Genomic DNA, 57,299 nt, shown 5'->3' with positions numbered 1-57,299 from the left:
CCGCCGGTGACAAACACCAGCGCCGCCACCTGATAGCCAAGCGCCGGCCTGCCGGTAAACAGCGCCTGGATCGGCATAAAGCCTACGGTACACAGCAATAGCCCGACCGTCGCGCCGCCCTGACGCCACGCCGCCAGATGCGCGCGCTCCTGCGGATTTTTAGTGATCGCCGGTACCATCGCGCCGTAAGAGCAGTTCATCAGGCTGTAGCACAGCCCGAACAGCATAAACAGCCCGGTGGCGAGTGCGGTTTTCACCGTCAGGGTAAAGTCATTGGCCATAAACTGCGCGCTGGCCACCAGCGCCACCGGGAACGAGGCATACAGGATAAATGGCCTGAACTTCCCTTTTTCGCCGATATTGCGCCGGGAATCCAGCAGCACGCCGGTCAGCATATCGGTGAAGGCGGTGAAAAACTTCGCCACCAGGAAGATGATCCCGCCGTAAAACGCCGGCATCCCTAACTCATCGGTATAAAACTTGAGTAAATAGAGGGTGCCGATACACAACATCAAATTTGAGCCGAAGTCGCCCATTCCGTAGGCGACTTTTTCACGCAGACTCAGTTTCAGGGTTAACGGATCATGGGTTGTCATAATCGTTCCTCATGACGCCCCGCAGGGCGTCATTGTCTGTTGCATTACGCCATCCGCTTACGGGTTTCTATTTCGGCAACGATACGCACGTACATTTTCTCGTTGAGGTTATAGAACAGACCCATGGCGATAATCGTCACCACCGCCAGCGCGCAGGGCCAGATAAAGATCAGCTGGCGCAGGCCTTCCTGCGTCTCTGCCGACTGCACGACGTTAGGGATGTAGCCGATTTGCGTCAGCATCAGGCCGGGGAAAAAGCCCGCCAGCGCCTGGGACACTTTGCGGAAGAAGGTAAAACCGGTGTACACCGTCCCTTCCGATCGCACGCCGGTGCGCCATTCGCCGTATTCCACGGTGTCGGACACCAGCGCCCAGTTCAGGCTGTTCACAAAGGCCGAGCCGAAAAACGCCAGGCAGGAAAACGCCACAAAGCTCACCGAACCGCCGCCGAAGAAGTAGTTCAGCACATCGCCCGCCACCCAAATCAGCAGCCCGCCGATATAGACCTTTTTCTTGCCGAAACGCCTGACCGCGCCGGGCATCAAAAACACGCCGAAGAAGATGCAGCCCATGCTGAAAAAGCCCATATACGACAGCAAAATCGGATCGTTTAACACGTACTGGGTGTAATAGACCTGAATGGCGAGTTTGACGTTAAAGGCGCCGAGGGTGCACAGGTTGGCGATACACAAAATAAACAGCGGACGGTTACCGGCGATGGCGCGGAACGACTGCAACAGCCCCGGTTTTTGCGCGGCGTTCGCCGGTTGCGCGTCCACATAACGCTCGGTCACGCCGCGATAGCACAGCCACATAAACAGCAGGCCGAACACCGAAAACAGCGTTGCCGCGAAGATATACCCCAGCTGCTGATTATCCTCCACCAGGTTCATTACCGGCACAAAGCCTACGGTACAGAGCAGCAGGCCGAGCGTCGCGCCACCCTGACGCCAGGCCGCCAGCGACGCGCGCTCATCCGGGTTTTTGGTAATCGCCGGTACCATCGCGCCGTAAGAGCAGTTCATCATGCTGAAGAACAGGCCGTACAGCATAAACAGCACCGTCGCCATCACCGTCTTGCCGGTGATCTCAAAAGGCGTGCCGACAAAGTTGGCGATCGCCAGCAGCGTCACCGGAAACGCGGCATAGAGTACGAACGGGCGGAACTTGCCCTTCGGCCCGATGTTACGCCGTGAATCCAGCATGATGCCGGTGCCCATATCGGTAAAGGCGGTAAAAAACTTGGCGATCAAAAAGATAATGCCGCCGTAAGTCCCCGGCAGGCCGAGCACATCCGTATAGAACTTCAGTAAATAGAGCGTGCCAATATCCAGCAGGATATTGGAGCCGAGATCGCCCATGCCATAGGCGAGCTTCTCTTTGAACGGCAACTTCAGGGTTGCCGGATCGCTGGACTGACTCATGATCGTTCCTCGCTGGTTGCGGTTCAGAGCGCGCGCAACGTACTGAACAGCGCCGCCCACTCACTGTCGGCGCGATAAAACACCGGCGGCTTGCCCAATGGCGCGTCCACGGTAATATCGCCCCCGCCACAGCTTTCCCCGGTCCACAGGTTGACCCACGCATCCGGCGGCAGATACAACGTCCAGTCCTCGCGCCCCTGTTCATGTACCGGGGCGACCAGCAGATCGCGGCCAAACAGATACTGATACTTCAGCTCGTAGCAACGGGCGTCGTCTTCGTAGTGCAGGAACAGCGGACGCATCACCGGCAGGCCGCTTTTCGCGTTCTGCGCCACGGCGGCTTTGATGTAAGGCTTCAGGGTGGTGAAGACGGTGGTCATACGGGCGAAGTGGGCGATGGTTTCCGCGTCGCCGTCAAACTGCCAGTTATCGCCGGGACGATTGCCCTCGTGGGTGCGCATCATCGGCGTGAAGGCGCTGAAATCGCACCAGCGCAGCAGCAGCTCTTTACTGCGTTTCATGTCGAACAGGGTGGTGTAACCGCCGATATCGCTGTGATGCAGACCGTGACCGGTCATTGCCAGCGACAGCGCCGCAGGCACCACCGACACCAGCCCGTCGTCCAGACTCCAGTCGACGTTCTGATCTCCGGCCCACATCATCACGGAATATTTCTGGCTGCCGGTGCCGCCCGCGCGCATAAAGAACAGGATCTCGCCGAGCTTGCCGGTCTCCTGCAACGCCTCGTAGTTACACTTCGCCCACAACGCAGGCCAGGCGTTATGCATGATCTCCGCGCTGACGCCGTTGTGCAGCACGGTGTCGGTGGGCAGGTATTCGCCGAAGTCGGCCATCCAGCCGCCGCAGCCCAGCGCGATCATGTTCTGTTTGATGATATTTTTGAACCAGTCATACGCGGCAGGGTTGGTCAGATCCACCACGCCGCCGTAAAACTCGCCAAACTCCACCAGATAATCATTGCCGTCGCGATCTTTCGCCAGATAGCCGAGGCGCGCCGCCTCCGCGCACAGCTCGCGGTCGCTGGCGACATAAGGATTGATATAGGAGAGGAACTGCACGCCTTCTTCCTTCCACTGCGCGAGGCGGGTATCCAGCTGCGGATAGTTATTGCTGTCCCATTTCCAGTTCCACATCACGCGCTTGCCAAAGGAGGTCATGCGGATGCCGGACCAGTCCTGCGCCCAGATGCCGTTCACCTTCACGCCGCCGTTGCGCATGGTATCGAGCTTTTGCTGGCACACTTCGGTGCCGCCCTGAATGCCGAGCGTCACGCCGTCATATACCCAGTCCGGCAGCTCCGGCTGGCGGCCCAGCAGTGCGGTGAGTTTTTCCAGTAGCTGAATGTAGGTGGGTGCGCACTCGAAACGCAGCGTGGCCTGGTTTTCCCAGATCGCCAGCTCGTGATAATCCGGCGCGCTGAAATCGAAATTCATGTAGCAGCTGTTGTCCACGTGGCAATAATACTTCTGCGTGCTGACAAAGGTCGGCTGCGGGAAGAAGGTCCAGTAATAATCGCCGCCCGCATTCTCTTTGCAGTCCGCCTGCCAGGTGACCAGCGTCTGCTTATTACGGCCCACGCCCTGCTCGCTGGTCCACAGCGGGAAGGGTTTGCCGCGCAGATCGAAATACGAAAACTGCTCGCCGCAGCCGTAAATATGATCTTCAGGATTGGCCGCCAGCCGCAGCCAGATGCGGTTATGGGTCGCGTCATCGTTTTGCAGCGTCAGCAGCAGACGGCCTGCGTCATCGACGCCAATTTTCAGCGTCGCGCTCACCGCATCGCCGCGGCCGAAGCGCACCGTCCAGCCGGCGTCATGGGCCTGTACGGTGGCGTCTGTCAGGGCGATTTTTTCATTGAGCCGATCCTGAATGCTGAAGTTGCCGCGGAACATCTCAATATCCGCCGTGCCAGCGCCGGTCCATAAACAGGCGGCGTCCGGCGTATGACGCAGGATCAGGCGCTGCTGGTAGGTTAAGGTAAAGCCGCCAGCGCTGGTGGTCAGCGCCAGAGCGGATAAGTCAGGGTGTAGGGTACGCATAATGACCTCTGTAAGTTTTATTGTTTATTTAGCGTTGCAATCCAGAAGCCCGGCGGCGACGGCGGGGGCCAGACCCGGCGCCAGCGGCAGGCGGGGGATCACCAGACAATGCAGCAGGTGATAAATGTCCTGCTTGCCGTCCCACACTTTGGTGGTGACTTTGTTATCCGTATCCAGCTCCTGCCACCACGAGCCGTTTTCATAGTCGATGAGATATTTCATGCAGTAATCCCACCATTTCTGATACCAGGCTTCATACTGCGCGTCGCCCGTGACGCTCCACAGGGCGTAAGCGGTGCCCATAGCTTCGACGATCGGCCAGCGCACGCGCTCGCGCACAATCGGCGTGCCGTCCCAGTCGACGGAATAGACAAAACCGTCCGCGCCATCGGGCGCCCAGGCGTCGCGGATGGTGGCGTGAAACAGGCCTTTCGCGTCTTCCAGTAACCACTCGGGCGGCATTTCAAAGCGGGCTTCCAGCGCGGCGCGCAGATGCAGCATCAGACGGCCCCATTCGATCCAGTGGCCGGGCGTGCCGCCGTAGGCGCGGAAACGGTGGGCGGGATTGTCTTTGTTGTAATCGCGGATCGGGTTCCACTGGTTGTCGAAATGCTCGTTGACGCGGTAATCACTCTTTCTGGCGACATCATGAATAATCACTGAGGCGATGCGCAGCGCACGGTCGAGCCATTTGCGGTCATGGGTGACGTCATAAACAATCAGAAAGGCTTCCACCGCGTGCATATTGGCGTTGCCGCCGCGGTAATCTTCGGTTTTGCTGAAGGCCTCGTCCCATGACTCAAGGCACATTTGCTCCGCTTCGCTCCAGAAATAACGCTCGATCACCGCAATGGCGTCATCCAGTAACGGACGCGCGCCCGGATGCCCGGTGGTCACCGCGCTCGCCGCGCCCAGCAGCACAAAGAAATGCTGATAACCCTGCTTGGAAGCATCGATCACCCCTTCATCATTGACGCAGGCATACCAGCCACCGCACTGCTTATCGCGCAGTGCGCCGTTCAGCGCGTTAATACCGTGATCCACCAGCTCATACGCACCGGGGCGGCCCATTCCGGCGGCCACGGCATACACATGCAACATGCGGGCGGTGATCCACAGGTGGGTGCCCACATCCGTTTTGACCTGACCGGTATTGCCCAGCCAGCCGAAACCGGTCGGTACCACGGCTTTTTTGCCGAAGTCGAAAATGCGGTCCGTTTCCTGTTCCAGCCAGCGGTTGTGGCTTAGCGTGTTAAACCATTTCATGTGTCTCTCCTCAGCGCGCCGCCATCATTTCGTCAACAATGTCCCCTAAGCGTTGCAGCTTAGGCGCGGCGACATCCCGCAGCATCAGTTCGGTGTCCGGCAGGCCCACCACCGACGACCACACCGCGCGACCCGCCAGAAAACCGGACGCGCCCGCGCTCATCGCCACGCGCACGGCGCGGGGGAAGAGTTTTTCATCGACGCCGGAGGAGAGGATCACCCACGGCATGGCGATGTGATCGTTCAGCCGCTGCGACGCGGCAAGCAGCGTCTGCGTATCGCCTTTACCGCACAGCGGCATTTCCACCTTGTAGAGATCGGCGCCGCTGTCGCCCAGCTCTTTCGCGGCTTCAATAATCGCCTGCTCGCGATCGAATTTATCGCCACGGCGCGGCGGGCGAACCACCGGCTCAATAATGCTGACCAGGCCGTTTGCATGGCACAGCTGATTAAATTCCCGCACCATCGCCAGACGCTGATCGGCGTCCTCATCACTGCGCCACAGCACCAGCAGTTTCAGCGCTTTTGCGCCGTCGCGTTTCACCGCCTGCGGATCGACCGCTTTATCGATGATCACGCTGTCCACCGGGATACCGTTGCCGGGAATAAACGCATCGGCGGCGACGATCATCCCGCAGGATGGGGCGATCGCTTTCTGCTCCACCACCTGGCGGTAACAGAATTGCTGATCGACGAGGATCGCCGAGGCGAAGGGGGACAGGGTTCGGGCGGCGTTAACTTTAAAATCCGTTAGCACATGGTCAGCCACCGGCTGTGACGCACCGGCTGCCGCGAACATCAGGCGCATCGCTTCACGCTGGTCAACCGCCAGCATCGCAAAGCCGCCGGAAGGGCGGGTAATATCTTTAAGCGTGTAAGTCGTCATACATCGGTCCTTTTACAGCATTACTGGGATACGAGAGGGGCGAGGCCGGCGCTGATGCGGGCCTGCTCCAGGATGGCCGTCCAGTCCTGACGCCCGCGTCCGGCGGCGCGCGCCAGGTTATAAACTTCCCGCGACGCCGCGCCGAGCGGCATCGGCACATGCAGCTGATTCGCCACGTCCAGGGCGATCCCCAGATCCTTATGGGCTAGGTCGATCATAAAGGCCGGGGAGAGATCCCCTTTCAGCACCTTGTTCGGCCACGAGGTGGTGAAATGCCCTTTACCTGCCGGGGTGCCGCTCATCACCTGCAGCGCCACGTCAAACGACAGGCCCAGCGCCTCGCACAGCACCGCGGCTTCAGCGGAGAGGGCGTTAAGGGCGATGCTCATGTAGTTGTTGATAAGCTTCACGCGAATGCCCATGCCGGGGCCGCCCGCGTTGATAAGCTCACTGCCCATCGCCAGCAGCACCGGGCTGGCGCGCTCCACCTGCTCAGCCGTGCCGCCTGCCAGTAACAGCAGCGTACCGGCTACTGCGTGATCGGAGGTGCGTCCCACCGGTGCATCCATCATCTGAAATCCTTTTGCCTGCATCTCGCGGATCAGGGCATCGGTCTGCAACGGGTGAATGGTGGACATGTCAATCACCAGCGCGCGCGTGGAGAGGGTTTCGCAGACGCCGCCATCGCCGAACAGCACCTGACGTACCAGATCGCCGTTTGGCAGCATGGTGATGACGAACTCGGCAAACTCCGCCGCCTGGGCCGGAGAGCTGCACCCTACCGCGCCTTCGCGGATCACGCCCTCCATCGACGCCGGGTTCACGTCAAACGCCCAGACGTGATGTCCTTTCTTCAGCAGGTTCGTCGCCATCGGCGCGCCCATCTGCCCTAATCCAATAAACGCAATGCTGGCCATTTCACTCTCCCGTCGTTACTGGTTGTCAGATTATGTCTCTCATCGTGCTCTTTTGTGTCTGTTTTTGATCGTATTTGTAATTTATGGTCAAAAAATTGACAGCCGTCACTTTTTTAACAATCCGGCAAATTAAAATGACGGCATCGTTACTCGTTTAAGGAATGACCATGGTGCGTATCGTCTGCGTCGGAATAACCGTGATGGACCGGATCTACAATGTGGAAGCGTTACCCACGGAGGGGGGCAAATATGTGGCGCATCACTATCGGGAAGTGGGCGGCGGCCCGGCGGCTACGGCGGCAGTGGCGGCGGCAAAACTGGGGGCGCAGGTGGACTTTATCGGCCGCACCGGCGATGACGATACTGGCGACAAGCTTCTCGCGGAACTGGAGTCCCTGGGGGTAAACACCCGTTTTTGTCGGCGCGTCAAAAATGCCAGCTCCTCGCAATCTGCCGTGCTGGTGGATGCGCAGGGCGAGCGGATCATCATTAATTATCCCGGCCCGGATCTGCCGCCTGACGCCGACTGGCTGGATGCGCTGGATTTTTCACAATGGGATCTGGTGCTGGCGGATGTACGCTGGCATGACGGGGCGAAACGCGCTTTCACGCTGGCAAAACAGGCCGGGGTAACGACCCTGCTGGATGGCGACGTGACGCCGCAGAAGATTGACGACCTGGTGGCGCTCAGCGATCACGCGGCCTTTTCCGCGCCGGGCCTGCGGCGGTTCTCCGGTCTTGATGATCCGCTGGCCGGGCTGGAATACGCCCGCACCGTCACTGACGGGCAGGTTTATGTCACCAGCGGGGCGCAGGGCTGTCATTTTATGACCGGCGCTGAACATCATCATCAACCGGGTTTTTGCGTGGATGTGGTGGATACCACCGGCGCGGGCGATGTCTTTCACGGCGCGCTGGCGTTCAGCCTGGCGCAACAGCAGCCCATCAATGATGCCGTCCGCTTCGCCAGCGGCGTGGCGGCGCTCAAATGCACCCGCCCCGGCGGACGGGACGGCATCCCTGATTGTGATCAAGTCCGGTCTTTTTTGTCACTTTATGTATAAAATGACCCATTAACGATGAGGTTACGAGGGAAACGCATGAGTGCCACCGAGCTGACCGGCAACCCGCGCCACGATCAACTGCTGGCGTTGATCGCTGAACGCGGTTACATGAACATTGATGAACTGGCGCAACTGCTTGATGTCTCCACGCAGACGGTGCGGCGCGATATTCGCAAGCTCAGCGAGCAGGGGCTGATCACCCGGCATCACGGCGGCGCAGGCCGCGCGTCGAGCGTGGTTAACACGGCGTTTGAGGAGCGGGAAATGTCGCACACCGCCGAGAAAAAAGCCATCGCCGAAGCCATTGCCGACTATATCCCCGACGGGTCGACCATTTTCATTACCATTGGCACCACGGTGGAACATATAGCGCGGGCGCTGCTCAATCATAATCATCTGCGCATCATCACCAACAGCCTGCGGGTGGCGCATATTCTCTACAAAAATACCCGCTTTGAAGTAATGGTGCCCGGCGGCACGCTGCGGCCGCACAACAGCGGTATTATCGGCCCGCATGCGGTGTCCTTTGTGGAAGGATTTCGCGCCGACTACCTGATCACAAGCCTCGGCGCGATTGAAAACGACGGCACGCTGCTGGAGTTTGACGTCAATGAAGCCAGCGTCGCCCGCACCATGATGGCCCACTCCCGGCAAATCCTGGTGGCGGTGGATCACACCAAATTCACTGCCTCCGCCGCTGTGGAAATTGGCAACGTCACCCAGGCCACGGCACTCTTTACCGACAAAACCCCGCCGCAGGCGCTGCACAGCCTGATGAAAAACAAGCAAATCGAGCTGATCCTCGCCTCGCCGGACGATGAGATGTAACGAGCGGGCATCGCCCGGCGGCGCACGCTTGCCGGGCCTACGGTATCACCGATTCGTAATTTTGCAGGCCGGGTAAGGCAACGCCGCCACGTATCGCCCGGCGGCGCATGCTTGCCGGGCCTACGGTATCACTGATTTTGTAGGCCGGGTAAGGCGAAGCCGCCACCCGGCATATAACGCAAAAATACTACCGCGCCTCCTCCGCCGCGCGTATCGCCGCGACTTTCCGCCCAAATGCCAGTTGCAGAACCGCCAGCAGCCCAAACGCCGGAAGCAGGGCGCTTGCGGCAGAGATCCCGGTTGCCCCTTTTATCAGCATCGCCCCTGAGGCAATCAGCAGCAAAAACACCATCAGGCGAAACACTTTCACCGAAATCCGCTTGTGAACGTACTGGCCGACCAGCGAGCCGAGGATCATGGTCGGAATACAGAAAATCACCAGCTTGACGGTGGAAATGGTCAGAATACCGCTGGTGGCCAGCCCGCCAATAATCGCGATATTGTTCGCCGTAAAAAAGGCGTTCAGCGTACCGCGAAAGGCGGCGGGGGCCAGATTACGCAGCATCCCGTACATCACTACCGGCGGCCCGTTGGTGGAAAAGGCCGCCCCCAGCGCTCCGGCGATGGCGCCCATAGGGGCGGCAATCCAGCGTTTGTCGTACACCGGCAGACGCGGAATAAACAGGCTGTAGAACGAATAGAGAATGATAAAAGCGCCGAGTCCAATCTTCATAATGTGATCGGGCAGAAACGACAGCGCATACAGCCCCACCGGGATCCCCGCCAGCGAAAACACAATCAGCACCAGCGCCGATTTCCAGTCGGTTTCCTTGCGCGACAGCCAGGTGGCGTACAGCGCCGTCGCCGTGCCGACCATCACCGACATCGGCGCCGCCATTTTTAACGGCAGCACCATGGTGATCAGCGGCATGGCGGTCAGCCCGCCGCCAAACCCCGCGCAAATCCCGACGAAGGTGTACAGAAACATCACCGCCACCACAATCAGCACCGCGCTGGTTTCCAGCGTGACGCCATCAGGGGTGAGTAAGCTAAAGAAGTCCATATCCGCCCCTTAATTCAGCGACAAGCCCGCATCGACGATAAAGTCCTGACCTGTGCAGCCGCAGGATTCATCAGATGCCAGGAACAGCGCCAGCCGCGCGCAGTGTGTGCCGTCGAGACGGAATTTCAGCGCCTGGAGTTCGATAAACTGATTTACCGCCGCCGGATCGAGTTTCGCCCACATCGCGTCCTGTTTGGCAGTGCGGATCGCCCCCGGCACCAGGCTGTTCACCCGGATCCCACGCGGCCCCAGCTCCTGCGCCAGCGTGCGGGTAAAGCCGTGAATCGCCGCTTTCGACAGGGAATAGCACACCCGTCCCGGACGCCCGCGCATCCAGTTAATCGAGCCCATATTGATAATGCTGCCGCTGCCTTTGCGCGCCATGCCGGGAATAACCGCCTGAATGGCGAACAGGTGGTGACGCATATTGACGTTAATACGGTTATTAAAATAGTCTTCCGTCAGATCATCAATAGTATGGTGATCGTCGCTGCCTGCGTTATTAATCAGAATATCAATATCGCCCAGCTGTTCGATAATCTGCGTAAAACAGGCTTTAAGCTGATTAATATCCGTGACGTCGCAAAATAAAAAAAGACATCCTATTTCGGCAGCCAGTTTTTCACCGGCCTCGGTGTCATAATCCAGAAAGGCCACCCGCGCGCCCTGATTCACAAAGGCGCGGACATATTCTTCGCCAATGCCGCTGGCGCCGCCGGTAATGGCCACGACTTTATTGTGCAGACTTTTATAAATGACGTTGATTTCGCTGTGCATAATCTTATTCCTCAATTATTTTCTGGCGCTGTGCTTAACGACTTTCCAGGTGGCGGAAAAATCTTCGCCGCCCAGACCGTTTTCCATTCCCTGGTCATACACGTTTTTCACCACATTCACGCCCGGCAGAAATAATCCCGCTTCTGTCAGCAGCGATTTCATGATGTTGACGTCTTTGGCCATATTTTGCAGAGAGAAGGCGGTGCGGAAATCTTCGGCGATCAGGCTGTTAATTTTGCTGTCGAGATACCAGTTGGTGGCGCCGCCAAACGAGATGGCTTTATGGAAATCCGCTTTATCGATGCCATAGTGATCCGCCACGGTCAGCATCTCGTTAACGCTGTTCTGAATGCCCGCCACCAGCAGGTTGTGCACGATTTTCATCACCAGGCCGCGGCCATTCTCGCCCATATGGATCTGGTTATTACCCATCATGGCGAGGATCGGCGACACCTTTTCCCAGGCTGCTTTATCACCGCCGATATAAATACCCAGCTCGCCCTTCTGCGCGGCAGGCACTGATTTCACCACCGGGGCGTCGAGCATGATTGCGCCGGTATGATTCACCTGGCGGGAAATGGCTACCGACACGGAGGGATCGATAGTCGACATATCAATGGTGATTTGCCCGTCATGTAAATACGGCAGCATTTGCTGATAAATATCGCGCACATGTTCAGAGCGGGGCACCATGCTGATAATAACGTCGGCACGCTGCGCAATATCCGCCACGGAAATAGCCGCCTGCGCGCCCTGTAATACCAGCCGGTTAATGGCGTCCTGATTAATATCGAATACCAGAACCGTACCGGTAAATTTGGTGACAATATTTTTGGACATGGCTTCGCCCATCAGGCCAAGCCCGATAAAACCAATGGTTTTCATTTTTTTCAGTTCTCGTTAAATTTTAATTTCTGAATGCCGGGGACAGTAACGCGCAGGGAAAATATCGCACCTGACAGCGGGTGAGCGTTAATTTCTTCTGCGGACATATTTTCCCGGGTGGTGGTAATAAATAAGGTTTTCATGTCACTGCCGCCAAAGCAGACCATGGTCGGGCAGCGCACCGGCAGCCGGATTTCCTCCAGCACATCGCCTTGTGGAGAAAAACGTGCGATGCGCCAGCCGTCAAACAGCGCGCTCCAGTAGCAGCCCTCTGCGTCGATGGCCGCGCCATCCGGTCTGCCATTGCCGCGCGGGAAGGTTTTCCAGATCTGCCGCTGACCGGGCTGACCGTGCGCATCCAGTGGCGTGCGATAAATCACGTGATTCGGCGTGTCGCTGGTGTACATCCACCGGCCATCCGGGGAGAACGCCAGCCCGTTCGCGCCGAGAATGTCGCACTGCAACACCGTCGTTTTCAGGTTCGCATCCACCCGGCACAGCAGCGCGCCGTTATAATCCCGCGGCCCCCAGTAGGTTCCGGCATAAAAGCGTCCCTGCCGGTCGGTGCCGCCATCGTTAAAACGCGCCAGCTGCGGGTTATTGGGGTTATCGCATACTTTCTGCGTCAACCTGCCTTCGCCATCGGTCAGCCAGATGGCAGAGCGCATGGCAACAATCAGGCCGCCGCGCTTACGCAGGGCGAAACAGCCAACTTCTTCGGCAAAGTGCATCACGCCGTGCTCGCCGCTGTGCGGCTGATAGTGATGAATTTCCTGGCGCAAAATATCGGTCCAGTAGAGCGTCTGGCGGTCGGCATCCCAGGTCGGGCATTCCGGCAGCTCGCCGTGATAGTCAAAGAGTACGCGGGGTTGTTCCATCGTCTGACATCCTTATTGTCATGCTGAGCGACAGCTCGCCGCCGGGCGCGATGCGATCCATTGCCTGGTCGTTACTGCCCGCCGGGAAGCGGTTAATGGCATCGTTGATATGGCTGACGGGTTCGATGGCCACCAGGTTGCGCCCGTCGCCGGGAACAAAAAACACCAGATTCGGGGTGCTACTGTGCAGGGTGGCGCGGATGCCGCGCTGCGGCCAGCGCACGATCGCTTCGCCGTTCCAGTCGGTAAAACAGTTGTCTACCGAGCCGGGAAGCGGCGTTTTAAAGCGCGTGTAGTCCCACGCGGGCGGCACGGCGACTTCCTCATCCGGCAGGCTGTTTTCATCGTTCAGCCAGACGTGGGCGGCGTGAAACATGACCTCGCTGCGGGCGGCGTCGGCAAAAAACGGGTGAAAGCCCACCCCGGCGGGCACAGCATGATCCGCGAGATTGTGATACGTCAGCGACACGCTGAGGTCATTTTCGGTCAGTGCAAAACGCTGGCTGGCCCGCCATGCCCATGGCCAGCGGTCAGAGGCCGGGCAGGTAAACGCAAGATCAATCTGCGTTTCACTCACGCTTACCACCTCCCAGGCCTGCTGCCAGCCGCAGCCGTGCAGCGCGTGCGGGTTATCCGGTACATTGCGCGTTACCTGATAAGGCTGGTCGTCAAAGGCGAAGCGCCCGTCGGCGATGCGGTTCGACCAGGGGATCAGCGGATAACTGCCGCACATATTGGCGCGCTGTATGCCATGAGGATCAAGAGGGCGCAGAATGTTCTGCCCGCGCCAGCGCAGCCAGGCCAGCGCACCGCCCAGCTCCGGGGCCACAGCGATATGTGTATCGCCACTGGTACATTCGATAAGCCGGGTCATCAGTACACCTCGCCGCCGCGAATGGTGAGCTGTTCTCCGCGAATGGCCGCCAGCTGCTCTTTCGCGCGCGCCAGCATAAAGCTCATGTCCGAGGCCAGCGCCACAAAGTTAAAGCCCATCTGCTGGTACTTATTCACCAGTTGCGGATTGCCACCGACGATGCCGCAGGGTTTGCCGAGGCGCTGACAGACCTCCAGCCCGCGCTTGATCATCAGCTGCACCTCCGGGTGCGACGGGTTGCCCGGCTGCCCCATCGCCGCTGACAAATCGCCCGGCCCGATAAAGAAGCCGGTAATGCCGTCCACCTGAGCGATGGCATTAATACTGGCGATGGCTTCCGGCGTCTCCAGTTGCAGGATCAGGCACAGTTCTTCCCGCGCCTCCTGCACAAAATTCGCGTTGCCGCCCCAGCCGGAAGCGCGATGCATGGCGGCAAAGCCGCGTTTGCCATACGGCGGGTAATAAGCGGCGGCCACCGCCTGCTGCGCCTCTTCCACGGTGTTGATAAAAGGGATCATCAGCGACATCGCGCCGCCGTCGAGCGCGCGTTTGATCAGCACCACCTCGTTTCCCGCGAGGCGGTAGAGCGGCGTGGTGGTGGTGCTGATGCTGCGGATCGCCCGATCAATGCGGATAGCGTCCAGCGTATCGACGGCGACATGTTCCTGATCCAGCACCAGAAAATCGAATCCGACCGTCGCCATTGCTTCGGCGACGGTATCGCTGCCGGTCATCATCCAGGTGCCGCGCAGACGCTGGCCGGAGAGCAGGGCGTGTTTAAAAGGGTTCATCAGGGTTCCTTAAAAAATGGGCGGTTCAGGGACATCGCCGCCGGATTGCAGAAAATCAAAATCGCAGCCTTCATTCGCCTGGGTAACGTGCTGTTGGTACAGCGCCGCCCAGGAGCGCGCAAAAACAGTGTGCTGCGGGGTAAGTGCCGCGCGGCGGCGGGCAATTTCGACGTCGTCCACCAGCATATTGAGCGTGCCCGCCTCAATATCGAGCGTCACCCGATCGCCGGTTTGCACCAGCGCCAGCGGCCCGCCGACCGCCGCTTCCGGCGCGACGTGCAGAATGCAGGTGCCGTAATGGGTGCCGGACATCCGCGCATCGGAAATACGCACCATGTCGGTCACGCCCTCGCGTAGCAGTTTTTTGGGGATCGGCAGGTTGCCCCATTCGGGCATGCCCGGCGCGCCCACGGGCCCGGCATTGCGCAGGATAATCACCGTATCTTTAGTGACCGCCAGATCGGGGTCGTCAATCTGATCCGACAGCGCCTGATGGCTGTCGAACACCAGCGCAGGACCGGTGTGTTTGCGCAGCTGCGGGCTGGCGGCGGAGGATTTCATCACCGCGCCATCCGGGCATAAATTGCCGCGCAGCACCGTCAGTGCGCAGCCCTGTGACAGCGGAATGACCGGATTTTGCAGATCGCGGATCACGTCGTCGTCATAGCAGTGCGCCTGTTCGATCCACGCGCTGACCGGCCGGTTGGTGACGCCCCGCGCATCCAGAAGCAAAAAACCGGTGAGTTTTTTCAGCTGCGCCAGCAGGCCGCCCGCGAAGAAAAAATCGTCCATCAGGTATTTTCCCGACGGGAACAGGTTAGCGAGCACCGGCACCTGGCGGGCAATGGCTTCCATATCGGCGAGCGTCAGCGGAATGGCGGCGCGGTTCGCCATGGCGATGAGGTGGATCGCCGCGTTGGTGGAGCCGCCCAGCGCCATATAAGCGACGATACCGTTCAGGAAGTTATTTCGGGTCAGCCAGCGGGACGGTTTATGGTCGTACCACACCATATCGACAATGGTCTGGCCGCACTGCGCCGCCATTTGCGGATGGCGGCTGTCCGCCGCCGGAATGGAGCTGGCACCCGGCAGCGTAAAACCCATGGCATCGGCAATGGAAGTCATGGTCGATGCGGTGCCCATGGTGTTGCAGGTGCCGATAGAACGCGTCATCGCCCCTTCCAGCTCCACCCAGTCATGCTGCGTAATGGCGCCGAGGCGCAGCTGATCCCAGTATTTTTTGGTGTGCGTTCCCGCGCCTGTGGTCTGGCCGCGCCATTTGCCGGTGGTCATCGGCCCGGCGGGGCAGAAGATCAGCGGCAAATCCATCGACAGCGCGCCCATCAGCAGCGCGGGGGTGGATTTATCGCAGCCGCCGAGCAGCACCACGCCGTCGATCGGATGCTGGCGCAGCAGCTCTTCCGTTTCCATCGCCAGGAAATTGCGGTACAGCATGGTGGTGGGTTTCACCATCACTTCGCCCATCGACAGCGCAGGCAGCTCCACCGGAAAACCGCCCGCCGCCCAGACGCCGCGCTTCACGGCTTCAGCCCGCTCGCGTAAATGCGCATGGCAGGCGCTCATGTCGCTCCAGGTATTGATAATGCCGATGACCGGTTTGCCGAGAAATTCGTCCCGGCCAAATCCCATTTGCTGTGTGCGCTGACGGTGGGCAAACGCCCGGATGGTATCGGGGGCGTACCAGCGCTGGCTGCGGAGTTCACCGATCTCACGGCGTGGTAAGCGATCTGTGTTGAACATCATGTAAGTACTCCGGTATTGGTTTATTAATACGGTAATATCGTAGCGCTACGATATTCAAGATGGCTTAGCCCTGTTTTGTGATAGCCCCCGCAATTACCTCACTGGGAGTATGGTTTTTGACAGGCCAGCTCAAATTTCCCGTCTGTTGTCGTTATCTGTCGGGGAAAGGCTGTGGAATAGTAATGGAACCGCATGCTCAGGGAGGGTGGTGTTATGCAGATGCTATTTTCTGTCGCGTCGTTTTTACTTTTCTTAATTTTCGTAGCGCTATACTCATACCGCAAAACCAAAGGCATTTCAGAAGCGGGTGTGGACGGCTTTTTTCTCGCCGGGCGGGGGTTGTCGGGGTATTTCATTGCCGGATCGCTGATGCTGTCTAATTTGTCGGCGGAGCAGCTGGTGGGGCTGAACGGCAATGCGTATCGCTTTGATATCAGCGGCATGGCCTGGGAAAGCACCGCTGCGGTGGCGACCATCATCATGGCGCTTTTTTTTCTGCCGCGCTTTTTGCGTCGTGGGCTGACCACGCTGCCGCAATTTCTGGAAACGCGCTTTGATCAGACGACCCGGCGGATGGTGAGCATTATGCTGCTGGTGGGCTATGCGATGATGGCGAACCCGTGCAGCCTCTATCTGGGGGCGCTCACCATGAACGAAATCTTTGATTTTCAGTCATTCTTTCATCTGCCCGCCTGGAGCGCCATTGGCCTGCTGGCACTGGCGATGGGGGCAATTGGCGGGCTGTACGCCACCCTGGGCGGCCTGAAAGCGGTGGCCATCTCCGACACTATCAGCGGTGTGATTTTGCTGATCGCCGCGCTGCTGATCCCCGTACTGGGGCTGTTCGCGCTGGGCGACGGCGCTTTTATCAGCGGGGCAACGCGTCTGCTGAACCATCCGGCGCAGCTGAACGCCATCGGCAGTGAAACCGCGTCCGTGCCGTTCAGTACGGTATTTACCGGGATGCTGTGCGCCAATATGTTCTACTGGTGTACTAATCAGATGATCATTCAGCGCACGCTGGGCGCGTCGTCACTGGCCGAAAGTCAGAAGGGGGTGCTGCTGGCGGGCAGTATCAAACTGCTGGTGCCGCTGGTGATGGTGCTGCCGGGGCTGATCGCCTTCAATCTGTTTGGCCCGGTGTTCAGCAATGCGGATTATGCGTATCCGGCGCTGGTCAAAGCGCTGCTGCCATGGTGGCTGACGGGGATGTTCACCGCCGCCATTTTCGGCACGGTGATCAGCCATTTCAATTCGATTATTAACGCCAGCGCCACGCTGTTTGTTATCGATCTCTATGGCCCCCTCACCGGCTGTCAGGACGAGGCAAAACTGGTGCGGGTGGGGAAAATCGCCTCGCTGGCGTTTTCGCTGGTGTCTATTGTGCTGGCCCCGTTGCTGCTGCATACGCCGAACGGCATCTTTGATTTGATGCGCCGCTTTACCGGCTTTTATAACATCCCGATCATCACTCTGGTGCTGGCGGGATTTTTAACGCGCAACGTACCGGCGCGAGCGGCAAAAACAGTGCTGATTTTTCATATTGTTGTTTATGCGATCTATACCTTCAGCGGGGTGCAAAAATTTATTCCGCTGCACTATATCCACGTGATGGGACTGCTGTTCGTTATTGAACTGGCGATCCTGTTGCTGATGGGATATCTGTGGCCTGCGCGCTGGGAGGAGCCGGAGGCGGCGCCCGCCAGAATACCAATGGAAAAATGGCGTTATGCCATCCCGGCAAGTGTTATCATGATGGCCGTTTTAATCAGCATATTTATGACCTTATCCCCGCTCGGTCTTGCCGCGGAAACGGGGATCCCTGACAGTTTCGTCTGGTGGCTTACGGCTGTCTGGGCCGGGGCGTTGCTGCTGATGCGGCTGTTAACGCGAAATAAGAAGACGGGAGTGGAATGCGCCAGAGATCACGCCAAATCGTAAAACTTGATGATGTCGCCGGGAAGGCTGGCGTCTCGCCCTCCACGGTTTCGCTTTATATCCGCCAGCCCGATCGCGTGTCGGAAAAAACCGGCAAAAAAATTCAGTCGGCTATCGACAGCCTGGGCTACGTGCACAACAAAATCGCCAGCCAGTTTACCGGCGGACAGAGCAGCAATATGGCGATTGTGCTGCCGTCGCTGGCGAACAGTTTTTTCAGCCACGTGGTGCAGCGCATTGAATCGACGGTGAGCGCGCAGGGGTTTCAGCTGTCCATCGCCTCCCACGATCACAGCCTTGATAAAGAAGAAGAACAGATCCGCTCGATTCTGCAATGGTCCCCGGCGGTGATCGCCATTGCCGGGGCAGACCATAAACCGTCAACGCTGAAGATGCTGCGCAACAGCGGCGTGCCGGTGGTGCAGATGTGGCAGGTGGACGGCGGCGCGTTCCCGGCGCAGGTCGGCAATAATCACACCGAAATTGGCTATGCGGCGGCACGTTTTCTGCTGGATTCCGGCTGTCAGGAGCTGGCGTATTTCACCACCCGCTTTGAGGATGATATTCGGGCGCGAATTCGCTACGCCGGTTTCAGCCGCGCGCTGGAAGAGCAGGGGAAAAGCGTCCTGCTGGTGGATATTCCCCGTGCGGAAAATATCTGGCAGGCCAGCCGGGAAATCCTCATCCCGACGCTGGTGAAAGCACGCGGGCTGGACGGCATATTTTGCACCAGCGATGCCATTGCCACCGCGCTGCTGATGGAAGCGCAAAGCCGCGGCATCGCCGTACCCGAAAAGCTGAGTATTCTTGGCTACGGGGATTTCCCCTCCAGCGCCTGGCTGTCGCCGGTGACCCTTTCCAGCGTGAACCTCAACGCCAGCATTATTGCCGCCCGCACCGCGGAAATGATGCTGCGTATGAGCGCCGACCGCAGCTGGAAGGGCGATATCGTCGACGCGGGGTTTGAGATCGTGCCGCGCGGCAGTACGCGACTGCCGTTTTAAGAGTCAGGCTATGCGCTTTTTTCCTGCTGCCGTCAGGGTGTAGCGTTGCTTGCTGCTGCGTGGTTTGTCCGGGATGGTCATCGCTACCAGGCCGGCGTTCAGGGCAGGCAGGAGAAAATTTATACGAAAATGTTCAGCATTTTTAAGGCCTAATGCTTGTTGCAACTGCACACGGGTCATCTCTCCTTTTAGCGCCCGGCATAGCCTTTCTTCCGGGGTGACTTCCGTGGTGACTTCCGTGGTGACTTCCGTGGTGACTTCCGGGGTAAGCGCATTGGGGTGCACACTTAAACGCGTCAGGAAAAAAGAGCGCTCTTCATCAGTATCAAAGATGGGCGGTGGCGAACCATTTTTGTTCATTGCACGTAATATTTTGGGAACACCCGTTGAACGCCCTTCAGTAAGATCCAGTTCTTTCAGAAATTCGCCAATACGGCGATTACGATAGCGTCGACTTACCGCTTTGCCTTGTTGCAGATCTGGCAGGCGAATTGACCGATCGGGGCCGGGAAAACTTAACACCACCAGTTCCTCCGGAGTGATGCGTATTTCAATCGGTTCCCTTATTTCATAAGAACGATGATACACCGCATTAACTACCGCTTCCTCGACAGCGGCAAACGGGAAATTCCAGAAGCGCTGTGCCTCCGCCCTGTCATCATGCTTGATCACTATCTCTTTAATATAATTGCGGTTTATATAGCTTAATGCGTCGCGTGTTATTTTATCGAGCGGGCCAGAGAAGATTTTTTCCTCAAAACGATCCCCTGCCGGGCCATCAGGAAAGTAAACGACATCTATTTGGGTTGCAGGAAAAAAATGGGCGGGAGCCTCATTAAAAAACAACAGGCCAACGTTTTTTGGGCATATCGCTTCAACAGGCCCCCCAGCGATATTCATCCTGCGGCTTATATCATCAATATTAAATGCTTCCTGCCCGGTGGCCAGCTCGCTGCCAATCAACTTGAGATAGTCCTGAATGAGCCGCGGGGATAAATCCTGCATAGATGCCGACAGCCGGTAGCGATCGTCAAAAGGAACCGATGCGGCTAGCCCCATTAATTCATGTTCTTCATCTGCGGTCGCTTTTTTCGTACTGGTGTGTTTTCGGATATACCATGCCCATTCATTCTTTTTATCGGACAGGGTCGTTTTCGATTTATAAGGCCGTGATTCTCCTCCCGGTGCCCACAGCACCAGAATGTCTTTATCCATATAACGATATACAGCACTTAAAGGATGGTAAGCCGGAACGATGGCAGAATGGCCCAGGCTAAGCAGCTCTTTCTGGATCCTGTCTATTTGCTCCGACTTCAATCCCGCGGGCGGCAGAACGGGCTGACCATTTTGCTCTTCGATCCCGATAACAATATAGCCGCCACCGAGATTATGAAAATCATTCGCAAAAGCGCAAATACTATGGATTCCGGGTTCCAACCACTTTTGTATTCGATTCGCTCGCTTTCTACGGTTCGCTTCGAAAGCAGATCGTTGATATTTATAGGGAGTTTCGTTTCCATTCTGTGGTCCCATAAAAAGGTGTTATTGCGATAAGCAGCGTAAAGGTAAAGAGCTTAAGAGAGAATATACAGGCGAAACCTGACTGTCTGCCCGTTTTGTGAGTGATATGCCGATCCCGTACACAGCCCGCACTGCCCGACTGTTCACCCTCATCATTTCCCGCTACAGTTATCCTTCCACGGCTGATAAGGAGAGGGAAATGCTCTATATCTTTGATTTAGGTAATGTGATTGTCGATATTGACTTCAATCGGGTGCTGGGCGCATGGAGCGATTTCAGCCGGGTGCCGCTGGCGACGCTCAAGCAGAGCTTCACCATGGGCGAGGCTTTCCATCAGCATGAGCGCGGGGAGATCACCGATGAAGCCTTTGCCGAAGCGCTGTGCCGGGAAATGGATCTCCCCCTCAGCTACGAGCAATTTTCCCACGGCTGGCAGGCGGTGTTTGTTGCGCTGCGCCCGGAGGTGATCGACATCATGCATAAGCTGCGCGCCCAGGGGCACCGCGTGGTGGTGCTGTCCAACACCAATCGTCTGCACACGACTTTCTGGCCGGAGGAATACCCGGAAATTAAAGCCGCCGCCGATCATATTTATCTCTCCCAGGATATGGGGATGCGTAAACCCGAAGCGCGAATTTATCAGGCGGTGTTACAGGCCGAAGGATTTAGCGCCGCCGATACGGTCTTTTTTGACGATAACGCCGATAATATAGAAGGCGCTAACCAGCTGGGGATCACCTCCATTCTGGTGACCGGTAAAGACACTCTCCCGACCTATTTTGCGAAGCAGTTATGTTAAAAACCGTTCATCATAAAGCCAGGCATCACACCCGACCGGTGGTGGCCTGGCTCAAATTGCTCTGGCAGCGTATTGATGAAGACAATATGACGACGCTGGCGGGGAATCTCGCCTATGTGTCCCTGCTCTCGCTGGTGCCGCTGGTGGCGGTGATTTTCGCGCTTTTCGCCGCCTTTCCCATGTTCAATGACGTCAGTATCCAGCTACGGCATTTTGTTTTTGCCAACTTCATGCCCGCCACCGGGGATGTGATCCAGCGTTACATCGAACAGTTTGTCGCTAACTCCAGCAAAATGACGGCGGTGGGGGCATGCGGGCTGATCGTTACCTCTTTACTGTTAATGTATGCCATTGACAGCGCGCTTAATGTCATCTGGCGCAGCAAACGGGTACGGCCGAAGGTTTACTCCTTCGCGGTGTACTGGATGATCCTGACGCTGGGGCCGCTGCTGGCGGGCGCGAGCCTTGCCATCAGTTCCTATCTGCTCTCCCTGCGCTGGGTGAGCGATCTCGACAGCGTGATTGACGACGTGCTGCGGATTTTCCCGCTGATCCTCTCCTGGCTGTCGTTCTGGCTGCTGTACAGCATCGTGCCGACCACGCGCGTACCGAACCGCGATGCCCTTGTCGGTGCGCTGGTCGCCGCTCTGTTATTCGAGCTGGGCAAAAAAGCTTTTGCCCTCTACATCACCATGTTCCCCTCTTATCAGCTGATTTATGGCGTGCTGGCAGTGGTGCCGATTTTATTCCTCTGGGTGTACTGGACGTGGTGTATCGTCTTGCTTGGCGCGGAAATAACTGTCACTCTCGGGGAATACCGCAAACTCAAAGAAGCCGCAGAAGAAGCACAAGCAGACCAACCATGATTGCATTGATTCAACGTGTTAGCCGCGCCAGCGTCAGCGTGGAGGATGAAGTGACGGGTGAAATCGGCCCGGGACTTTTGGTGTTATTAGGTGTCGAAAAGGATGACGACGAGCAAAAAGCCGACCGCCTGTGCGAACGGGTGCTCGGCTATCGTGTGTTCAGCGACGCTGACGGCAAGATGAACCTCAACGTTAAACAGGCTGGCGGCAGCGTGCTGGTGGTGTCGCAGTTCACCCTCGCGGCCGATACCAGCCGCGGCATGCGGCCGGGGTTCTCAAAAGGCGCTGAACCTGAGCGTGCCGAAGCGCTGTATGACTATTTCGTGTCGCGTTGCCGCAGCCTCGATATGGTGACGCAAACCGGACGATTCGCTGCCGATATGCAGGTTTCGCTGGTGAATGACGGCCCCGTAACGTTCTGGCTCCAGGTATGAGTCAGCTTGCGGTGTTGCCCCGGTCAACAAGAGAGAATACCGCTATGTACCACCTACGCGTACCGCAGACAGAAGAAGAATTAGAACGTTACTACGCTTTTCGCTGGGAAATGCTGCGTAAGCCGCTGCGCCAGCCGCGCGGCTCCGAGCGCGATGCCTGGGATGCGATGGCGCATCACCAGATGGTGATGGACGAAGACGGCAAGCTGGTGGCCGTCGGGCGACTGTATATCAATGCCGACAATGAAGCCTCGATCCGCTTTATGGCGGTACATCCGAGTGTGCAGGACAAAGGCCTTGGCACGCTGATGGCGATGACGCTGGAATCCGTGGCCCGGCAGGAGGGCGTAAAGCGCGTCACCTGTAGCGCGCGGGAAGACGCGGTGGAGTTTTTCGCCAAGCTCGGCTTTGTGAACGAAGGCGAGATCACCGCGCCGCAGACCACGCCTTTGCGCCATTTTTTGATGGTAAAACCCGTCGCCTCGCTCGATGATATTCTGCATCGCGGCGACTGGTGCGGGCAGTTGCAGCAGGCCTGGTATCAGCATATTCCGCTCAGTGAAAAAATGGGCGTGCGCATCCAGCAGTACACCGGGCAAAAATTTATTACCACCATGCCGGAGACGGGCAATCAGAACCCGCATAACACGCTGTTTGCAGGCAGTCTGTTCTCACTTGCCACGCTCACCGGCTGGGGGCTGATCTGGCTGATGCTGCGCGAGCGTCATCTGGGCGGCACCATTATTCTGGCGGATGCGCATATTCGTTACAGCCAGCCGATCAGCGGACGTCCGAGCGCCGTTGCGGATTTAGGCTCGCTCAGCGGCGATTTGGATCGTCTGGCCCGTGGCCGTAAATCCCGCGTCCAGCTTCAGGTCGAACTCTTCGGCGACGATAAAGCGGGCGCTATTTTTGAAGGCATCTATATCGTTCTGCCCGCCAAACCTTTCGGGCCGCTGGAAGAGGGCGGCAACGAGGAAGAGTAGGATTCATTTCAGATGTTTCAAAGGGTCCATTTGTTGATGCAGAATGCGGGCAATAAAAATCCCGTCATTCTGCATCTGATAAAAAATGGCATGCTGACCGTGATCGTAGCGACGAACATCTTCAATAATATTTATCTCGCGCCCCATCAAAGGGTTTTGGCGAGTAGCATCAGAAACGTATCCAGTTCAGCGGTGTACTTATCTGCCTGCAATGGGCCAAATTGACGCCAGGAATATTCATAAATCGCACCAAAATCCTCGGCGGCCAGCCTGGAAAGTTTATACATTTAAGCTGCGTTTTTTCCTTGTCGCAATTTCCTGCAAAGTTAATGCGCTTTCACCACTGTTAAGTCCCTTTTCCAGTGCTTCGCGTAACTTACCATTGTGCAACTCCTGCTCTTCCAGCAAACGTAACGCAGAACGTACTACCTCACTGGTTGAACCATAACGCCCGCTTTCAATCATCTCGCTAATAAAACGATCTAAATGGTCCCCAATCGTTATGCTGGTTGTTCTGGGCATTTTTTCCTCCTGTGTTATCTATTAACACAAGATAGCACTCCGGGTCTTAAACCGGAACGATCGCATGGAAAATCCACCACGCCACGCTCCCAATCCACAGCGTTATAGCCGGATGCGTAAGGGATGTAAAAGTGTGATCACGATTTCTGAAAGCGCCTCGCAAAGCAGCGCGAACGCAATAAAAAAGCCCGCACAGGGCGGGCTTTTATAACTACGGCTATTTACTCGCCTTCACCCGGGAACAGGAACGGGTTGATGGAGCTGCGGGCAAAGCCTTCCTGCTCCATGCGCGCGTCCAGCACCAGCGAGGCCAGATCGTCTGCCACCGGCTCGACGTTCGGGTCTTTTTCCTGATACAGAATTTTCAGGTAAGTACCGCAATCCCCGCAGGTTTCGGTTTTGATGGCCGACTGCTCGCTGTCCAGCGACCAGTAATGCAGATCGCGCGTTTGCTCGCAGTTGCTGCACTTCACGCGCACCACATGCCACTCGGTTTCACACAGGTTGCAGTGCAGATAACGCAGCCCCTGGGTGGTGCCGATATGTACCATGCTGGAAACCGGGATCGAGCCGCACACCGGGCAGAACTGGCGTTGTTCGCCATATTCCGCGCGGGCTTTGCCGGGGATCAGGCTGGCCATCTGCGCCCAGTACAGTGATAACGCTGCCCAGATAAAGGGCGCTTTATCGCTGCTGACGGAGGCAAAATCCGTCGCAAAGAGCGCGCTGGCCATCGCCTCAAGCTCCTGGGACGAGGCTTTTTCCAGATTCTCTATCACCGCCAGCGCCGTACCGCTCATCTCCGGTTTCAGTTCGGCGATCAGCGAATGCAGCAGCTTATGCCAGTGCGTATCGCGCGGCAGGACATGAATGTCCAGCGGCGGCTTGCCCTGGTCGTTGGCTTCTTTGATGCGGGCGGTGAGATCCATCTGTAACGGATGGTCGTACAACACCACTTCCTGCGCGTGGGCGATCAGCGCGGCAAAGCGCAGATAATCGCCAAGCGGATTGCTTTCCGCCAGTTGACGCAGCCGCTCAGCACGGCGGTTATAGAGATTTTTGAGCCTGGGGAAAAGCAGCGGCGGGATCATATCCGCCGCGCGTTTCTCGCTTTTTTCCAGCTCATCTTGCGGGATTATGCGAATACTCATTCAGGTGACTTATCCTCTTTCTGGCGGACTTCACGGTACCAGCGCGGGTGATGTTTCTTTGCCCACGTGCTGGTTACCCAGCCTTCCACCATCGCGGTTATGGTGCCTTTAACCCATAGGGCGGCGTAGATATGCACCATGATAACCACAATTAACCCTACTGCGGCAAATGAATGCAGCATTAAGGCAAATCGGATCACCGGAATGGAGAAGACCGGCGCGAAGTACGGACGCCAGATAATCACCCCGCTAACCAGCAGCAGCACCAGCAAAATAATTGCCGCCCAGAACACGCACTTCTGGCCGAAATTATAACGCCCGGTATCGCCCACCTCGTCGTTCACGATGATCTTGCGAATGTTCTTCGCCCAGAAAATATCGTCGCGATTGATAAGGTTATGGTGCCAGTAGCGGAAAAACATGATGATAAAAGAGGCAAACATCACCACACCCACGAAGGGGTGCAGGATGCGCGCCAGCTGCGGCGTACCGAGAATATGCATCAGCCAGTTAAAGGACGGGAAGAAAAAGCCCAGCCCGCTCACCGACGCCAGCACGAAGCAGAAGGCGGTGACCCAGTGGTTAATGCGTTCCGGCGCGGTGTAGCGCACGATGGTGTCACGTTTTCTCATTTGCGCACCTCGTCTTTCTCTTCATGCAGATTGTCATCCTCTTCCTCTGCGCGGTTCGGACCGACACCGACGTAGTGGAAGATGCTGGCCGCGAAGGTTGCCGCAAAGCCGACAGCCGCGAGCGGTTTCCAGATGCCTTTCCAGAATTTCACCGTGGCGCTGATTTCCGGGTTCTCCGGCAGGCCATGGTAAAGATTCGGTTTATCAGCGTGGTGCAGAACGTACATCACGTGAGTACCGCCAACGCCAGCCGGATCGTACAGGCCTGCGTTGTCGTAGCCGCGCGTTTTCAGCTCGGCCACACGCTCGCCCGCCAGGTTTTTCATATCCTCTTTGGAGCCAAAGTGGATAGCCCCGGTCGGACAGGTTTTCACGCACGCCGGCTCCTGGCCGACCGTTACGCGGTCCACGCACAGGGTGCATTTGTAGACGCGGTTGTCTTCCGGGTTCATGCGCGGTACGTCAAACGGACAGCCTGCGATGCAGTAGCCGCAGCCGATACACTGTTCCGACTGGAAATCGACGATGCCGTTGGCGTACTGAATGATCGCCCCTTCAGACGGACAGGCTTTCAGACAGCCAGGATCGGCGCAGTGCATACAGCCGTCCTTACGGATCAGCCATTCCAGTTTGTCGTTTTGCTCCACTTCCGAGAAACGCATCACCGTCCAGGATTTGGCGGTCAGATCCGCCGGGTTGTCATACACCCCGACGTTATGCCCCACCTCGTCACGGATGTCGTTCCACTCCGAACAGGCCACCTGACAGGCTTTACAGCCGATGCAGGTGGTGACGTCGATGAGCTTCGCCACTTCAAGCTGGTGATCCCGCGCCTGAGGCGCAGGGGTGAAACCGTTGGTCGCGGAACGACGAATAATATCTTGCGATTGATAAGCCATAAGTCGTCTCCGTTACACCTTTTCCACGTTCACGAGGAACGCCTTAAACTCCGGCGTTTGCGTGTTTGCATCACCGACAAACGGCGTCAGCGTGTTGGCGATAAAGCCTTTCTTCGCCACGCCCTGATAACCCCAGTGGATCGGGATGCCGATGGTGTCGACCTGCTGACCGTTCACGTTCAGGGTACGAATACGTTTCGTCACCACCGCTTTGGCTTTGATATAGCCACGGTTAGAAGATACGCGCACGGTATCGCCCTGGGCGATGCCCAGCTTGCCCGCCAGTTTCTCGCCGATCTCCACGAACTGCTCCGGCTGCGCAATGGCGTTCAGCAATGCGTGCTTGGTCCAGTAGTGGAAATGCTCGGTCAGACGGTACGTGGTGCCGACATACGGGAACTTATCCGCTTTTCCTAACGCATCCGCGTCGCCTTTAAAGATACGGGCGGCCGGGTTAGAAATCACTTTCGGGTGCAACGGGTTAGTGCCCAGCGGCGTTTCAAACGGCTCGTAGTGTTCCGGGAACGGACCTTCGGCCATTTTGTCCATCGCGAACAGACGGCCCACACCTTCCTGCAACATGATAAACGGGCCCACATCGCTGCCCGGCGGCGCGGTGTTGTAGTCCGGAATATCGGCCCCGACCCACTTGCCGTTGGCATAAGACAACAGCTGGCGTTTCGGATCCCAGGGTTTACCCTGCGGGTCCGCGGAGGCGCGGTTATACAGGATGCGGCGGTTCAGCGGCCACGCCCATGCCCAGCCCAGCGTATTGCCGAGGCCCGATGGATCGGCGTTATCGCGGCGCGCCATCTGGTTGCCATCTGGCGTCCAGCTACCGGCGAAGATCCAGCAGCCGCTGGAGGTGGTGCCATCGTCACGCAGGTGCGCAAAGGAACTCAACTGGTTGCCTTTTTTCGCCAGCACATCGCCGGTGACCGGATCGATAATATCCGCCAGCGCTTTGCCGTTGCTTTCCATGGCCACTTCTTCCGCCGACGGGTTTTCCGGCGTCAGGTAGTTCCAGGACATGTTCAGCACCTGTTCCGGATTCGCCCCGCCTTCTGCGGCATACATCTTACGCAGACGCATGAAAATTCCCGCCAGGATCTCGCCGTCGTTCAGCGCTTCGCCTGGGGCGTCCGCGCCTTTCCAGTGCCATTGCAGCCAGCGACCGGAGTTAACGATAGAGCCGTTTTCTTCCGCGAAACAGGTGGACGGCAGACGGAACACTTCGGTCTGAATGGTGGACGGATCCACGTCGTTCTGCTCACCGTGGTTCTGCCAGAAGGTAGAGGTTTCGGTGTTCAGTGGATCGATAGTCACCAGGAATTTCAGTTTCGACAGCGACGCGATCACTTTGTTTTTATTAGGGAAAGAGGCGACCGGGTTAAAGCCCTGGCAAAGATAGCCGTTGACCTTGCCCTCGTTCATCATCTCGAAATATTGCAGAACGTCGTAGCCTTTATCCCACTTCGGCAACCAGTCAAAGCCCCAGTTGTTCTCTGCCGTCGCTTTGTCGCCATAGAAGGCTTTCATCAGCGAGACGAAGAATTTCGGGTAGTTGCTCCAGTAGTTGACCTGATTTTCCAGCAGCGGTTTGGTGGTATTACCCGCCAGATAAGTTTGCAGATCGGCCTGTTTGTCATTCGGCAGCGTCATGTAACCCGGCAGGCTTTGCGTCAGCAGGCCGAGGTCGGTCAGACCCTGAATGTTGGAGTGACCGCGCAGGGCGTTAACGCCGCCGCCTGCCATCCCCATGTTGCCGAGCAGCAGCTGGATCATCGCCATGGTACGAATGTTCTGCGCGCCGACGGAGTGTTGCGTCCAGCCGAGGGCATACAGGAAGGAGGCGGTCTTATCGTGCGCGCTGGTTTCCGCAATGTATTCGCAGACTTTCAGGAAGTCGGCTTTTGGCGTACCACAGATGTTTTCAACCACGTCCGGCGTATAGCGGGAGACGTGTTTCTTCATCATGTTCCAAACGCAGCGCGGATGCGTCAGCGTGGTGTCGCGTTTCGCAAAGCCACGTTCATCCAGCTCGTAGTTCCAGGTCGCGCGGTCGTACTGGCGTTTTTCCGGGTCATAACCGGTAAACAGGCCATCCTCGAAGCCGAAATCTTCACGCACGATCAGGCTGGCGTTGGTATAGGCTTCGGTATATTCGCGGTTGTATTTTTCGTTGTTCAGCAGGTACAGGATCACGCCTGACAGGAAGGCAATGTCAGTACCGGGGCGGATCGGCGCATAGAAATCGGCGACCGAGGCCGTGCGCGTAAAGCGCGGATCAATCACAATCAGCTTCGCGCCGTTATGGATTTTGGCTTCCATCGCCCAGCGGAATCCCACCGGATGCGCTTCTGCCGCATTCCCACCCATCACCACGATGAGGTTGGCGTTCTTCATGTCGACCCAGTGGTTGGTCATCGCACCGCGACCAAATGTTGGAGCAAGACTTGCTACCGTTGGTCCGTGTCAGACACGCGCCTGGTTATCGACGGCTAACATGCCGAGTGCGCGGGTAAATTTCTGGGATAAATAGCCGGTTTCGTTGCTGGCGGCGGATGCGCAAAGCATACCGGTCGAGAGCCAACGGTTGACGGTGGTGCCTTCTGCGTTTTTCGCAATATAGTTGGCATCACGATCTTCTTTCATCAGCTTAGCGATGCGATCAAACGCCTCTTCCCAGCTGATACGCTGCCATTTATCAGAACCTGGTGCGCGATATTCCGGATATTTCAGGCGCGATTCGGAGTGGATAAAGTCCACCAGACCTGCGCCTTTCGGGCACAGTGCGCCGCGGTTTACCGGGTGATCCGGGTCGCCTTCGATATGGAAAATGGAAGCTTTCGCGTTTTTCGCGCCGTCGCCGAGGCTGTACATCAACAGCCCACAGCCGACAGAGCAATATGTGCAGGTGTTTCGGGTTTCGCGGGTGCGCAACAGTTTATACTGCCGCGTTTCCGCCAGCGCTACGCCAGGGGCAAAGCCCAGCGCTGCTGCCGTCGTGCCTGCCATACCGCCAGCGCAGATCTTAAAGAACTGCCTTCTGCTGACCTGCATGGTCACTCCTTCGTTATTTCGACATTTACTCACGTACTTATACTTTGCGGCACGCGCCGCAAAGGTTCAGAATTACGGGATCCCCTGTTTTGAGGCGGGGATTGCCGCAAGAATACCACATTGTAATTAGGCCTGTTCCGGCTTGGTTAACAATTAGTGAACAATTTGTGCCGTAAATTAAGAGGAAAATGTGACTGCTCTCATCGGATCACGATCCGTCGCGCTGTGGAAGCGTGAGGATTTGCATCATTCACAGCCCGACGTGCTGGCAGAAGAGGTGCCCGTCGCGCTGGTATATAACGGCATCTCCCACGTGGTGATGATGGCCTCGCCCAAAGATCTGCCGCTATTCGCCCTCGGCTTTTCGTTATCGGAAGGGATTATTGAGGCCCCCAACGAGATCTACGGTATGGACGTGGTGCCGGTCTGCAATGGTCTGGAAGTGCAAATCGAACTCTCCAGCCGCCGCTTTATGGGGCTGAAAGAGCGTCGTCGGGCGCTGGCCGGGCGCACCGGTTGCGGCGTTTGCGGCGTGGAGCAACTCAATGACATCGGCAAACCGGTCGCGCCGCTGCCCTTTACCCAGACCTTCGATCTTGCCCTGCTGGATGACGCCCTGCGCCATCTCACCGATTTCCAGCCGGTGGGCAAACTGACCGGCTGTACCCATGCGGCGGCCTGGCTGCTGCCCTCCGGGGAACTGGCGGGCGGGCATGAAGATGTGGGGCGGCATGTGGCGCTGGACAAACTGCTCGGGCGTCGGGCGCAGGAAGGTGAAGCCTGGCGGCCGGGCGCGGCGCTGGTTTCCAGTCGTGCCAGCTATGAAATGGTGCAGAAATCCGCCATGTGTGGCATTGAGATCCTCTTTGCCGTCTCCGCGGCGACCACGCTGGCGGTTGAGGTCGCGGAGCGCTGCAATCTGACGCTGGTGGGATTTTGCAAGCCGGGCCGGGCGACGATTTACACCCATCCGCAGCGCCTGAAAGGCCTCTGAAAAGAACGTCAAAAATTTTGAAGTTTATCGGCAAATCCTTCCGCTATTCGTTGGGGATAAACAGGTCTAGTATTTATCACATCAAGGCGAGACGCCTTACCCCAACAAATTAACCTGAAGGATAGTCATCATGAAAAACATCAAAACTTTAGTTGCAGTTGCCGCTCTTACCGCTTCTTTCGGTGCTTTCGCTGCCCAGTCAGTGACCGCCACCGCCACCACGCTGTCCGGTGCAGAAGCGCAAATCGCGGCTAAAGCGCAACAGGCTGGCGCATCGTCTTACAAAATTACCGAAGCTTACACCGGTAACCAGATCCACATGACCGCCGAACTGAATAAATAAGTCCCAAAGCTGCTGTCCCTGCTCTGCTGAGCGGGGACAGGCTTCCCGCCCCGCATTACGCCTGCATCAACGCCATAAACTCCTCATAACCCGCTAATGCCGCGATCCGCTGTGCCGGATAACGATGCATCACGCTTGCCAGAAAACTAAAAATTTTCAGCTCCTGTCGTGCCGTTGCGCTCGCACAGGCGATCAGCATATGCGCCACCGGCTCGTGATTAATGATGACCGGATGGGCCAGCGTAATAAAATAGCCGCAAAAAGCCGCCCGATGCTCGCTCCAGCAGTGGGGAACGGCAAGCTGATTGACAATCAAATTCTCGCCCTCCTGCTCACGTTCACACAGCCGCACCGCTTCATCTTCGCTTATGCGCGCCGCCGCCCTGAGTCGCCCGCATACCGCCTGCACGATCGCGCTCCAGCTTTGCGACGGGGTATTCGCATAATGAAAACTGCCCTGCGACGGAAACAGCCGCGTGAGGTTCTGGCGAATGAACGCCGTTTCCACCACGTCTTTTATTTGCGCGATGCCCGCAGGCCCGATCATGTTTTTGAGGGTCAGACAGTTTTTGAGGCTGTCGTCAGGGCGAAAATGGCTGTTGTTGATAATGCACACCGGCGACAGGCTGTGCAGCAACTCGTCTGCTTCACTCAGGCTGCGGGCGATCACCACCCGGCAGTTCAGCACCTCGCGCTCGATGGCCATCTTGTTGATGGTGGCGATGGCGTTCTGATCGGATAACAGGACCAGTGGCTGGCGTTCGGTCTGGTTGCGCTCCAGGCTACAGGCAAAATAGAGGCCGATGAGATCGCTGTCGAACACCGTCACGTCCAGCTGTTCGCGCAGCAGGGCGATAAAGCGGATGCTCATATCAAAGGCGGCGGGCCAGGCGGCTTTGAGCGTGTTAAGGCTGCTCTGGCGGCTTTCCGTCAACCACACCGGCGTGGCGGCGCAGCGAATTAAATGTCCGGTCAGATTGTCAATCAGCGTGGCGTCGATAATGGCGGGCGGATGGTTATCGCGCACCTGCTCGAGTAACGCTGCGATGCGCTGCGGGGTCACTTTACTGGCGCGGGATTGCAGCGTATCCAGAATAGCTGTCAGGGTTTGCAGTGCAGGCAGATGCAGCGACAGGCCCATAGCGTTGACAGAGGCGGCGAGCGCATCGCTGACGCCGACGGGCGGCGGGGCGTCGAGCCGGTGGCGCAGGGCATACACCGCCAGAATTATGCCGGAGAGATAATCGCGGGGAATATCAGGGTACGCCGCCAGCGCCACCGCGTCGCCCGCAGTGGAAAAGCGGCCATGCAGCGCCAGCAGAGCGGGATCTTTTTTCAGCAGGCTGGCGAGAATTAGCACCCGCTTCATTTCCGGCTCCGCAATAAAATAGCCCGCGCCGGGACGTGCGGCGATGGTAAAGCGCTTTTCACAGCGCTGTTTCAGACGCGCCAGCTTATCGCCGATCCAGGTTTCCGGCAGGTTAAGCGCCTCCGCCAGCTGGCGGCGGGTGGTACAGGCGTTAAGCAGCAGCACCGCCAGCAGACGATCGTCGTTGTCGTGGCGCTGCAACAGCCGGAAATAGCTGGCGCGATCGAAAATTTCCAGCTGCCAGGTGGCGTTACCGGTGGTGACGAGGCGCGCCCGGCCGCTGAGCGTCAGATTAAGGTAATCCACATCGCGTAACAGCGTACGCGTCGACACGCCTGCCCGCCGCGCCAGTTCCGCCAGCGTCAGCGGGTGGTTTTCCAGATGTTCCAGCACCGCAAGCTGGCGTTCGTTGAGCATCAGGCGTTCTCAGTGAAAATCCGCCAGCGCGCGGACGGTTTCGGCATTCAGCGATAACAGCAGATCGCGCACCAGCATCAGGGTGGCGGCGTAATCCCGCGCGGATATCATCCCGCTGGTGGCATGCAGATAGCGCGTCGGCAGACAGAGCGCCACCACGGGCCGCCCGCCGCCCATCACGTTATAGCGCCCGCCGTCCGTCGCCCCGGTTTTCATGGTGCAGCACTGTAGCGGCGTATTGCTGCGCATCGCACTCGCTTTTACTGCCTGCACCAGTTTCTGGTTCGGAAAATAGCGCTTATCGAACAGCATCATCGCCGGGCCATCCCCCAGCCGCAGCGGGTATTTGATGCTGTCGATCCCCGGCACATCTCCCGCCACGGCGGTATCCAGAACGATCACCACATCCGGTTTGATGCGTTCTGCCGAGGTTTGCGCCCCGCGCAGGCCAACCTCTTCTTCGACGCTGCCGACGCCGTACAGCGTGATGTCCGGGTTATTCACGCAGGCCAGCAGTTCCGCCATCAGCGCGCAGCCCGCGCGGTTATCCAGCGCTTTGCCGACGATTTTGTCCTCGCCCCAGCGGGCGAAATTCGCCTCCGGGCAGATAAAATCGCCAATGGCGATGCCGCGGCTTTTTACCTCATTGCCGCTTGCCGCCCCGATATCAATGAACATCTCGTCAAAGGTCAGCGGCTGCTGCTTCTGTTTTTCAGAGAGCGCGTGGGGGGCGACGGAGCCGATCACGCCGGGGATTTTCTCGCCGTGGCGGGTGCGGATGGTGACGCGATGATTGAGCATCGACTGGCTCCACCAGCTGCCGATAGTGTCGAAGCGGATAAATCCCTGCTCGCTGATATGGGTCACCATAAAACCGACTTCATCCATATGGCCGACCACCGCCACTTTCGGGCCGCGCGTGCCTTTGCGGGCGATCAGGCTGCCCAGCCCGTCAAAGACGATGTCATCGACGTGGGGCGTCAGCGCGGCGATCAGTAGCTGCCGCACTTCCTGCTCATCGCTGCTGACGGCGCTGGCTTCGCACAGGTTTTTCAGTAATTCAGTGTTCACGGGCAACCTCCTGTCGCGCGGCTTTACGTTTCAGCCACAATCCTTTCAATAAAATGATCAGCACGATATTCAGCATCAACCCGCATCCCAGCACCAGGTAAAAGGAGCCCGCCGGAGACATCAGGCCAATCAGCGGATCAAATACCCCCAGCCCCGGCGCGAGGCGTTGCAGCCCGAAGCCGATCACCAGCATGCCGGTAATGCCGCCGGAGATCGTATTGGCAGTAATCATCGGCAGCGGCGCGGCCAGCGCATAGGGAATGGCCGGTTCGGTGGCGACGGTGGCGCCCACCACGATGGCGCTACTGGCGGCGGCTTTTTCCTGCGTGGTAAACAGTTTTGGCGCGAGATAAGTGGCAATGCCCGCCGCGACGGGCGGCATCAGCGCCACCACGCCGACTATGGCGTACCAGTCATAAATGTGTTTTTCCAGCAGCGAAAAGCAGAAGAACCACGCGGTTTTGTTGATCGGCCCGCCCATGTCGAACGCCAGCATCGCGCCCACCAGAAAGGCCGCGCCAAGCTTCATCGACGGCGGAATGGTATTCAGGAAATGCAGCAGGCCGCCCATGATGTCGGACATCACCGGGCCGACCACGTAATAGGTCAGCACGCCGAAAACCAGCAGCGTGATGAAAGGGATAAGCATTGAGCCGAGCAGCGGCTGTAACGCCTTGCCGAGCTTAACTTTGCGGAACCACAGTACGAAATAGCCTATCGCCAGCCCCAGCACCACCGCGCCGAGAAAACCCGCGCCGGACTGCGTGCCCAGCAGGCCTTTATCATTCGCCAGATAGCAGACCAGAAACGCGGGGGCGAAGGCGGGTTTGTCGGCGATAGAGGCGGCGATATAGGCCCCCATCACCGGGATCATAAAGGTAAAACCCAGATAGCCGATGGATTCCACCACCCAGGTAAAAGAGGGCGCGCCTTTCGCCATATCGGTATAGGGCAGCCCCATCTGCACCAGCATATTGGCGATGGCGACAAGAATACCGCCGCCGATCACAAAGGGCAGCGCGGCGGAAACACCCGCCATCAGGTGGCTCATCACGCTGCCCTGCTGCACCTCCTGTTTGCCGAGCTTAACGCTGCTATCCGCTTCGAAAAGCTGCGATTGCGCCGGTAAGTCGGTAAAGATCTGGTCGATATTTTTCAGCGCCTGCGAAATCGGGATCTGATACACCCGCTTGCCCGCAAAACGGGCGCGATCGTCGGCGCTCAGGCCGCGTCCGGTGGCAAGAATGACGTAATCCGCCGCACGAATAGCCTCATCGCTGAGACGGTTTTCCACACCGCTGGCGCCCTGGGTTTCAACCTGCATACTATGGCCAAGGGCGCGGGCTTTCTGCTCCAGCGCTTCCGCCACCATGTATGTATGCGCAATCCCGGCAGGGCAGTTGGTGATCGCCACCAGGCGTAATGATGTCTCCATGGAAGGCTCCTTATTCACTCAGCGTCTGATTAAGCAGCGTGAGGATCTGGCTGCTGTCGCCCTGTTTGAGCTGTGCGATAAAATCCGCGTGAATAAGTTTGCGGCACAGGGTGCCGATCATTTTCACCTGATCCTCTTCCCCCGCCTGCGGCACGCCGAGGCAAATCCAGCAGTTTACGGGTTCGTCATCGCTGGCCTGCCAGTCGACGCCCTGCGCTTTGCGGGCAAAGAGCACGAAAGGCCGCCTGACGCAGGCGCTTTTGCCGTGCGGCACTGCAATGCCCGCGCCAAAGCCCGTGGAGTGCATTTTTTCGCGCAGCAGCAGGGTTTGTAAAAAGGCGTTGCGATCGGTGATCACTCCCTGTTTTTCGGCCATATCCGCCAGCGCTTTCAGCACCGAATAGGCACTGTTGCCGCTGATGTTAAGGTTGATGCAGTCTGCGGTGAGGTGCGCCATCTTTTCACTCCGTTGATCTCGTTCACCTGATTGTAAGGGGCCGCGGGCAGGGCGCTGAGCGGAGATATGTCCGCCAGGCATGACATATTTCATGCAGCAAAAAGGTAAATTTGCGGGAAGGGGCACAGTTTATTTATCCGTTCGCTGATTACAGAGATTATTAATTTCCCGAATGGTTACCGCTTCCTTTAATTAGCCCGGGCATATTAAAAATAAATAATTGCCGGAGCAGTCTGATAAATAACTTAGTATTTATTTAGCTGTCATATGAGTTATCGCCGGGCAGTATTGCAATTTTACGGCTTATGTTATCCCGCTCACGATCCTTATATTGTAAGCGTTTACATCAGCATGGTGCGGGCATACTATTTTTCGCGCCTGTATTGATAATATTACGGAACAGGAATAGTGGTAAGTATATTCATTAATTCTATGCTTCGTTTTAATCAATAAATAAAAAATATTATTCATCGCAAATATCCATTACCTCACGGCGTTGCTTATTACAGCAACACCGAACTCTACTTTATTTCAAGGAATGCAAATAATGAAGAAAACACTCCTGGCAGTGGCGATAGGGTTAAGTATGGTTGCGGGTTCGGGCTGGGCAAAAACCAGCACCAGCAGTATTGAAGCGCGTTTACAGCAGCTTGAAGAACGTCTGGCGGCAGCGGAAAACCGCGCGGCGGCGGCAGAAAGCCAGGTGCAGCAATTAAAAACGCAGCAGGCGGCGGAAATTAACGAACTTAAAGCGGCGCAGGGCAACACGCCGGTAAACGGCCAACAACCGGCGGAGGATCTGAAAAACAATGCCGCCACGCCGAACCTGGTGCTGTCCGGCTATGGCGATATCAAAGTTTACGGCGACGTGGAATTCAACATGGATGCCGAAAGTAAACATGGCCTGGTGGCGATGACCAATGCCAACGTCAACGATCCCACCAATGAACAATGGGACCTGAATGGCCGTATTCTGGTGGGTTTTGACGGCATGCGGAAAATGGATAACGGCTATTTCGCCGGTTTCTCCGCCCAGCCGCTGGCAGACATGACCGGCTCCATGGATCTTGATGACGCCGTTTTCTTCTTTGGTCAGGAAAATGACTGGAAAGTGAAGGTCGGGCGCTTCGAAGCCTTCGACATGTTCCCGCTCAATCAGGATACCTTTGTTGAGCATTCCGGTAATACCGCCAACGACCTCTACGACGACACCAGCGGCTACATCTATATGATGAAAGAGGGTCGCGGACGTTCCGATGCGGGCGGTAGCTTTATGATGAGCAAGCAGATCGACAACTGGTATTTCGAGCTGAACACGCTGCTGGAAGATGGCACCTCGCTGTATAACGATGATGGTGACGGCAGGCTCTATCATGGCCGTGAAATGGAACAGCAGAAAAACGTCGCCTATCTGCGCCCGGTGATTGCCTGGTCGCAGGATGAACTTACCTTTGCGGCAGCCGTGGAAACCAACGTGGTGAATAACGCCTACGGTTACACTAATAGCCAGGGTGAATTTGTCGATCAGTCTGACCGCACCGGTTATGGTCTGCGTATGGCCTGGGACGGGCTGAAAACCGATCCGGAAAACGGCGTGGTGGTGAACCTGACCAGCGCCTACATGGACGCCACGGATGAACAGGACTTCAGCGCCGGGATCAACGCCCTGTGGAAACGCTTCGAGCTGGGTTATGTCTATGCCCATAACAAAATAACCGATTATGACGGCGTGATCGGCGACGATGACAACTTCGTCCTTGATGAAGGCACTTACGATATTCACACCATTTTTGCTTCTTATCAGATCCCGAACGTGATGAATATGAAGAACTTTAATATCTATCTGGGGACCTACTACTCCATTCTCGACAGCGACACGGTGGATAACAGCAGCAATAACGACGACGATCGTTACGGCGCGCGCGTGCGCTTCAAATACTATTTCTGAGTTGTCGTAAGCCAGAAAATGCCTGCCTTCATCCGCAGGCATTTTTTGCGCTTATTTTGAGGCTGGACGCCCTGATAAGGTTGCGGGACACTAGCGGCATTCTTCAGCCTCTGACACGGAAAATTATGTCGTTAAAAGCTATCGCCAAAGAACTGGGCCTGTCGGTAACTACCGTCAGCCGCGCCCTGAACGGTTATGACGATGTTTCGCAGGAAACGCGCGCCCGCGTGGAGGCTGAAGCGCAGCGCCGGGGGTATCGTCCCAATACCTTCGCCCGCCGCCTGAAAATGGGCAAAATCGACGCCGTCGGGCTGGTATTTCCGGTGCATCCCGTACCGCTTAATAACAGTGTTTTCATGGATATGGTGGGGGAGATCAGCCATGAACTGGCGCAGCATGAAATCGACCTGCTGCTGATTGCCGATGACGATCTGGCGGACAAGCACAGCTATATGCGCATGGTGCAGAGTCGCCGCGTGGACGCGCTGATTGTCGCCCACACGCTGGATAACGACCCGCGTCTGGAGCAGTTGCAGGCGGCGCGTTTCCCTTTTCTGGCGCTGGGCCGCAGCCAGCTCTCCGAGCCTTACGCCTGGTTTGATTTCGATAATCATGCCGGTACCTGGCGCGCCACCCGCCATCTGATTGACCAGGGTCACCAGCGTATTGCGCTGCTGGGGGAAAACAACACCCAGGCTTTTATCACCCAGCGGCGAAACGGCTATCTCAACGCGCTCAATGAAAGCGGCCTCTCCCGTGAATGGCTGCGCGTCATGCCGCCGTCGCGCCGGGCAGGCTATAACGCCACGCGCGAACTGCTGGCGCTGCCGCAGCCGCCCACTGCCATTATCACCGACTGCAACACCCACGGCGACGGCGCGGCGATGGCGCTGGCGCAGGCCGGACGCTTGACGGGCGACAACCGCGTCGCGCTGATCGTCTACGACGGGCTGCCCGCCGACAGCATTGTTGATGTGGACGTGGCGGCGGTGATCCAGTCCACCCGTCAGGGCGTGGGCCGTCAGATCGCCGGAATGGTACGGCGGCTGATTGCCGGTGACGATCTCGCCACATTACAGGTACTGTGGCAGCCGGAATTCCGTCCGGGCGTCACCGCCTGACTCACCTTTCTTTACGGTAAATTCCCACGCCGATCACAAATCCGAATCGTTTTGGTTGGCATCCGAAACGTTTCGGATCAACGATGACATCATCAATACTCAGGAGATGATGCATGGAAAAGTCGATTTTACGCCTGCAAAGCGCCACCGTGGATGTGGTAATCAAAACCCGTCCGTTCGCCGAAATTCTTTACTGGGGCACGCATCTTGCCGACTTTTCGCCGCAGGACGCAGCCAGTCTTGAACGTCCTGTCGCCAATGGAAAACTGGACGTCGACGCTCCGATCACGCTGATGGCGGAGCCGGGCCATGGCCTTTTTGGTTCGCCGGGCATTGAAGGCCACCGCAACGGCCTCGACGGTTCCCCGGTGTTTACCACTACTCAGGTGGAGCAGCATAACCAGACGCTGATCATCACCAGCGAAGACGCGCAGGCGGGTCTGCAACTGCGCAGCGAAATTGCCCTGTCGGCCAGCGGCGTGCTGAAAATTCGCCACGGGCTGACCAATAACCGCGCGGGAAACTGGCAGGTGGATCGCCTGGCGGTGACATTGCCGGTAGCCGGGCATGCGCAGGAGGTGATGGCGTTCCATGGCCGCTGGATCCGCGAATTTCAGCCGCACCGCGTCACGCTGACGCACGACAGCTTTGTGCTGGAAAGCCGCCGCGGGCGCAGTTCTCACGAACATTTCCCGGCGCTGATTGCCGGCAGCCAGGCCTTCAGCGAAATGCAGGGCGAGGTGTGGGGCGCGCATCTCGGCTGGAGCGGCAACCACCGTATGCGCTGCGAAGTGAAAACCGATGGCCGTCGCTATTTGCAGGCGGAGGCGCTCTATCTGCCGGGAGAAATGGCGCTCGCCGAAGGCGATACCCTGTGGACGCCGTGGTTGTACGCCAGCTATTCAGCGGCCGGGCTGAACGGCATGAGCCAGCAGTATCATCGTTTCCTGCGCGAAGAACTGATCCGCTTTCCGCAGGAGAAGCCGCGTCCGGTGCACCTCAACACCTGGGAAGGCATCTATTTCAACCACTCCCCGGCCTATATCATGCAGATGGCGGACGAAGCGGCGGCGCTTGGCGTTGAGCGGTTTATTATTGATGATGGCTGGTTCAAAGGCCGCAATGACGACCGCGCGGCGCTGGGGGACTGGTATCTCGACGAGCAAAAATACCCCGATGGCCTGAAGCCGGTTATCGACCATGTGAAAAATCTCGGCATGGAGTTCGGCATCTGGATCGAGCCGGAAATGATCAACCCCAATGCCGATCTCTATCGCGCCCATCCGGAGTGGGTACTGGCAATGCCGGGCTATCCGCAGGCCACCGGCCGCCATCAGCTGGTGCTGAATCTGAACATTGCGGAAGCTTTTGATTACCTGCTGGAACGCATGAGCTGGCTGCTGGGCGAGCATGATATCGACTATGTGAAGTGGGACATGAACCGCGAGCTGGTGCAGCCTGCGCATCAGGGCAAAGCCGCCGCCGATGCGCAAACCCGCCAGTATTATCGTCTGTTCGATGCCCTGCGCAGTCGCTTCCCGCACGTGGAATTTGAGTCCTGCGCCTCCGGTGGTGGGCGTATTGATTATGAAGTGCTGACCCGCTGCCACCGTTTCTGGCCCTCTGATAACAACGATGCGCTGGAGCGTAATACTATTCAGCGCGGCATGAGCTACTTCTTCCCGCCGGAAGTGATGGGTGCGCACATCGGCAATCGTCACTGTCATGCCACCTTCCGCCAGCACAGCATTGCTTTCCGCGGTCTGACGGCGCTGTTCGGGCACATGGGGCTGGAGTTGGATCCGGTGAGCGCCGGTGAAGAGGAGCGCGCAGGCTATCGCCATTACGCCGCGCTCTATAAGCAGTGGCGGGGGCTCATTCATTCCGGCAACCAGTGGCGGGTGGATATGCCGGACGCCACGACTCAGGTGGTGGGCGTGGTCAGTCAGGATCAGCAGCAAGGGCTGTTCCTGGTCAGCCAGCTGGCGATGCCGGATTACAGCCTGATGATGCCGTTGCGGGTGCCGGGTCTGGATAGCGGCGCGCGTTATCGCATCAGGCTGCTGGACGATCCCAATATTCAGCTGACCGGGGTGGGCGGCCATACCATGCGCAAACTCCCGGCGTGGATGACAACAGAGCAAACCGTCAGCGGCGAATGGCTGAAGGTGGCAGGGCTAGCCTTACCGGTGCTGGATCCGGAAAGCGCCATTCTGATTGGTTTCGAACGCTTATGATCATGCAGGGCCGCCACGCGGCCCGTAGCTGAGGGATTAACATGAAGACCACCGACTGTACCCATAAAAACAACCCTAATTTCTGGATTTTTGGCCTGTTCGTCTTCCTCTACTTTTTCATTATGGCGACCTGCTTTCCGTTTTTGCCCATCTGGTTGTCCGACATTATCGGCCTGACCAAAACAGAAACCGGCATCGTCTTCTCCTGCGTCTCGCTGTTTGCCATCGCTTTTCAGCCGGTGCTGGGGGTGATCTCCGATAAGCTCGGCCTGAAGAAAAACTTGCTGTGGGTGATCTCGGTACTGCTGTTTTTATTCGCCCCCTTTTTCCTCTACGTCTTCGCGCCGCTGCTGAAAACCAATATCTGGCTGGGGGCGCTGAGCGGCGGGATCTACATCGGCTTTGTGTTCTCCGCCGGGTCTGGTGCGATTGAAGCCTATGTGGAGCGCGTCAGCCGTAACAGCCATTTTGAGTACGGCAAAGCGCGAATGTTCGGCTGTCTCGGCTGGGGCCTGTGCGCCTCGACGGCGGGGATGCTGTTCAGCGTCAATCCGGAATGGGTATTCTGGATGGGTTCGGCGGCGGCCCTGATGCTGTTACTGCTTATCGCCCGACCGCAGCAAAACCAGACCGCGCAGGTGATGAATGCGCTGGGGGCCAACCAGCCGCAAATCAGCGCGAAGATGGTCTTCAGCCTGTTCCGCCAGCGCAAAATGTGGATGTTTATCCTCTATGTGATTGGCGTTGCCTGCGTGTACGACGTGTTCGACCAGCAGTTTGCCACCTTCTTTAAGTCTTTCTTCGCCACGCCGCAGGCGGGCACCCAGGCCTTCGGTTTTGCGACCACTGCCGGGGAAATGTGCAACGCCATCATCATGTTCTGCTCGCCGTGGATCATTAACCGCATCGGCGCGAAAAATACCCTGCTGATTGCCGGGGCGATCATGACCACGCGTATTATCGGCTCGGCCTTCGCCACCACCGTGGTGGAAGTGATCGCGCTGAAAATGCTGCACGCGCTGGAAGTACCTTTCCTGCTGGTAGGCGCATTCAAATACATCACCGGCGTGTTCGACACCCGTCTGTCCGCCACCATTTATCTGATTGGCTTTAACTTTGCCAAACAGATGGCGGCGATTTTCCTGTCGGCTTTTGCGGGAAATATGTATGACCGTATTGGCTTCCAGGACACCTATCTGATCCTCGGCAGCATCGTGCTGGTGGTGACGCTTCTCTCCGCCTTTACGCTGACCGGCAAACCGATGTTTGGCCGCATGGCGGGCAGCGTCGCTGAGCGATGAGCGAATGCACGGCGTTAAAAACGGAATTTAACGCCGTGGACTGTGTGAAGAATCACATTCGCGTTTAATTCGCTGACCTATACTCCGCTGATATTTCAACGGAGGCAGATGTCAGTGATTAATATTCAGCGGCTATTTCAATGCATGTTAACAGGGCTATTTTGCGATAGCGCTGTTCGTGCATGGCTGAGTAAAATTTGCTGGTTTACTTCTGTTCCTTCTCTTGAAAAAGATGATGCGATTATTCGTGACGCGCTGGATGAAAATACCGCCGTCGGCTGGGTGCAATTATGGTCCAGCGCCGGAAAACTCTGCCCGTCACTTTATCGTCCCGCCGCACCGTTAATAAAAGTCTTATATCACGCCGGATACGCCACCCGTCTGCACAGCCGTAAACGCGACGAGCTGGCCTTCCTGTTCCGTATTTCCAGCCTGCGCCAGCTGATGGCCTGTCATCACGCCAGCGGCGCGTCAGACGACGCCGCGTTCCGGTTAATGGTTTCCCCGCAAAGCACAATGCGCGCCTTCGCCATTGTGCTTTTTTTATTGCCTGAATCCGACCCTGTAAGGAGTTTCTATGTTTATTGTTTGCGTCGCCGCCTGTCCGACAGGCATCGCTCATACCTATATGGCAGCAGAAGCGCTGGAGCTTACCGGGCGTCAGCGCGGCCATGAAATCAAAGTCGAAACCCAGGGCAGCCTGGGAATTGAAAATGACATCACCGCAGACGACCTGGCGCGGGCGGATGGCGTGATCATCGCCGCCGATGTCGCCATCAGCGGCAAAGAACGCTTCGACGGCATGATCAAGCTGGAGTGCAGCGTCTCCGATCCGATCAAGTTTGGCGATGCGGTATTTGAGGCGCTGGAGCAGGAGCACGCCCATGGCTAAGTTCAACGGAGGAAGCGCCCCGTCGGCGGGCACGGAAATCAAAAACGCCATTATGACCGGCGTCTCCTGGATGCTGCCGTTTGTCATCGCCGGAGCGGTGATCATGGGCATCGCGCGTATCGGCGCGTCTATGTACGGCATTGATAACATCTGGGATGCCAGCCATGAGCAGGCGGCGAGCATGGTCGTGCAATTGTTGCATAAGTTTGACGGCTTTGGCGGCATGGCGTTATCGCTGATGCTGCCGGTGGTGGCAGGCTACATCAGTTTTGCGATTGCCAATAAGCCGGGGCTGGCTCCCGGCATGGTCGGCGGCCTGCTCGCCAGTAATCTGGGCACCGGCTTTCTGGGGGCGCTGGCGGCGGGCTTTGTCGCAGGCTACATCGTGCGTGCGCTGGCCACCTGGGTGCGTTTACCCAAAGCCTTAGCCTCCGCCGGGCCGATATTTATCCTGCCGGTGGGCGGCACGCTGCTCACCTGTTTAGTGATGGCGTTTATCATCGGCACGCCGCTGGCGGCGCTTAATCACGGCATGGAAAACTGGCTGCTGGCGATGTCCGGCGCGAACAAAATTATCCTCGCGGCAGTGGTCGGCGGCATGGTCGGCTTCGATCTCGGCGGTCCGGTCAACAAAGCGGCGGTGACCACGGCGATGGCGCTGCTGGCCTCGGGCATTTACGATCCCAATACCGCAGCCCAGGTGGCGATTATCGTGCCGCCTATTGGCCTTGGCGTCGCCACGCTGCTGTGGGCGAAGCGCTTCCCGGCGTCCCTGCGCGAGGCCGGAAAAGCTTCCACGCTGATGGGGCTTATCGGTGTTTCCGAAGGCGCGATCCCCTTTGCGCTCGCCAATCCCAAAATCATCATCATTAACGTGCTCGGCTCCGCCACAGGCGCGGCGATGGCCGTCGGGCTGGGGGCGGTCAACCATGCGCCCATCTCCGGCTTTTATGGCTGGCTGGCGGTGAGTCACTGGCCGGTTTACGTGCTGTCGATTGCCAGCGGCTCGGCCATTATCGCCGTTGGCTCGTTGCTGGTCTTTCGCAGTGAAAACGAACCGGAAAATAAACCCGTCGCCGCCGCGCCGAAATTTAAAGCCGGTCGCTGAGGCCGTCCCAACTATAAGGAGAAGGCACGCCTGATGAAGACCGTACATTTAATTCAGCACACCCACTGGGATCGCGAATGGTATTTCACCGAAAACGACTCGCGCATGGTGCTCTATTACTTTATGCATGATTTGCTTAACCGCCTGGAGCAGGACAACACTCTGGGCCCCTTTGTGCTGGACGGGCAAACGGTGGTGCTGGAGGACTATCTGCGCGTCGCCCCGGAACAGCGCGACCGGCTACAGTCGCTGATCCGGCAGGGACGTATTCTCATCGGCCCGTGGTATACGCAGACGGATTTTCTGGTGGTGGGCGCTGAATCCATCACGCGCAATCTGCTGCTGGGCAAAGCCGACTGCGAGGCGTGGGGATGCAGCGCTATGCCGGTGGGCTACGTGCCGGACTCCTTCGGCCAGAGCGCGCAGCTGCCGCTGTTTTTGCGGGAATTCGCCATCGACGCGGCGGTGATCTGGCGCGGCTGGTGCGAGCACGATGTCGCCAGCAGCGAATTCAGCTGGGTGACGCAGGGCGGCAGCCGCGTCACTACCGCGGTGCTGCCGTGGGGGTACGGCTGCGCCAAATGGCTGCCGGACGACGTAGAACAGGCGGGGCGCGTGCTGCCCGCTATCCTCGAAAAACAGGCGCGCTTTTCGCTCACCGATGCGCTGTTGCTGCCGAACGGTAACGATCAGTCGCCTTTCGAATACGCCGTCCCGGCGATGCTGGATCGGCTCAATGCCCGTCAGAAGGAGTACCGCTTTATTCGCAGCAGCTTCAGCGATTTTTTTGCCGCGCTGCGCGAGGGTGAAAAACCGCTGCCCGAATTCCGGGGCGAGCTGCTCAGCCCGAAATATATGCGTATCCATCGCGGTATTTTTTCCACGCGTATGGACATCAAGCTGCTCAACGCCCGGCTGGAGCAGTTCGTCAGCCAGACGCTGGAGCCGCTGCTGGCGGTGAACATGCGGCTTGGGCTACCTTATCCGCAGCAGGCGCTGGAACATATCTGGCGCGAGGCGATGAAATCCCACGCCCATGACAGCATTGGCGGCTGTAATGCCGATCGCGTCAACAGCATGGTGAAAGCGCGGTTAACAGACGGGCTGGAAAGCGCGCAGCAGCTGTTCGATCTGAATATGAAAATGCTCGCCGAAGGCATCACCACCCGGCAGGATGGCAAAAAAATCATCCTCTTTAATCCGCTGCCCCACGTCCGGGATGCGCAGGTCACGCTGACCTTGTACACCCCGCATGAGGATTTTCGCATCGTGGAGGAAGACGGCACCGTCTGCCGCTGGCAACTGCTGCGGGACACCCCCCAGGACATGTCGATCATCGTGCAGGAACTGGCGAACAGCACCACTACGACCTGGTATCGCAAGTGCGAGATTGTTCTCGCGGCACAGGCGTTACCCGCCTGCGGCTATCGCACGCTCTATTTACAGGAGGGGCAGCCAGCGGGCTTTGATCACGCTCGTGAAACCATCAGCGCGCTGGAAAACCCCTGGCTGCGGCTGGAGATCGACGGCGACCAGCTGACGCTTATCGATAAACGCAGCCAGCAGCGTTACCTGCAGGTGCTGCGGCTGGTGGACGGCGGCGACGCGGGGGATAACTACAACTATTCGCCGCCCTCTCAGGACTGGCGCGTCACCAGCGATGGCTGTTTGCAGGAGGCGCACGGCGAGCGCGGGGCGCTGAACGATACCCTGACGCTGCGCTGGCAGATCCCGGCGCCTGCCGATGCCGCATCACGCGCGGCGCAGCAGTGCAATGCTACGCTGGCGGTGACGATGACGGTCTCGCTGCCCCATGATGCCCCCTGGCTTGACGTCAACGTTGAGGTTAACAACGCCCTGCGCGATCACCGCTTACAGGTGGAAATCCCGGTGGGCATTGCACAGGCATTTCACTTTGCCGATCAGCCTTTTGGCCTGATCGAACGGGAAAACCGGCCCGCCGCGCTGCAACGCTGGCAGGCGGAAAACTGGACCGAAGCGCCCGCGTCGCTGTGGCCGATGCAAAGCCTGGCGATGCTGCACCATGAAACCCGCGGGCTGGCAGTGGTGACGGCAGGGCTACGGGAATATGAAATTCCCGCGGAGCAGACCGGCGTTATCGCCCTCACGCTGTTTCGCAGCGTCGGCTGGCTTGGCCTGCCGGATCTCCCCTGGCGGCCAGGGCGCGCGTCGGGCATGGTGCTGCCGTCGCCGGACTCACAAATTCAGGGAATGCTGCGCTTTAATTTTGCCGTGCTGCCGATGGCGCAGGGGCAGAGTGACGAATTCTGGCGCACGGTGGAGCACTGGCGCACCCCGGCCAGCGGCTATCTGGATTCGGGCTGGTCACGTTTTCGCACCAATCCCCACGGCATCCGCTTTCCCGCCCATTACAGCCTGCTTACCTGGGGCAGCGCTCTGCACTTCAGCACGCTGAAAAAAGCGCAGCGCGGCGAGGCGCTGGTGTTACGCGGCTGGAATCCGGGCCTGCGGCCGCTGCCGGATAGCGCGCCTGACGCGGCAGGCGACTGGCAAAAAATCACCCTCGCAGAAACCCCGGCGCAGCCCGGCGATGGCAGCGTACCGCCCGGCACGCCTGTCAGCTGGCGTCTTGATTTTTATCGGGAGGACAAATGAAAAGGCTAATCAGGATGGCCGTACCCCTGCTGCTGATTGCCAGCGGCGCATCACCAGCGGCAGAGAAATATCAGTACCGCGTCGCCTTTATGCCCGATATTCACTTTCACGACGTGTACGGCGAGTTTGCGGACCAGGCCTTTACCGGCCTGCCGAACAGCAAAAGCGGCAAGCCCGCTATTATTCGTTCCATGTATGCGCAACTCACCTCCACCCGGCTGTTCAATGAGAACTATTTTGCGCTGCGCGCCGCGCTGGACGATGCCGGAAAGCAGGGCATCAAATGGGTGGCGCTGCCGGGGGATTTCAGCGATGACGGGCAGACTTACCATGTGCGCGGGCTGGTAAAACTGCTGCATGAGTACGAGCAAAAGTATGGCATGCGTTTTTTCGCCACCCCCGGCAACCACGATCCTAACCGCCCCTTTACCACTCCCGGCGGTGAGGAGGATTTTCTGGGGGAGGGCGGCAAAACCCAGCGTATCTTCAGCCGTGGCGCAAAAGAGTGTCAGGGCTATCAGGGCGCGACAGCGCGGATCAAAACCGATGCCGAACTGCCGTCAATTTGCAGCGAAGAGATGGTTCACGGCGGTTATCAGGCGATCATGACGGCGATGGGAGATTTCGGCATCAATCCTTCGCCGGACGATCTGTACTGGGAAACGCCGTACTCCCGATACGGCGTGGAAAATTACCGCTACCAGGCGGCGCAGCGGGCCAGCGATTTCAGTCAGCGGCAGTATGAAATCTGCGCCCAGGGAACGGGTGGGATCTACAAAAAGCCCGGTTACGGCCCCTGCTTTACCGTCGCCGACAGCAGTTATCTGGTGGAGCCGGTGCCTGGTTTATGGTTGCTGGCAGTGGACGCCAATGTCTATCTGCCCGCCGCCGACGCCCGCGCGGATCAACCGCAGTTTTTGGGTTCCGGCGAGGCGGGCTACAACAGCATGCTGACGCACAAACAGCAGACCGTTGCCTGGATGGCAGATGTTGCGCAGCGCGCCAGAGCGCTCAACAAAACGCTGGTCACCTTCAGCCATTTTCCGATGGTGGAATTCGATAACGGCGCGGCTGCGGATCTTGCTGACATCTTTGGCGAGGGGAAATTCCAGCTGGCCCGCGCGCCGCGCGAGGACACCAGCCACGCGCTGGCAAAAACCGGCATTGGCGTGCATGTCGGCGGTCATATGCATTTTAACGATACCGGCGTGCGTCGTTATGCCGATGGCAGCCTGTTGTTCAACATTCAGGCCCCGTCGCTGGCGGCCTATGTTCCGGCCTATAAAATCCTTAATTTCACCAGCCCGACGGAGATCGACGTAGAAACGGTGATCGTCAAAGAGGTTCCACGCTTTAACGAACTGTTTGAGCACTATCAGCAGGAGTGGGATCACCTGAACGCCACGCACTCTCCCCATTTGTGGAACCGCGCCATTTTACAAGCCGACAGCTATTACGCCTTTACTAACTGGCATATCACCGAACTCGCCCGCCTGCGTTTTCTGCCGGAAGAGTGGCCGGAGGATCTGCGCCAGCTGCTGTTTACGCTGAACGGCGAGGAGATGCTGATCGCAAGCCAGCTCAATCAAGGCGAATACGATGGTAAAAAAAGCGGCGCGGCCTGGGAAAAGGCACGGCAAAAAGCGCAGGCGCTGGCACAAGCAGCAGGCATGAAACGGCAGGATTTTGCCCGCTGGAATGGTTTCGATCTGGCGGTGGATTTCTACCGTTTACGCAATGCGGATGAGCTGGCGTTAGCGGATATTCCCCCCGATCGCCTGCGTCAGTACCGGCTGCTCACCGGCGCGCTCGCCGCCCGTTTGCCTCCCGTCGCCCCGAAGGTCACGCAACACAGCGCGGTTGAAGATATTTTCCGGCTACGCTTCGGCAGCCTTTTTGCGGTGATCGATAAATACCTGCACGGCAGCCCGGCACGTCATTTTCACATTAATGTGGAGACGGGGGAGATGAGGGTAATGAAATGAATGTTCACGCAGAACCTCAGATTCAGTAACCACCATACCCACCATTTAATTGACCGATTTTAAAGGTGGTGGGTATAATAACCACTAAAGCTTACAGGGACGTTGAGGAATGTATGACGAGCGCTGAAGTCATGAAGAAGCTGAAAAAGGCAGGTTGGGAGCATGTCCGCACCAGAGGTTCGCATCATATTTTTGAAAAGGAAGGTGAGCCTGAGCCAATAGTAGTTCCCCACCCTACCAAAGATATAGCTGCCGGTACGTTACATAAGATTTTGAAGCAATTGGGCGAAAAATAAGTGCAAAAGGGCGTGTAGGCGCACGTTACTTCTGAATGAGGAAAAACCATGAAATATCCAGTTTATTTACATCAGACCGAAAGCGGCGCTTTTTCTGGTTTTGTGCCCGATCTGGCTGGATGCTATTTCGCAGGTGATACCATTGATGATGCGATCGCTGATGCTCATGCGGCTATTGATGCGTATCTGGACTACCGGAGCGAGAAAGGAAAAGACGTACCTGTAGCACGTACGATGAACGATCATAAAGATGATGAAGACTGCCAGGGGGGTATGTGGGGGATCGTGGATATTGATACCTCAAAATACGATGGCAAAGCAGTTAAATTAAATATTACCTTGCCGCAAAATTTATTAAGAAGAATAGACGCTTATGTCGTAAATAATAAAGACTACACCAGCCGTAGCGGTTTTATCGCTGAGCTGGCGAGAAGAGAATTATCAAAGCGTCTTTAAGGGCCTGACTGTCTGAAAAAATTATTTCCACGCCCGGCAGCGCTGCCGGGCGTGGACTTTCACTCCAGATAAAACACCTCTTTCAGCTCACGGCTGATCGGGCTGTGGTCCGGGTTTGACGGCATCACGGCGGACATATATTCCCACCAGCGCTGGCACACGTCCGTACTGGCGACGGCGTTCCAGCGCTCTTCGGATTCGATCTCGACGGTGGCGAACAGCAAATTGCGGGCTTTATCGAGATAAATCGCGTAATGATGCGCGCCATGATCTTTCAGCACCGACTCCAGCTCGGGCCAGATGGGATTATGGCGACGCTCGTACTCCTCGTGGGCATCAGGATTAACCTGCATCACAAAGGCTTTGCGGATCATAACGCCTCCAGATAGAGCTCGCGCACTTCATCGCGGCTGGCGGTGCGCGGGTTGCATGGGGCGCACGGGTCGGCGAGGGCTTTATCCAGCCAGCCTTCAATATCCTCTTTGGTGACGCCCAGCTGGCTGAAGCCGGACGGAATGCCAACGCGGGCGCTCAGCGCGCGAATGGCGATAATGGCTTCTTCGCTGGCGGTCTCATCGCTCATGCCGCGCGTATCGACGCCCATCGCCTGCGCCACGCGGGCAAAACGCGCCACGGCGTTGGGGCGGTTAAAGTTTTCGATGATCGGCAGCAGAATGGCATTACAGACGCCGTGCGGCAGGTTATGGGTGGCGCCCGGCTGATGGGCCAGCGCGTGCACCAGCCCCAGACCGGCGCTGTTAAAGGCCATGCCTGCCAGATACTGGCCGAAGGCCATCTGTTCGCGGGCCTCTAGGTTATGACCGTCATCCACCGCTTTCGGCAGCCATAGGGCGATGAGGCGGATCGCTTCCAGCGCGTTGGCATCGGTGAGCGGGTGCGCGCCAAGGGACACATAGGCTTCCACCGCGTGGGTCAGCGCATCCATGCCGGTCGCTGCGGTGACGGAGGCCGGAATTTCCAGCATCACGCTGGCATCGTCAACGGCAATATCGGGAATAATGTTGGCATCAATAATCACCTCTTTTACCTGGCGCGCGGCGTCGATGATCACCGCGTTGCTGGTCATCTCGGCGGCGGTACCGGCAGTGGTATTGATGGCGACCAGCGGCACGCCAGCGTTCACCACTTTGCCCACGCCGGAATAGGCGGTGGACGGGCCAGGATTGGCGGTGAGGATTTTTATCGCTTTCGCGGTATCAATCGGGCTGCCGCCGCCGAAGGCGATCAGGTAATCGCATTCGGCATCCTGATACGTTGTAAAGCCTTCCTGCACCAGCGCTTCGGTGGGGTTCGGGAAGACCGCGTCGAAAAGATGATAAGACATCTGGTGCGCATCCAGCGCGCTAAACAGACTGTCCAGCAGGCCCAGCTTCACCAGTTGCCCGTCGGTGACGATCAGCGCTTTGCCCCACTGTTTGCCCGCGACCAGGTTAACCATGTCGCCGATTGCCCCCGCGCCATGCAGGCTGATTTTGGGAAGTGCCAACATAAAACTCATGAGAAATCTCCTTATCTTGCTGTGATTTTTTATGCCCGGCGGCGCTGCGCTTGCATAGGCCTACATCGTAGGCCGGGTAAACGCAGTGCCACCCGGCCGTTAAATTCGTCTTCGCTGCATAATCCGTCGCGTAATAATCGGCAGGGAAATCACCACAATCAGCATCGCGCCGATGATGATCGACATCACGATACCCGGCACGTTAAGCAGGCTGAGGCCAAAGGTGACTAATCCCATCAGGAACGCGGCAATAATGACGCCGACCATGCTGCCGGAGCCGCCGAGAATATTGACGCCGCCGAGCACCGCCATGGTCACCACCGCCAGCTCCCAGCCGGTAGCGATGGTCGGGCGCGTACTGCCGAGGCGCGAGGTGAGCAGCACCGAGGCCAGCCCCGCCATCAGGCCCACCAGCGCAAACAGCACCAGGTTGTGACGCTTCACATTGATGCCGGAATACCACGCGCCGGTCGGGTTATTGCCGATGGCGTAGGTGCGGCGGCCAAAGTTGGTGCGGTGCAGCACAAAGGCAAACACGCCCGCCAGCACGATGAACAGGGCAAACTCAAAGGACAACGCCCCCCACACGTAGCCCTGACCAAACCAGGCAAAGCTTTCCGGATACGCATTCAGCGCCTGATCGCCGAGCAGAATGTAGGTAATGCCGCGGTAGAGGCTCATGGTGCCGATGGTGATGACGATGGAGGACAAATTAAAGCGCGTCACCAGCACGCCGTTGAACAGCCCGCACAGCAGGCCGACGCCCAGCCCGACGCAGACCAGCAGCGGCGTGTCGACGCCCGCCTGGGCGCAGAACCCCATCACCGTGGAACTGAGGGCGATGGTCGAGGCGACGGACAGGTCAATTTCACGGGCGATGATCAGCATCGCCATCGGCAGCACAATGATCGCTTTTTCCGTGAAGTTGAAGGTGGCGTCCGACAGGTTCCAGATGTCGAGGAAATAGGGCGACGCGAGCGCATTGGCGATAAACACCGCCGCCGTCACCGCCAGTAAAAAGCCCTCCCAGCACAGCAGGCGTTTCAGCCATGGCGTGGCGGCGGGTGAGGTGTTCATCTCTTCAGTGGTCATAATTTTGCTCATGATTTCACCGCCATTTTCTGACGCGCCAGCGCGGCATCGCGCAGGATCAGCCGCCCTTTACGTTTATTGCCGCGCTCGTTCAGCAGCACCGCAATGACGATCACCGTCCCGGAAATCGCCATCTGCCAGAAGGGCGAAATGCCGATCACCGGCAGCGCATTATTGATGACGCCCAGAAACAGCGCGCCGAACAGACAGCCGAGCACGCGCCCGGTGCCGCCCATGGTGCTGATGCCGCCAATGACGCAGGCGGCGACCACCTGGAGTTCAAAGCCGTTCGCCACATCCACATAGGCTACCGCGAAGCGGGAGATCCACAGATAACCGCAGAAACCGGCCAGCGCTCCGGATAAGCAGAAGCTGACGAACTGCATTTTTCCGGCGTTGATGCCGGTGTAATACGCGGCGGTGGCGTTGCCGCCTGCGGTGTAGAGCGCGCGTCCGGTGCGGCTGTAGCGCAGGAAGTAGCCCACCAGCAGCAGCGCGGCGATGGCGCACCAGCTCAGCAACGGCAGCCCCAGCACGGCAGCGCGCGGCAGGCCGAGAAAATCACTGCTCATCTGGTGAGAGTTGATCCAGCCGCCGTCGGAGAGCAGAAAAATAATGCCGCGGTAGATGCTCATGGTGCCCAGCGTCACCACAATCGCCGGGATGCCCATTTTCCACACCAGCAGGCCGTTGATGATGCCCATCACCAGCCCGAGCGCGGTGGCCAGCAGCAGTAACGCCCAGACGGGAATGGCCGGATAGTGGAAGTTAAGCAGGGCGACGATCATGCCGGTCAGCGCCAGGTTAGCCGCCATCGACAAATCAATGCCTTTGGTGAGCAGCACCATCATCTGACCGAGCGCGAGGATGATTAAAATAGAGGTGTCATTAAAGATCTCGACCAGGTTACCCGGGGCGATGAACGACGGCGCGCGGCTGCCAATGGCGATCACCATCAGCACGATCACCGCCGCCAGCAAGGCTTCGCGATTTTTAAGCAGTTGTTGCCACATTATGCCGCCTCCTGCGCCGCGCCGCTGGCGGCGCTGACAATGGTTTCCGCCGTGGCTTCGCCCGCGCGGTATTCCGCGACCATCAGCCCCTCATGCATGACGATGATGCGGTCGGCCATGCCCATCACTTCCGGCAGTTCAGACGACACCATGATCACCGCCAGCCCTTGCCCGACCAGCTCGGACATAAACTGGTGTACGGCGGCTTTTGAGCCGATATCAATGCCTTTAGTGGGTTCGTCGAGGATGATCACGTCCGGATGGGTGGCGAGCCATTTGCCGATCACCACTTTCTGCTGATTGCCGCCGGAGAGGGTTTCCACCGGCTGTTTCCAGCTGAAGGCCTTCACCTGCAGGCGTCGGGCATACTCATCCGCCAGCGCCCACTCCCTGGCGTCATTCAGCACGCCGTTGGGGTTGAGCTTGCCGAGCTGCGGCAGGCTGATGTTCTGGGCGATGGGCAGCTCGATGATCGCCCCCTGTTTCTGACGTTCTTCCGGCACGCAGACGATACCGGCGTTAATGGCATCGGCGGGCTGGTGGAACTCTACCCTTTTTCCGTTCAGCACAATCTCGCCGGACGACGGCCGCGAGACGCCGGACAGCGCCTGCATCAGTTCGGTACGCCCCGCGCCCACCAGGCCGTAAAAGCCAAGAATTTCCCCTTTGCGCAGGGAAAAATTGATGTGCGCGAATTCCGTGGGATGGCAGAGATCTTTCACTTCCAGCACCGTATCGCCCGGCTCGCAGGCTATTTTCGGGTAGGTCTGGGTGATGGCGCGGCCCACCATCATTGCCACCATGCGCTCTTCGGTGATGTCGCTCATCGCGCCGGAGCCGACGTACACCCCGTCGCGCAAAATGGTGTAGTGATCCGCCAGCTCGAAGATTTCATCGAACTTGTGCGAGATAAACATGATCGCTTTGCCTTCCTGCTTCAGGCGCTCAACGATCTGGTAAAACTCCAGAATCTCGTGCTGCGACAGGGCCGCGGTGGGTTCGTCGAGGATCACCACCTGGGCGTCAAAGGAGAGCGCCCGGGCGATGGCAACCATATGGCGCTGGGCGATACTCAGGGTTTTCAGCGTCGCGTGCGGATCGATCTGCACTTCCAGACGGGTCAGAATGGCCTGCGCTTTCTGGTGCATGGCGGGCCAGTCGAGCTTCTTCAGAAAACCTTTACAGAGGTACTGGCCGACAAAAATGTTCTCCGTCACCGACAGTTCATCGAACAGCACGGTTTCCTGATGGATGGCGGTAATGCCGACTTTGTGCGCCGCTTCCGGCCCCGGCAGGTTAATGGGAATGGCTTTATAGAGGATTTCGCCTTCTTCCGGCTGATAGATGCCGGTCATCACTTTGACCAGCGTTGATTTGCCCGCGCCGTTTTCACCGATAAGGGCGGTGACTTTGCCGGGCCAGAGATCGAGCTGCACGTTCTCAAGAGCACGCACGCCAGGAAAAACCTTGGTGATGCCCTTGAGCGACAGCAGAGGGGTGGATGCCGTCATGATAGTTCTCCGCATAACGAGATTTCTTGTAGGGCGGGTAAGCGCAGCGCCACCCGCCGTATGTCAGAAAACGGATCAGAAAATTTTGGAGAATTTATCAATATTGCTGGCATCGTAGACGAACGGCTCAGCCATCGCGCCGCTGCCGTCCGCATCCAGCTTCACCTTGCCGAGTTTACCCATGCTGGCTTCGGTTTTGGTGGCGCTGCCTTTTACTAAGTCATCCGCCAGGTAAGTGGCGGCATAGCCCAGATCAATCGGGTTCCAGATGGCAAAACTTTTGGTCGCGCCGGATTTGACCGCGCCCGCCATTTCAGACGGCAGGCCCAGACCGGTCACGTACACTTTGCCGATTTTGCCCTGATCCTTCACCGCCTGCGCCGCCGCTACTATGCCAACCGACGACGGCGAGACGATCACTTTCAGATCCGGGTAGGTTTTCAGCAGGCCGACCGCTTCGCGGTAGCTCTTGTCAGACAGATCGTCGCCATAGGCGGTGGTCACCAGATTGACGGACGGATATTTCGGCAGCACCTTTTTCATTTCCGCAATCCAGGTGTTCTGGTTCGCAGAGGTCGGCGTGGCGCTTAAGATTGCCACATCGCCTTTTTCGACGTTCAGCGCTTTCAGCGCTTCGGCGGCGAGCTTGACGTTGGTTTCACCGATCAGCGCATTGTTCGAGGGATTCAGATGGATCTGGCGGCCGGCTTTCGCCACGCCGGAATCCCATGAGACGACTTTGATACCACGCTGCATCGCTTTTTTCAGCACCGGCACCACGGCGTCCGGATCGTTGGCGGAGATGGCGATCGCATCCACCCCCTGGGCGATCAAGCCGTTCAGCACTTCGATCTGCGCTTCGGCGGTAGTGGTGGTGGGGCCGGTATAAATGACTTTTACATCACCTAACTCTTTGGCGGCTTCCTGCGCGCCGACGTTCGCTGCTTCAAAAAAACCATTACCTAATGATTTTGCCACCAGGGCGATTTTGACTTCTGCTAATGCGGAACCGGACAACGCCAGCGCAGCAACGGTGAGGATTAAGCTTGCTTTAATTTTCATTGCTTGTACTCCACGAGTTAGTTTTTGTAGGGATGGCAGGTGGTATTCGCCCCGTCTTCGTGAGCGGGGCGCGATGTTGTTATTTGTACAAATCTAAAGCGGACTGCACCGGCGTTACGCCAAAGCGTTTGCCGAGGGCGATTAATTCCTCCTGCGTGATGGTCTGTTTCATGCCGCCCATTGAGTACACCTTCACCAGCACTTCAGCGGATTTTTCGGCGGTGTCAATCAGGCCAAAGGCTTCATCCAGCGTCGGGCCACTACCAAAGACGCCGTGGAACGGCCACAGCACCAGCGAATGTTTCGCCATTGCATCGGCGGTGGCCTGACCGATTTCATCGGTGCCCGGCACCATCCACGGCAGAATGCCGACGCCGTCCGGGAACACTACCAGGCATTCGGTGCTGCCTTCCCACAATTTGCGGGTGATGAAGTCAGAGTCGTTTTCCAGCACGTAGGTCAGGGCGATAAGATTGGTGGCGTGGCAGTGCATGATCACGCGATCGCGACCATTGGTCGCTTTGATGCGCTCGCAGTGTGAGCGGAAATGCGCGGGCAGCTCTGATGTCGGTACGGCATCGTCGGTCAGCCCCCAGAGAATGTGGTAGCCCGCGCCGTCGCTGTCCACCTTGACGATGCCGAGGTTGGCGGTGGGATCGAGCTGCACGTTACGGAAGAATTTACCGGAGCCGGTGACGATAAAGGGCGTGTTAGCCAGCAGCGGCATTGGCTGGCTCAGGGCGATGTAGCGCGGCTCTTTATGGAAATCTGCGGCGAAAGAGGTGATGTCTGCCTCATCCAGGCGCAGCGTCAGGTTGCCGCCGTTACGCTCGTCCCAGCCTTTCAGCCAGGCGTCGGAGGTGGCTTTGATCATCCCCTGGACAAACCAGGCGTTGGTGATGTTCTGCATAGTCTTGTGGTTCCTTTGAAAACGCCGGGTGGCGCTGCGCTTATCCGGCCTACATTTATCTCAATGCCGGGTGGCGCTACGCTTACCCGGCCTACATGTCATGCGTAGGCCCGGCAAGCGAAGCGCCGCCGGGCGGTGTTTTTAATGGCGTTCCGCTAACACGGTTTTCTCATACGCCCGCACGCTGTCGAGCCACTGGCTGCCGACCGGCGTGTCGTTGCGCTGACAATACATTTC

General features: G+C 57.8%; 52 protein-coding genes and 1 pseudogene (2 of these 53 cut by a window edge). 21 read left to right on the top strand and 32 right to left on the bottom strand.

All coding sequences use genetic code 11. The features are described from left to right. The 6 genes in view from ACQUTD_RS19180 to yihU are tightly spaced (at most 44 nt apart) and all read right to left on the bottom strand, a layout consistent with a single transcriptional unit that may run on beyond the window. Window positions 1-596 carry the 5' end (the start) of a glycoside-pentoside-hexuronide (GPH):cation symporter gene (locus tag ACQUTD_RS19180; protein WP_473277229.1) on the bottom strand. 823 nt of this gene lie to the left of the window's left edge, so only the first 596 of its 1,419 coding nucleotides appear in the window; its start codon is at window positions 594-596; its stop codon lies beyond the left edge, outside the window. 44 nt (window positions 597-640) lie between these two features. Further along, window positions 641-2,020, bottom strand: a complete 1,380-nt coding sequence (locus ACQUTD_RS19175) for an MFS transporter (protein WP_072571406.1) — start codon at window positions 2,018-2,020, stop codon at window positions 641-643. A 23-nt stretch (window positions 2,021-2,043) separates the two neighbouring features. Further along, window positions 2,044-4,080, bottom strand: a complete 2,037-nt coding sequence (locus ACQUTD_RS19170; protein ID WP_473277228.1) for an alpha-glucosidase — start codon at window positions 4,078-4,080, stop codon at window positions 2,044-2,046. Between the two features lie 24 nt (window positions 4,081-4,104). Next, window positions 4,105-5,346 (bottom strand): sulfoquinovose isomerase, encoded by a 1,242-nt coding sequence (gene yihS / locus ACQUTD_RS19165; protein ID WP_473277227.1) that lies wholly within the window; start codon window positions 5,344-5,346, stop codon window positions 4,105-4,107. A 10-nt stretch (window positions 5,347-5,356) separates the two neighbouring features. Beyond that, window positions 5,357-6,232, bottom strand: coding sequence for a sulfofructosephosphate aldolase (yihT, locus tag ACQUTD_RS19160; RefSeq protein WP_473277226.1), 876 nt, complete (start codon window positions 6,230-6,232; stop codon window positions 5,357-5,359). Between the two features lie 20 nt (window positions 6,233-6,252). After that, entirely contained in the window at window positions 6,253-7,149 is an 897-nt protein-coding gene (yihU, locus tag ACQUTD_RS19155; RefSeq protein ID WP_072571402.1) for a sulfolactaldehyde 3-reductase, read from the bottom strand. Between the two features lie 167 nt (window positions 7,150-7,316). Between yihU and ACQUTD_RS19150 the strand changes: the two genes are divergently transcribed. Together ACQUTD_RS19150 and ACQUTD_RS19145 are read left to right on the top strand one after the other, a co-directional pair. Next, window positions 7,317-8,213, top strand: a complete 897-nt coding sequence (locus ACQUTD_RS19150; protein ID WP_321988317.1) for a sugar kinase — start codon at window positions 7,317-7,319, stop codon at window positions 8,211-8,213. 36 nt (window positions 8,214-8,249) lie between these two features. Further along, on the top strand, window positions 8,250-9,041 hold the full coding sequence (locus ACQUTD_RS19145; protein WP_473277225.1) for a DeoR family transcriptional regulator: 792 nt from the start codon (window positions 8,250-8,252) through the stop codon (window positions 9,039-9,041). A 187-nt stretch (window positions 9,042-9,228) separates the two neighbouring features. Here the strand turns inward: ACQUTD_RS19145 and ACQUTD_RS19140 are convergent, their stop codons facing one another. From ACQUTD_RS19140 to araD, 7 genes are read right to left on the bottom strand one after another with little or no spacing between them, the layout of a single operon-like run. Continuing rightward, window positions 9,229-10,104: a TSUP family transporter gene (locus ACQUTD_RS19140; RefSeq protein WP_473277224.1), complete on the bottom strand. Its 876-nt coding sequence runs from the start codon at window positions 10,102-10,104 to the stop codon at window positions 9,229-9,231. Between the two features lie 9 nt (window positions 10,105-10,113). Continuing rightward, complete coding sequence (locus ACQUTD_RS19135; RefSeq protein ID WP_473277223.1) at window positions 10,114-10,881, bottom strand: SDR family oxidoreductase; 768 nt, start codon at window positions 10,879-10,881, stop codon at window positions 10,114-10,116. Between the two features lie 15 nt (window positions 10,882-10,896). After that, window positions 10,897-11,766 carry an NAD(P)-binding domain-containing protein gene (locus tag ACQUTD_RS19130; protein WP_473277222.1) on the bottom strand — a complete coding sequence of 290 codons (870 nt, stop codon included), beginning with the start codon at window positions 11,764-11,766 and terminating at the stop codon, window positions 10,897-10,899. 5 nt (window positions 11,767-11,771) lie between these two features. Continuing rightward, window positions 11,772-12,644 carry an SMP-30/gluconolactonase/LRE family protein gene (locus ACQUTD_RS19125; protein ID WP_473277221.1) on the bottom strand — a complete coding sequence of 291 codons (873 nt, stop codon included), beginning with the start codon at window positions 12,642-12,644 and terminating at the stop codon, window positions 11,772-11,774. Next, window positions 12,619-13,518, bottom strand: coding sequence for an aldose epimerase family protein (locus tag ACQUTD_RS19120; RefSeq protein WP_473277220.1), 900 nt, complete (start codon window positions 13,516-13,518; stop codon window positions 12,619-12,621). Before ACQUTD_RS19120 ends, ACQUTD_RS19125 begins: the two co-directional genes overlap by 26 nt. Continuing rightward, the gene (locus ACQUTD_RS19115) at window positions 13,518-14,309 is read right to left on the bottom strand and encodes an aldolase/citrate lyase family protein (RefSeq protein WP_473277219.1); all 792 of its coding nucleotides are present in this window, start codon (window positions 14,307-14,309) and stop codon (window positions 13,518-13,520) included. Before ACQUTD_RS19115 ends, ACQUTD_RS19120 begins: the two co-directional genes overlap by 1 nt. A gap of 9 nt (window positions 14,310-14,318) precedes the next feature. Continuing rightward, window positions 14,319-16,073 carry an L-arabinonate dehydratase gene (araD, locus tag ACQUTD_RS19110; protein ID WP_473277218.1) on the bottom strand — a complete coding sequence of 585 codons (1,755 nt, stop codon included), beginning with the start codon at window positions 16,071-16,073 and terminating at the stop codon, window positions 14,319-14,321. 192 nt (window positions 16,074-16,265) lie between these two features. Between araD and ACQUTD_RS19105 the strand changes: the two genes are divergently transcribed. Together ACQUTD_RS19105 and ACQUTD_RS19100 are read left to right on the top strand one after the other, a co-directional pair. After that, a complete protein-coding gene (locus ACQUTD_RS19105) occupies window positions 16,266-18,014 on the top strand; it encodes a solute:sodium symporter family transporter (RefSeq protein ID WP_473277217.1) in 1,749 nt (582 codons plus the stop codon). Continuing rightward, a complete protein-coding gene (locus ACQUTD_RS19100) occupies window positions 17,987-19,015 on the top strand; it encodes a substrate-binding domain-containing protein (RefSeq protein WP_473277216.1) in 1,029 nt (342 codons plus the stop codon). The genes ACQUTD_RS19105 and ACQUTD_RS19100 overlap by 28 nt, the downstream gene beginning before the upstream one ends. A gap of 3 nt (window positions 19,016-19,018) precedes the next feature. On the opposite strand, the gene ACQUTD_RS19095 is transcribed toward ACQUTD_RS19100, so the two are convergent. Then, window positions 19,019-20,548, bottom strand: coding sequence for a Fic family protein (locus tag ACQUTD_RS19095; RefSeq protein ID WP_473277215.1), 1,530 nt, complete (start codon window positions 20,546-20,548; stop codon window positions 19,019-19,021). Between the two features lie 187 nt (window positions 20,549-20,735). On the opposite strand from ACQUTD_RS19095, the gene yihX reads away from it, so the two are divergent. From yihX to fabY, 4 genes are read left to right on the top strand one after another with little or no spacing between them, the layout of a single operon-like run. Continuing rightward, a complete protein-coding gene (yihX, locus tag ACQUTD_RS19090; RefSeq protein ID WP_072571391.1) occupies window positions 20,736-21,335 on the top strand; it encodes a glucose-1-phosphatase in 600 nt (199 codons plus the stop codon). Further along, the gene (locus ACQUTD_RS19085; RefSeq protein ID WP_072571390.1) at window positions 21,329-22,201 is read left to right on the top strand and encodes a virulence factor BrkB family protein; all 873 of its coding nucleotides are present in this window, start codon (window positions 21,329-21,331) and stop codon (window positions 22,199-22,201) included. The genes yihX and ACQUTD_RS19085 overlap by 7 nt, the downstream gene beginning before the upstream one ends. Continuing rightward, on the top strand, window positions 22,198-22,635 hold the full coding sequence (gene dtd / locus ACQUTD_RS19080; RefSeq protein ID WP_072571389.1) for a D-aminoacyl-tRNA deacylase: 438 nt from the start codon (window positions 22,198-22,200) through the stop codon (window positions 22,633-22,635). The genes ACQUTD_RS19085 and dtd overlap by 4 nt, the downstream gene beginning before the upstream one ends. Window positions 22,636-22,679: 44 nt before the next feature. Further along, window positions 22,680-23,621, top strand: coding sequence for a fatty acid biosynthesis protein FabY (gene fabY, locus ACQUTD_RS19075; RefSeq protein WP_072571388.1), 942 nt, complete (start codon window positions 22,680-22,682; stop codon window positions 23,619-23,621). A 3-nt stretch (window positions 23,622-23,624) separates the two neighbouring features. Here fabY and ACQUTD_RS19070 read toward each other — a convergent pair. The 6 genes and pseudogenes from ACQUTD_RS19070 to fdnG all read right to left on the bottom strand — a co-directional run bounded on the left by ACQUTD_RS19070 (window position 23,625) and on the right by fdnG (window position 29,888). Then, window positions 23,625-23,908, bottom strand: a pseudogene (locus tag ACQUTD_RS19070) (type II toxin-antitoxin system RelE/ParE family toxin). Further along, window positions 23,901-24,143, bottom strand: a complete 243-nt coding sequence (locus tag ACQUTD_RS19065) for a type II toxin-antitoxin system ParD family antitoxin (RefSeq protein WP_473277214.1) — start codon at window positions 24,141-24,143, stop codon at window positions 23,901-23,903. The pseudogene ACQUTD_RS19070 and the gene ACQUTD_RS19065 overlap by 8 nt, the downstream one beginning before the upstream one ends. Window positions 24,144-24,364: 221 nt before the next feature. After that, window positions 24,365-25,294 carry a formate dehydrogenase accessory protein FdhE gene (gene fdhE, locus ACQUTD_RS19060; protein WP_072571385.1) on the bottom strand — a complete coding sequence of 310 codons (930 nt, stop codon included), beginning with the start codon at window positions 25,292-25,294 and terminating at the stop codon, window positions 24,365-24,367. Next, window positions 25,291-25,926: a formate dehydrogenase cytochrome b556 subunit gene (gene fdoI / locus ACQUTD_RS19055; protein ID WP_072571384.1), complete on the bottom strand. Its 636-nt coding sequence runs from the start codon at window positions 25,924-25,926 to the stop codon at window positions 25,291-25,293. The genes fdhE and fdoI overlap by 4 nt, the downstream gene beginning before the upstream one ends. Further along, entirely contained in the window at window positions 25,923-26,825 is a 903-nt protein-coding gene (gene fdxH / locus ACQUTD_RS19050; RefSeq protein WP_072571383.1) for a formate dehydrogenase subunit beta, read from the bottom strand. Before fdxH ends, fdoI begins: the two co-directional genes overlap by 4 nt. A gap of 12 nt (window positions 26,826-26,837) precedes the next feature. Further along, window positions 26,838-29,888 (bottom strand): formate dehydrogenase-N subunit alpha, encoded by a 3,051-nt coding sequence (fdnG, locus tag ACQUTD_RS19045; protein ID WP_473277213.1) that lies wholly within the window; start codon window positions 29,886-29,888, stop codon window positions 26,838-26,840. Window positions 29,889-30,078: 190 nt separating this feature from the next. On the opposite strand from fdnG, the gene fdhD reads away from it, so the two are divergent. Together fdhD and ACQUTD_RS19035 are read left to right on the top strand one after the other, a co-directional pair. Continuing rightward, the gene (fdhD, locus tag ACQUTD_RS19040) at window positions 30,079-30,882 is read left to right on the top strand and encodes a formate dehydrogenase accessory sulfurtransferase FdhD (protein WP_072571380.1); all 804 of its coding nucleotides are present in this window, start codon (window positions 30,079-30,081) and stop codon (window positions 30,880-30,882) included. Between the two features lie 130 nt (window positions 30,883-31,012). Beyond that, window positions 31,013-31,225: a YdgH/BhsA/McbA-like domain containing protein gene (locus tag ACQUTD_RS19035; protein ID WP_072571379.1), complete on the top strand. Its 213-nt coding sequence runs from the start codon at window positions 31,013-31,015 to the stop codon at window positions 31,223-31,225. 55 nt (window positions 31,226-31,280) lie between these two features. On the opposite strand, the gene ACQUTD_RS19030 is transcribed toward ACQUTD_RS19035, so the two are convergent. Genes ACQUTD_RS19030 through ACQUTD_RS19015 form a run of 4 tightly spaced genes read right to left on the bottom strand, consistent with a single transcriptional unit; the run spans window position 31,281 to window position 35,974 of the window. Then, a complete protein-coding gene (locus tag ACQUTD_RS19030; RefSeq protein WP_473277212.1) occupies window positions 31,281-33,011 on the bottom strand; it encodes a putative frv operon regulatory protein in 1,731 nt (576 codons plus the stop codon). Window positions 33,012-33,020: 9 nt separating this feature from the next. After that, the gene (locus ACQUTD_RS19025) at window positions 33,021-34,082 is read right to left on the bottom strand and encodes an aminopeptidase (RefSeq protein WP_473277211.1); all 1,062 of its coding nucleotides are present in this window, start codon (window positions 34,080-34,082) and stop codon (window positions 33,021-33,023) included. Continuing rightward, window positions 34,072-35,517: a PTS fructose-like transporter subunit IIBC gene (locus ACQUTD_RS19020; protein WP_473277210.1), complete on the bottom strand. Its 1,446-nt coding sequence runs from the start codon at window positions 35,515-35,517 to the stop codon at window positions 34,072-34,074. The genes ACQUTD_RS19025 and ACQUTD_RS19020 overlap by 11 nt, the downstream gene beginning before the upstream one ends. A 10-nt stretch (window positions 35,518-35,527) precedes the next feature. Then, window positions 35,528-35,974 (bottom strand): PTS fructose transporter subunit IIA, encoded by a 447-nt coding sequence (locus tag ACQUTD_RS19015; protein WP_473277209.1) that lies wholly within the window; start codon window positions 35,972-35,974, stop codon window positions 35,528-35,530. A gap of 547 nt (window positions 35,975-36,521) precedes the next feature. Between ACQUTD_RS19015 and ACQUTD_RS19010 the strand changes: the two genes are divergently transcribed. The 11 genes from ACQUTD_RS19010 to ACQUTD_RS18960 all read left to right on the top strand — a co-directional run bounded on the left by ACQUTD_RS19010 (window position 36,522) and on the right by ACQUTD_RS18960 (window position 49,955). Further along, on the top strand, window positions 36,522-37,922 hold the full coding sequence (locus ACQUTD_RS19010; protein WP_072571374.1) for a carbohydrate porin: 1,401 nt from the start codon (window positions 36,522-36,524) through the stop codon (window positions 37,920-37,922). A 125-nt stretch (window positions 37,923-38,047) separates the two neighbouring features. Continuing rightward, window positions 38,048-39,043: a substrate-binding domain-containing protein gene (locus tag ACQUTD_RS19005; RefSeq protein WP_473277208.1), complete on the top strand. Its 996-nt coding sequence runs from the start codon at window positions 38,048-38,050 to the stop codon at window positions 39,041-39,043. Between the two features lie 113 nt (window positions 39,044-39,156). After that, complete coding sequence (locus ACQUTD_RS19000; RefSeq protein ID WP_473277207.1) at window positions 39,157-41,280, top strand: alpha-galactosidase; 2,124 nt, start codon at window positions 39,157-39,159, stop codon at window positions 41,278-41,280. A 41-nt stretch (window positions 41,281-41,321) separates the two neighbouring features. After that, a complete protein-coding gene (locus ACQUTD_RS18995; RefSeq protein WP_473277206.1) occupies window positions 41,322-42,581 on the top strand; it encodes an oligosaccharide MFS transporter in 1,260 nt (419 codons plus the stop codon). A gap of 108 nt (window positions 42,582-42,689) precedes the next feature. Continuing rightward, window positions 42,690-43,256: a hypothetical protein gene (locus tag ACQUTD_RS18990; protein ID WP_473277233.1), complete on the top strand. Its 567-nt coding sequence runs from the start codon at window positions 42,690-42,692 to the stop codon at window positions 43,254-43,256. Next, window positions 43,159-43,473, top strand: a complete 315-nt coding sequence (locus ACQUTD_RS18985; protein ID WP_088222167.1) for a PTS fructose transporter subunit IIB — start codon at window positions 43,159-43,161, stop codon at window positions 43,471-43,473. The genes ACQUTD_RS18990 and ACQUTD_RS18985 overlap by 98 nt, the downstream gene beginning before the upstream one ends. Then, on the top strand, window positions 43,466-44,581 hold the full coding sequence (locus tag ACQUTD_RS18980) for a fructose-specific PTS transporter subunit EIIC (protein ID WP_473277205.1): 1,116 nt from the start codon (window positions 43,466-43,468) through the stop codon (window positions 44,579-44,581). The genes ACQUTD_RS18985 and ACQUTD_RS18980 overlap by 8 nt, the downstream gene beginning before the upstream one ends. 33 nt (window positions 44,582-44,614) lie before the next feature. Next, window positions 44,615-47,218 carry a glycoside hydrolase family 38 N-terminal domain-containing protein gene (locus ACQUTD_RS18975; protein WP_473277204.1) on the top strand — a complete coding sequence of 868 codons (2,604 nt, stop codon included), beginning with the start codon at window positions 44,615-44,617 and terminating at the stop codon, window positions 47,216-47,218. Then, window positions 47,215-49,203 carry a metallophosphoesterase gene (locus ACQUTD_RS18970; protein WP_473277203.1) on the top strand — a complete coding sequence of 663 codons (1,989 nt, stop codon included), beginning with the start codon at window positions 47,215-47,217 and terminating at the stop codon, window positions 49,201-49,203. The genes ACQUTD_RS18975 and ACQUTD_RS18970 overlap by 4 nt, the downstream gene beginning before the upstream one ends. A gap of 113 nt (window positions 49,204-49,316) precedes the next feature. Beyond that, the gene (locus ACQUTD_RS18965) at window positions 49,317-49,499 is read left to right on the top strand and encodes a type II toxin-antitoxin system HicA family toxin (RefSeq protein WP_473277202.1); all 183 of its coding nucleotides are present in this window, start codon (window positions 49,317-49,319) and stop codon (window positions 49,497-49,499) included. A 48-nt stretch (window positions 49,500-49,547) separates the two neighbouring features. After that, on the top strand, window positions 49,548-49,955 hold the full coding sequence (locus ACQUTD_RS18960) for a type II toxin-antitoxin system HicB family antitoxin (RefSeq protein ID WP_473277201.1): 408 nt from the start codon (window positions 49,548-49,550) through the stop codon (window positions 49,953-49,955). Between the two features lie 59 nt (window positions 49,956-50,014). Here ACQUTD_RS18960 and rhaM read toward each other — a convergent pair whose 3' ends face one another. The 8 genes from rhaM to rhaA all read right to left on the bottom strand — a co-directional run. Further along, a complete protein-coding gene (gene rhaM / locus ACQUTD_RS18955; protein ID WP_473277200.1) occupies window positions 50,015-50,329 on the bottom strand; it encodes an L-rhamnose mutarotase in 315 nt (104 codons plus the stop codon). Next, a complete protein-coding gene (gene fucO, locus ACQUTD_RS18950; RefSeq protein ID WP_473277199.1) occupies window positions 50,326-51,474 on the bottom strand; it encodes a lactaldehyde reductase in 1,149 nt (382 codons plus the stop codon). Before fucO ends, rhaM begins: the two co-directional genes overlap by 4 nt. Window positions 51,475-51,573: 99 nt before the next feature. Further along, entirely contained in the window at window positions 51,574-52,578 is a 1,005-nt protein-coding gene (locus ACQUTD_RS18945) for an ABC transporter permease subunit (protein ID WP_473277198.1), read from the bottom strand. Continuing rightward, entirely contained in the window at window positions 52,575-53,579 is a 1,005-nt protein-coding gene (locus tag ACQUTD_RS18940) for an ABC transporter permease subunit (protein WP_473277197.1), read from the bottom strand. Before ACQUTD_RS18940 ends, ACQUTD_RS18945 begins: the two co-directional genes overlap by 4 nt. Beyond that, window positions 53,579-55,090: an ATP-binding cassette domain-containing protein gene (locus ACQUTD_RS18935; RefSeq protein ID WP_473277196.1), complete on the bottom strand. Its 1,512-nt coding sequence runs from the start codon at window positions 55,088-55,090 to the stop codon at window positions 53,579-53,581. Before ACQUTD_RS18935 ends, ACQUTD_RS18940 begins: the two co-directional genes overlap by 1 nt. 75 nt (window positions 55,091-55,165) lie before the next feature. After that, a complete protein-coding gene (gene rhaS / locus ACQUTD_RS18930) occupies window positions 55,166-56,152 on the bottom strand; it encodes a rhamnose ABC transporter substrate-binding protein (protein WP_072571358.1) in 987 nt (328 codons plus the stop codon). 79 nt (window positions 56,153-56,231) lie between these two features. Continuing rightward, complete coding sequence (gene rhaD, locus ACQUTD_RS18925; RefSeq protein ID WP_318364362.1) at window positions 56,232-57,062, bottom strand: rhamnulose-1-phosphate aldolase; 831 nt, start codon at window positions 57,060-57,062, stop codon at window positions 56,232-56,234. A gap of 141 nt (window positions 57,063-57,203) precedes the next feature. Further along, window positions 57,204-57,299, bottom strand: the end of a protein-coding gene (gene rhaA / locus ACQUTD_RS18920) for an L-rhamnose isomerase (protein WP_473277195.1). 1,164 nt of this gene lie beyond the right edge of the window; only the last 96 of its 1,260 coding nucleotides appear in the window; the start codon falls outside the window, past its right edge; it ends in the stop codon at window positions 57,204-57,206.

It is taken from the genome of Enterobacter sp. K510, from assembly GCF_055804875.1.
The sequence above is the reverse complement of the archived record's forward strand: the minus strand, read 5'-3'. Positions and strand labels throughout refer to the sequence as shown.

Excerpts from the sequence above, each read along its gene's own strand:
- dtd (WP_072571389.1), top strand. The coding sequence starts at position 22,198 with ATGATTGCATTGATTCAACGTGTTAGCCGCGCCAGCGTCAGCGTGGAG.
- ACQUTD_RS19030 (WP_473277212.1), bottom strand. The coding sequence starts at position 33,011 with ATGCTCAACGAACGCCAGCTTGCGGTGCTGGAACATCTGGAAAACCAC.
- ACQUTD_RS18940 (WP_473277197.1), bottom strand. The coding sequence starts at position 53,579 with ATGTGGCAACAACTGCTTAAAAATCGCGAAGCCTTGCTGGCGGCGGTG.
- ACQUTD_RS19115 (WP_473277219.1), bottom strand. The coding sequence starts at position 14,309 with ATGAACCCTTTTAAACACGCCCTGCTCTCCGGCCAGCGTCTGCGCGGC.
- ACQUTD_RS19065 (WP_473277214.1), bottom strand. The coding sequence starts at position 24,143 with ATGCCCAGAACAACCAGCATAACGATTGGGGACCATTTAGATCGTTTT.
- ACQUTD_RS19140 (WP_473277224.1), bottom strand. The coding sequence starts at position 10,104 with ATGGACTTCTTTAGCTTACTCACCCCTGATGGCGTCACGCTGGAAACC.
- ACQUTD_RS19170 (WP_473277228.1), bottom strand. The coding sequence starts at position 4,080 with ATGCGTACCCTACACCCTGACTTATCCGCTCTGGCGCTGACCACCAGC.
- ACQUTD_RS19005 (WP_473277208.1), top strand. The coding sequence starts at position 38,048 with ATGTCGTTAAAAGCTATCGCCAAAGAACTGGGCCTGTCGGTAACTACC.
- ACQUTD_RS19145 (WP_473277225.1), top strand. The coding sequence starts at position 8,250 with ATGAGTGCCACCGAGCTGACCGGCAACCCGCGCCACGATCAACTGCTG.
- ACQUTD_RS19035 (WP_072571379.1), top strand. The coding sequence starts at position 31,013 with ATGAAAAACATCAAAACTTTAGTTGCAGTTGCCGCTCTTACCGCTTCT.
- ACQUTD_RS19095 (WP_473277215.1), bottom strand. The coding sequence starts at position 20,548 with ATGGGACCACAGAATGGAAACGAAACTCCCTATAAATATCAACGATCT.
- fdoI (WP_072571384.1), bottom strand. The coding sequence starts at position 25,926 with ATGAGAAAACGTGACACCATCGTGCGCTACACCGCGCCGGAACGCATT.
- ACQUTD_RS19105 (WP_473277217.1), top strand. The coding sequence starts at position 16,266 with ATGCTCAGGGAGGGTGGTGTTATGCAGATGCTATTTTCTGTCGCGTCG.
- fdxH (WP_072571383.1), bottom strand. The coding sequence starts at position 26,825 with ATGGCTTATCAATCGCAAGATATTATTCGTCGTTCCGCGACCAACGGT.
- rhaD (WP_318364362.1), bottom strand. The coding sequence starts at position 57,062 with ATGCAGAACATCACCAACGCCTGGTTTGTCCAGGGGATGATCAAAGCC.
- ACQUTD_RS18965 (WP_473277202.1), top strand. The coding sequence starts at position 49,317 with ATGACGAGCGCTGAAGTCATGAAGAAGCTGAAAAAGGCAGGTTGGGAG.
- ACQUTD_RS19020 (WP_473277210.1), bottom strand. The coding sequence starts at position 35,517 with ATGGAGACATCATTACGCCTGGTGGCGATCACCAACTGCCCTGCCGGG.
- ACQUTD_RS18970 (WP_473277203.1), top strand. The coding sequence starts at position 47,215 with ATGAAAAGGCTAATCAGGATGGCCGTACCCCTGCTGCTGATTGCCAGC.
- ACQUTD_RS18945 (WP_473277198.1), bottom strand. The coding sequence starts at position 52,578 with ATGAGCAAAATTATGACCACTGAAGAGATGAACACCTCACCCGCCGCC.
- fdhE (WP_072571385.1), bottom strand. The coding sequence starts at position 25,294 with ATGAGTATTCGCATAATCCCGCAAGATGAGCTGGAAAAAAGCGAGAAA.
- yihT (WP_473277226.1), bottom strand. The coding sequence starts at position 6,232 with ATGACGACTTACACGCTTAAAGATATTACCCGCCCTTCCGGCGGCTTT.
- araD (WP_473277218.1), bottom strand. The coding sequence starts at position 16,073 with ATGATGTTCAACACAGATCGCTTACCACGCCGTGAGATCGGTGAACTC.
- yihX (WP_072571391.1), top strand. The coding sequence starts at position 20,736 with ATGCTCTATATCTTTGATTTAGGTAATGTGATTGTCGATATTGACTTC.
- ACQUTD_RS19130 (WP_473277222.1), bottom strand. The coding sequence starts at position 11,766 with ATGAAAACCATTGGTTTTATCGGGCTTGGCCTGATGGGCGAAGCCATG.
- ACQUTD_RS18980 (WP_473277205.1), top strand. The coding sequence starts at position 43,466 with ATGGCTAAGTTCAACGGAGGAAGCGCCCCGTCGGCGGGCACGGAAATC.
- fucO (WP_473277199.1), bottom strand. The coding sequence starts at position 51,474 with ATGAGTTTTATGTTGGCACTTCCCAAAATCAGCCTGCATGGCGCGGGG.
- ACQUTD_RS18935 (WP_473277196.1), bottom strand. The coding sequence starts at position 55,090 with ATGACGGCATCCACCCCTCTGCTGTCGCTCAAGGGCATCACCAAGGTT.
- ACQUTD_RS19085 (WP_072571390.1), top strand. The coding sequence starts at position 21,329 with ATGTTAAAAACCGTTCATCATAAAGCCAGGCATCACACCCGACCGGTG.
- ACQUTD_RS19120 (WP_473277220.1), bottom strand. The coding sequence starts at position 13,518 with ATGACCCGGCTTATCGAATGTACCAGTGGCGATACACATATCGCTGTG.
- ACQUTD_RS18990 (WP_473277233.1), top strand. The coding sequence starts at position 42,690 with ATGTCAGTGATTAATATTCAGCGGCTATTTCAATGCATGTTAACAGGG.
- ACQUTD_RS18975 (WP_473277204.1), top strand. The coding sequence starts at position 44,615 with ATGAAGACCGTACATTTAATTCAGCACACCCACTGGGATCGCGAATGG.
- yihS (WP_473277227.1), bottom strand. The coding sequence starts at position 5,346 with ATGAAATGGTTTAACACGCTAAGCCACAACCGCTGGCTGGAACAGGAA.
- yihU (WP_072571402.1), bottom strand. The coding sequence starts at position 7,149 with ATGGCCAGCATTGCGTTTATTGGATTAGGGCAGATGGGCGCGCCGATG.
- ACQUTD_RS19000 (WP_473277207.1), top strand. The coding sequence starts at position 39,157 with ATGGAAAAGTCGATTTTACGCCTGCAAAGCGCCACCGTGGATGTGGTA.
- ACQUTD_RS19135 (WP_473277223.1), bottom strand. The coding sequence starts at position 10,881 with ATGCACAGCGAAATCAACGTCATTTATAAAAGTCTGCACAATAAAGTC.
- ACQUTD_RS18960 (WP_473277201.1), top strand. The coding sequence starts at position 49,548 with ATGAAATATCCAGTTTATTTACATCAGACCGAAAGCGGCGCTTTTTCT.
- ACQUTD_RS19100 (WP_473277216.1), top strand. The coding sequence starts at position 17,987 with ATGCGCCAGAGATCACGCCAAATCGTAAAACTTGATGATGTCGCCGGG.
- ACQUTD_RS18995 (WP_473277206.1), top strand. The coding sequence starts at position 41,322 with ATGAAGACCACCGACTGTACCCATAAAAACAACCCTAATTTCTGGATT.
- ACQUTD_RS19015 (WP_473277209.1), bottom strand. The coding sequence starts at position 35,974 with ATGGCGCACCTCACCGCAGACTGCATCAACCTTAACATCAGCGGCAAC.
- ACQUTD_RS19125 (WP_473277221.1), bottom strand. The coding sequence starts at position 12,644 with ATGGAACAACCCCGCGTACTCTTTGACTATCACGGCGAGCTGCCGGAA.
- ACQUTD_RS19010 (WP_072571374.1), top strand. The coding sequence starts at position 36,522 with ATGAAGAAAACACTCCTGGCAGTGGCGATAGGGTTAAGTATGGTTGCG.
- ACQUTD_RS19150 (WP_321988317.1), top strand. The coding sequence starts at position 7,317 with ATGGTGCGTATCGTCTGCGTCGGAATAACCGTGATGGACCGGATCTAC.
- fabY (WP_072571388.1), top strand. The coding sequence starts at position 22,680 with ATGTACCACCTACGCGTACCGCAGACAGAAGAAGAATTAGAACGTTAC.
- ACQUTD_RS19175 (WP_072571406.1), bottom strand. The coding sequence starts at position 2,020 with ATGAGTCAGTCCAGCGATCCGGCAACCCTGAAGTTGCCGTTCAAAGAG.
- ACQUTD_RS18985 (WP_088222167.1), top strand. The coding sequence starts at position 43,159 with ATGTTTATTGTTTGCGTCGCCGCCTGTCCGACAGGCATCGCTCATACC.
- rhaS (WP_072571358.1), bottom strand. The coding sequence starts at position 56,152 with ATGAAAATTAAAGCAAGCTTAATCCTCACCGTTGCTGCGCTGGCGTTG.
- rhaM (WP_473277200.1), bottom strand. The coding sequence starts at position 50,329 with ATGATCCGCAAAGCCTTTGTGATGCAGGTTAATCCTGATGCCCACGAG.